The organism is Paraburkholderia phenazinium, assembly GCF_900100735.1.
Lineage (GTDB): Bacteria > Pseudomonadota > Gammaproteobacteria > Burkholderiales > Burkholderiaceae > Paraburkholderia > Paraburkholderia phenazinia.
In genome coordinates this window covers 1-57,671 of the sequence record NZ_FNCJ01000014.1, presented here as the reverse complement: position 1 = coordinate 57,671, position 57,671 = coordinate 1, and the positions used below count along the sequence as shown (strand labels likewise).

40 protein-coding genes and 1 pseudogene (1 of these 41 running past the window's edge) are annotated in these 57,671 nt (G+C 61.4%); 34 read left to right on the top strand and 7 right to left on the bottom strand.

The genetic code is table 11. From position 1 onward, the window contains the following. From BLQ92_RS26600 to BLQ92_RS26545, 12 genes are all read left to right on the top strand, one after another. A protein-coding gene (locus BLQ92_RS26600) for a YadA-like family protein (RefSeq protein WP_090688695.1) crosses the window boundary here: on the top strand, positions 1-2,436 show its 3' portion. The gene continues 1,557 nt to the left of window position 1, outside the view; only the last 2,436 of its 3,993 coding nucleotides appear in the window; the start codon falls outside the window, past its left edge; the stop codon is at positions 2,434-2,436. A gap of 113 nt (positions 2,437-2,549) precedes the next feature. After that, complete coding sequence (locus BLQ92_RS26595; RefSeq protein ID WP_090688693.1) at positions 2,550-3,347, top strand: OmpA family protein; 798 nt, start codon at positions 2,550-2,552, stop codon at positions 3,345-3,347. Positions 3,348-3,853: 506 nt separating this feature from the next. Then, positions 3,854-4,462, top strand: coding sequence for a GGDEF domain-containing protein (locus tag BLQ92_RS26590; protein WP_176860777.1), 609 nt, complete (start codon positions 3,854-3,856; stop codon positions 4,460-4,462). Positions 4,463-4,571: 109 nt separating this feature from the next. Continuing rightward, a complete protein-coding gene (gene wecB, locus BLQ92_RS26585; RefSeq protein WP_090688687.1) occupies positions 4,572-5,771 on the top strand; it encodes a non-hydrolyzing UDP-N-acetylglucosamine 2-epimerase in 1,200 nt (399 codons plus the stop codon). A gap of 192 nt (positions 5,772-5,963) precedes the next feature. Beyond that, a complete protein-coding gene (locus BLQ92_RS26580) occupies positions 5,964-8,198 on the top strand; it encodes a cellulose biosynthesis cyclic di-GMP-binding regulatory protein BcsB (RefSeq protein ID WP_244106252.1) in 2,235 nt (744 codons plus the stop codon). Positions 8,199-8,209: 11 nt separating this feature from the next. After that, positions 8,210-10,336: a glycosyl transferase family protein gene (locus BLQ92_RS26575; RefSeq protein ID WP_090688684.1), complete on the top strand. Its 2,127-nt coding sequence runs from the start codon at positions 8,210-8,212 to the stop codon at positions 10,334-10,336. Beyond that, positions 10,333-11,187 carry an alpha-amylase family protein gene (locus BLQ92_RS26570; protein ID WP_175772488.1) on the top strand — a complete coding sequence of 285 codons (855 nt, stop codon included), beginning with the start codon at positions 10,333-10,335 and terminating at the stop codon, positions 11,185-11,187. The genes BLQ92_RS26575 and BLQ92_RS26570 overlap by 4 nt, the downstream gene beginning before the upstream one ends. Continuing rightward, positions 11,184-13,988, top strand: coding sequence for a bacteriophage N4 adsorption protein A (locus tag BLQ92_RS26565; protein WP_090688682.1), 2,805 nt, complete (start codon positions 11,184-11,186; stop codon positions 13,986-13,988). Before BLQ92_RS26570 ends, BLQ92_RS26565 begins: the two co-directional genes overlap by 4 nt. Positions 13,989-14,000: 12 nt before the next feature. Then, positions 14,001-14,702 (top strand): alginate O-acetyltransferase AlgF, encoded by a 702-nt coding sequence (locus tag BLQ92_RS26560; RefSeq protein WP_090688681.1) that lies wholly within the window; start codon positions 14,001-14,003, stop codon positions 14,700-14,702. 11 nt (positions 14,703-14,713) lie between these two features. Beyond that, the gene (locus BLQ92_RS26555; protein ID WP_090688678.1) at positions 14,714-16,099 is read left to right on the top strand and encodes an MBOAT family O-acyltransferase; all 1,386 of its coding nucleotides are present in this window, start codon (positions 14,714-14,716) and stop codon (positions 16,097-16,099) included. Continuing rightward, positions 16,099-17,166 (top strand): alginate O-acetyltransferase AlgX-related protein, encoded by a 1,068-nt coding sequence (locus BLQ92_RS26550; RefSeq protein WP_175772487.1) that lies wholly within the window; start codon positions 16,099-16,101, stop codon positions 17,164-17,166. The genes BLQ92_RS26555 and BLQ92_RS26550 overlap by 1 nt, the downstream gene beginning before the upstream one ends. After that, positions 17,163-18,170: an alginate O-acetyltransferase AlgX-related protein gene (locus BLQ92_RS26545; RefSeq protein ID WP_208449362.1), complete on the top strand. Its 1,008-nt coding sequence runs from the start codon at positions 17,163-17,165 to the stop codon at positions 18,168-18,170. Before BLQ92_RS26550 ends, BLQ92_RS26545 begins: the two co-directional genes overlap by 4 nt. 141 nt (positions 18,171-18,311) lie before the next feature. On the opposite strand, the gene BLQ92_RS26540 is transcribed toward BLQ92_RS26545, so the two are convergent. Continuing rightward, positions 18,312-20,867, bottom strand: coding sequence for an adenosylcobalamin-dependent ribonucleoside-diphosphate reductase (locus tag BLQ92_RS26540; protein ID WP_090688671.1), 2,556 nt, complete (start codon positions 20,865-20,867; stop codon positions 18,312-18,314). Positions 20,868-20,903: 36 nt separating this feature from the next. Continuing rightward, positions 20,904-21,923, bottom strand: a complete 1,020-nt coding sequence (locus BLQ92_RS26535) for a GlxA family transcriptional regulator (protein ID WP_090688670.1) — start codon at positions 21,921-21,923, stop codon at positions 20,904-20,906. A 424-nt stretch (positions 21,924-22,347) separates the two neighbouring features. On the opposite strand from BLQ92_RS26535, the gene BLQ92_RS26530 reads away from it, so the two are divergent. From BLQ92_RS26530 to tnpC, 13 genes and pseudogenes are all read left to right on the top strand, one after another. Next, entirely contained in the window at positions 22,348-23,622 is a 1,275-nt protein-coding gene (locus tag BLQ92_RS26530; RefSeq protein ID WP_090688667.1) for a serine hydroxymethyltransferase, read from the top strand. Between the two features lie 66 nt (positions 23,623-23,688). Continuing rightward, the gene (locus BLQ92_RS26525) at positions 23,689-24,660 is read left to right on the top strand and encodes a dipeptidase (protein ID WP_090688664.1); all 972 of its coding nucleotides are present in this window, start codon (positions 23,689-23,691) and stop codon (positions 24,658-24,660) included. Positions 24,661-24,693: 33 nt separating this feature from the next. Further along, complete coding sequence (locus BLQ92_RS26520; RefSeq protein WP_090688662.1) at positions 24,694-25,227, top strand: DUF5943 domain-containing protein; 534 nt, start codon at positions 24,694-24,696, stop codon at positions 25,225-25,227. A 38-nt stretch (positions 25,228-25,265) separates the two neighbouring features. Then, positions 25,266-27,329, top strand: a complete 2,064-nt coding sequence (locus tag BLQ92_RS26515; protein ID WP_090688657.1) for an NADH:flavin oxidoreductase — start codon at positions 25,266-25,268, stop codon at positions 27,327-27,329. Between the two features lie 2 nt (positions 27,330-27,331). After that, the gene (locus BLQ92_RS26510) at positions 27,332-29,251 is read left to right on the top strand and encodes a (Fe-S)-binding protein (protein ID WP_090688654.1); all 1,920 of its coding nucleotides are present in this window, start codon (positions 27,332-27,334) and stop codon (positions 29,249-29,251) included. A 4-nt stretch (positions 29,252-29,255) separates the two neighbouring features. Beyond that, entirely contained in the window at positions 29,256-30,455 is a 1,200-nt protein-coding gene (locus tag BLQ92_RS26505) for an electron transfer flavoprotein subunit alpha/FixB family protein (protein WP_090688653.1), read from the top strand. Beyond that, complete coding sequence (locus tag BLQ92_RS26500) at positions 30,452-31,237, top strand: drug:proton antiporter (RefSeq protein WP_090688650.1); 786 nt, start codon at positions 30,452-30,454, stop codon at positions 31,235-31,237. Before BLQ92_RS26505 ends, BLQ92_RS26500 begins: the two co-directional genes overlap by 4 nt. A gap of 40 nt (positions 31,238-31,277) precedes the next feature. Then, a complete protein-coding gene (locus BLQ92_RS26495) occupies positions 31,278-32,519 on the top strand; it encodes an aromatic ring-hydroxylating oxygenase subunit alpha (protein WP_090688648.1) in 1,242 nt (413 codons plus the stop codon). A 45-nt stretch (positions 32,520-32,564) separates the two neighbouring features. Beyond that, on the top strand, positions 32,565-33,710 hold the full coding sequence (locus BLQ92_RS26490) for an FAD-binding oxidoreductase (RefSeq protein ID WP_090688646.1): 1,146 nt from the start codon (positions 32,565-32,567) through the stop codon (positions 33,708-33,710). A gap of 126 nt (positions 33,711-33,836) precedes the next feature. Continuing rightward, positions 33,837-34,712 carry a glycine betaine ABC transporter substrate-binding protein gene (locus BLQ92_RS26485; RefSeq protein WP_090688643.1) on the top strand — a complete coding sequence of 292 codons (876 nt, stop codon included), beginning with the start codon at positions 33,837-33,839 and terminating at the stop codon, positions 34,710-34,712. Between the two features lie 114 nt (positions 34,713-34,826). Further along, positions 34,827-36,479 carry a trimethylamine N-oxide permease gene (locus BLQ92_RS26480; protein WP_090688641.1) on the top strand — a complete coding sequence of 551 codons (1,653 nt, stop codon included), beginning with the start codon at positions 34,827-34,829 and terminating at the stop codon, positions 36,477-36,479. Between the two features lie 559 nt (positions 36,480-37,038). Beyond that, positions 37,039-40,035, top strand: a pseudogene (locus tag BLQ92_RS26470) (Tn3 family transposase). Further along, a complete protein-coding gene (gene tnpC / locus BLQ92_RS26465; RefSeq protein WP_090688637.1) occupies positions 40,032-40,397 on the top strand; it encodes a Tn3 family transposase post-transcriptional regulator TnpC in 366 nt (121 codons plus the stop codon). The pseudogene BLQ92_RS26470 and the gene tnpC overlap by 4 nt, the downstream one beginning before the upstream one ends. A 932-nt stretch (positions 40,398-41,329) precedes the next feature. On the opposite strand, the gene BLQ92_RS26455 is transcribed toward tnpC, so the two are convergent. Together BLQ92_RS26455 and BLQ92_RS26450 are read right to left on the bottom strand one after the other, a co-directional pair. Next, a complete protein-coding gene (locus tag BLQ92_RS26455) occupies positions 41,330-42,058 on the bottom strand; it encodes a nitroreductase family protein (RefSeq protein ID WP_090688635.1) in 729 nt (242 codons plus the stop codon). A 75-nt stretch (positions 42,059-42,133) separates the two neighbouring features. Next, positions 42,134-43,648 (bottom strand): FAD-dependent oxidoreductase, encoded by a 1,515-nt coding sequence (locus BLQ92_RS26450; RefSeq protein WP_090688632.1) that lies wholly within the window; start codon positions 43,646-43,648, stop codon positions 42,134-42,136. A gap of 49 nt (positions 43,649-43,697) precedes the next feature. On the opposite strand from BLQ92_RS26450, the gene BLQ92_RS26445 reads away from it, so the two are divergent. Beyond that, complete coding sequence (locus tag BLQ92_RS26445; protein ID WP_090688630.1) at positions 43,698-44,195, top strand: MarR family winged helix-turn-helix transcriptional regulator; 498 nt, start codon at positions 43,698-43,700, stop codon at positions 44,193-44,195. Between the two features lie 144 nt (positions 44,196-44,339). Here BLQ92_RS26445 and BLQ92_RS26440 read toward each other — a convergent pair whose 3' ends face one another. Next, a complete protein-coding gene (locus BLQ92_RS26440; protein WP_175772485.1) occupies positions 44,340-45,239 on the bottom strand; it encodes a helix-turn-helix domain-containing protein in 900 nt (299 codons plus the stop codon). 394 nt (positions 45,240-45,633) lie between these two features. Here BLQ92_RS26440 and BLQ92_RS26435 point away from each other — a divergent pair, with 394 nt between their 5' ends. The 4 genes from BLQ92_RS26435 (at position 45,634) to BLQ92_RS26420 (ending at position 49,889) form a co-directional block, all read left to right on the top strand. Continuing rightward, positions 45,634-46,254: a carboxymuconolactone decarboxylase family protein gene (locus tag BLQ92_RS26435; protein ID WP_208449361.1), complete on the top strand. Its 621-nt coding sequence runs from the start codon at positions 45,634-45,636 to the stop codon at positions 46,252-46,254. 50 nt (positions 46,255-46,304) lie between these two features. Beyond that, entirely contained in the window at positions 46,305-47,249 is a 945-nt protein-coding gene (locus BLQ92_RS26430; RefSeq protein WP_090688626.1) for a hypothetical protein, read from the top strand. 146 nt (positions 47,250-47,395) lie between these two features. Next, positions 47,396-49,063, top strand: a complete 1,668-nt coding sequence (locus BLQ92_RS26425) for a thiamine pyrophosphate-binding protein (RefSeq protein ID WP_090688624.1) — start codon at positions 47,396-47,398, stop codon at positions 49,061-49,063. A 76-nt stretch (positions 49,064-49,139) separates the two neighbouring features. Then, positions 49,140-49,889: a cupin domain-containing protein gene (locus tag BLQ92_RS26420; protein WP_090688621.1), complete on the top strand. Its 750-nt coding sequence runs from the start codon at positions 49,140-49,142 to the stop codon at positions 49,887-49,889. Positions 49,890-50,086: 197 nt separating this feature from the next. Here the strand turns inward: BLQ92_RS26420 and BLQ92_RS26415 are convergent, their stop codons facing one another. After that, positions 50,087-50,752, bottom strand: a complete 666-nt coding sequence (locus BLQ92_RS26415) for a TetR/AcrR family transcriptional regulator (protein WP_279607926.1) — start codon at positions 50,750-50,752, stop codon at positions 50,087-50,089. 60 nt (positions 50,753-50,812) lie between these two features. Between BLQ92_RS26415 and BLQ92_RS26410 the strand changes: the two genes are divergently transcribed. The 4 genes from BLQ92_RS26410 to BLQ92_RS26395 all read left to right on the top strand — a co-directional run bounded on the left by BLQ92_RS26410 (position 50,813) and on the right by BLQ92_RS26395 (position 57,445). Then, positions 50,813-52,354 (top strand): efflux transporter outer membrane subunit, encoded by a 1,542-nt coding sequence (locus tag BLQ92_RS26410; protein WP_143016671.1) that lies wholly within the window; start codon positions 50,813-50,815, stop codon positions 52,352-52,354. Further along, positions 52,351-53,544: an efflux RND transporter periplasmic adaptor subunit gene (locus tag BLQ92_RS26405; RefSeq protein WP_090688583.1), complete on the top strand. Its 1,194-nt coding sequence runs from the start codon at positions 52,351-52,353 to the stop codon at positions 53,542-53,544. The genes BLQ92_RS26410 and BLQ92_RS26405 overlap by 4 nt, the downstream gene beginning before the upstream one ends. 12 nt (positions 53,545-53,556) lie before the next feature. Beyond that, positions 53,557-56,658 (top strand): efflux RND transporter permease subunit, encoded by a 3,102-nt coding sequence (locus BLQ92_RS26400; RefSeq protein WP_090688580.1) that lies wholly within the window; start codon positions 53,557-53,559, stop codon positions 56,656-56,658. Positions 56,659-56,833: 175 nt separating this feature from the next. Beyond that, complete coding sequence (locus BLQ92_RS26395) at positions 56,834-57,445, top strand: TetR/AcrR family transcriptional regulator (RefSeq protein ID WP_090688576.1); 612 nt, start codon at positions 56,834-56,836, stop codon at positions 57,443-57,445. On the opposite strand, the gene BLQ92_RS41460 is transcribed toward BLQ92_RS26395, so the two are convergent. Continuing rightward, entirely contained in the window at positions 57,439-57,609 is a 171-nt protein-coding gene (locus BLQ92_RS41460) for a BON domain-containing protein (protein WP_175772484.1), read from the bottom strand. The two genes, BLQ92_RS26395 and BLQ92_RS41460, sit on opposite strands and share 7 nt — an antisense overlap. Between the last annotated feature and the right edge of the window lie 62 nt (positions 57,610-57,671).

Here is a 57,671-nt window from a genome sequence, read left to right as displayed (position 1 = left end):
CAGAACGTGGCGGCAGGCGTGATCTCGGCGAGCAGCACCGACGCGATCAACGGCTCGCAACTGTTCTCGGTCGCAACCGGCGTCAACAACCTGGGCAGCGCGACGGCGAGTGCGTTGGGCGGTGGAGCGACCTACAACAGCTCGACCGGAGCGATCAGTGCGCCGAGCTATACGATCGAAGGCAATACCTACAACAACGTGGGCAGTGCGCTGCAAAGCATCAGCAACTCACTGAGCGGCGGCGGGATCGAATACTTCCATGCGAACTCGACGCTGGCAGATTCGACCGCGACCGGTACCAACAGCGTCGCTGTGGGCCCGGTTGCTGTTTCCACGGGGGCGTCTTCGGTTGCAATCGGCAATGGTGCGCAAGCCAGCAATGCGAGCGATGTCGCTCTGGGGGCTGGGTCCACAGCAGCGGGAACGCATACCGGAACGTTTGACATGACAGGCGGTACGGCTGCGGCAGCCGCGCCCACCTCTGTGGTTTCGATCGGCGCGGCCGGCTCGGAACGGCAACTCCAGAACGTTGCCGCCGGCGTCCTCTCAACGACCTCGACCGATGCTGTCAACGGCTCACAACTGTTTTCTGTGGCAAGCGCAGGCAACGCGACCGGGACGACGGTTGCTTCTGCGCTGGGCGGCGGCTCGACGTACACGCCGGGCAGCGGCGTCTCGGCACCGAGCTACACCGTGCAGGGCAACACCTACAACAATGTCGGTTCGGCACTTGGCGGGTTGAACATCGGCCTCACCAATGTCGAGAACTCCCTCAATAACATTAACAACGGCGCGGGCATTGAGTACTTTCATGCTGACTCCACAGAAGCGGATAGCCAGGCAACCGGTACCAACAGTATCGCCGTCGGCCCTGAGGCGGTAGCCAGTGGAGCTGGCAGCTTCGCTGCAGGCAACGGTGCGCAGGCAACGGCCGCCAATGCTATGGCGCTGGGCGCGCAGGCGACGGCCTCTGTAGCGGGCGCGATTGCAATAGGCTCGGGGTCTGTGTCTAGCCGCGCGATTGTTCCTGCTTCAGGTTCGATTACGAGCGGCAGTTATGTGATTCCCTATAACACCACCGGTGAGACGCTGCTGGGTGCGGTGTCGTTCGGAACCGCCAATTCGTATCGCCAGTTGACCAATGTCGCAGACGGGACGCAACAGCAAGACGCTGTCACCGTGCGGCAACTTGCCGGGGCCTTGTCCTCGTTCGCGGTGACGCCCATCGAGTACTTTCACGTCAACTCGACCGCAGCGGACTCGCTGGCAGTAGGCAGCCAGTCGATCGCAGTTGGACCGACGACGGTGGTCAATGGCGACAGTGGTGTGGGGATCGGCAACGGTGCCATCGTCAATATGAACGCGCCGGGTGGTGTCGCGATCGGCGAGGCAGCGAACTCGAATCAGGCCGACGCGATCGCGCTGGGTAGCGGCGCTACCGCGAGTGGCGCACAGTCTGTCGCGCAGGGCGCGAATGCCGGTGTAACGGCCGCGGGCGGCGTGGCGCTGGGTTCCGGCGCACAAAGCAGCGCGACCGACGCAGTGGCGCTAGGTGCTGGCGCATCCGCAACCTACGCGAACAGTGTTGCCCTGGGAGCAGGGTCGGTGACCACGGTCGGCGCATTGTCGAACTACATTGCTTATGGTCTGAGCAGCCCGCAGTCCTCAGCAGGGGAAGTCAATATCGGAAACCGGCAGATCACAGGGGTGGCGGCAGGCAGTGTCGGGACCGACGCAGTCAACGTGAGCCAGCTCGAAGCAGTCCAGACGCAGTTGACCACGCTGATCAATAACAAGAATGGCGGCAGCAATGGTGGTTTTCCGTCCACCTCGGGGACGACAACGCCGCCAGCGTCAACGGGATCCAATTCGTCGGCGGGTGGCCAGGGAGCAGTTGCTTCCGGGACCAGCAGCACTGCCGTAGGCAACAACTCGCAGGCAATCGCCAACAGCTCGACGGCCCTGGGTCAGGGAGCGACATCGTCAGGATCCAACTCGGTGGCCATCGGCGCCGGTAGTAACGACGAGGGTCGCAGTAACGTCGTCTCGGTGGGGTCAGCCGATACGCCACGGCAAGTCACCAATGTCGCGGCAGGTACGGCACCCACCGACGCCGTCAATGTGGAGCAGTTGAACGCCGGAGTGGGGAGTGCCGTCTCGCAGGCAAACGCGTATACGGATAATCAGATTCAACAGCTGAAGCGTGATGCGGACTCCGGAATCGCAACTGCGATGGCTGTCGCGGGATTGCCGCAACCCTCCGGGCCTGGAAGAAGCATGGTATCGGTCGCGGGCAGCGTTTATCGGGGCCAATCAGGGCAGGCGATCGGAATTTCCACAATCTCGGATAACAATCACTGGATCTACAAGGCTGCGGTTTCAACCAATACGCAAGGCTACTATGGCGCCGTCGTGGGTGCAGGTTACCAGTGGTAATCGCCTGCACGATCGCCAATGGACGCTGATATGGCGATCGTTGGCGACATCGCCGTAATAGTCACCGCTGCGCATCAGACGCATAGCCCCCATATTCGATGAGAGATGCATACATGAAAAGCCAATGGTTGCTAGCAATGTCGGTCAGCTTGCTTGCTACGGTAGCCCTTCAAGGTTGTGCTACCGCCGATTCCCCGCCCAGGTTTCCGGATCCTCATTCGGCAACGCCAACGGGCGGCACGTTTGTCAACGTCGACAACCTGCGCAACGTTGCCCCCGGTCTGAACAAGGACCAGATGTTCGACCTGCTCGGGCCACCTCATTTTCACGAATGGTTCGTAGGCGGCCATGTCTGGAACTACCTGTTCGATTTCCGTCGAGGGGGGGACACGATCACTTGCCAGTATCAGGTGCAGTTCGACAAGGACATGAGGGTGAGCAATACCTACTGGCGTGACCCTGCATGCGCCGAATTTCTTCGCGAGGCCGCGGCGGTAATGCCGGTGCCAGCAGAGCCGCAGGTTCCGACCGTCGAGCAGTTCACACTCCAGAGCGATGCCTTGTTCGAGTTCGGCAAATCGAGTCTCGATTCCATGTTGCCTTCGGGGAGAGCGGCGCTTGACAAGACAATCGAGCGGATCAAGGCGCATAAGGAAATCGCCGCAATTACCGTTGTTGGACATACCGACCGTATCGGTCCCGCCTCCGCAAACCAGCCTCTGTCGCTCGCTCGGGCCGATTCGGTGCGCGGATATCTGATCGCCCACGGATTGGACGGCAGCCTCATTCATACGGAAGGCGTCGGGTCCAGTCAGCCGCTAACGCATTGTCCAGACGGCGAAGTGCACGCATTGACCGCATGTCTGCAACCTGACCGGCGTGTCTCGATCACGGTGCAAGGCCGCGGCTGAAATAGGCCATTGCCGACGTACCCGCTCGTCTAACCACAACGGTATTGCCAAGGGACCGCTGTGGTCGACGACTATCACGGGGCATGAAGGAAGTTTCCGTTTCCGCTCTGCCATCGGCCGAGGCGCTGATTTCGTTCAAGCGCCACGGCCGCCCTCGCGCGTCCGCCCACCGGGCAACTTGTCAATACCTGCCGTTCCAAAGCGAATAGCAAACAAATTTCCTCCCAAGCAAAGCATTTCGCCCCTCGGGCAAAAGCGTGTGCTGGTCACGGTACCCATAATTCTTTGCGACGCGGCGCGACACAGTCTTTGTCAAAACGCCAGCGCGCTGATATCCAGAACCGATGCCGTGACAATGTAGTCTCCATTTTGGCAACAAAAGGAGGGATGGCATTACTCCGCGCCCGGACCAGACGCGTTATGAAAAAATCAAAACTCCGATGAATTCGAACCATTACGGTGTGGCCGGCGTTTGCCGGTCTGCCTGGACAATACGTGCCAGACGGTTGACGCACCAGTTGCTTGGCAAGATCAGAGACAGGGAGCGGGCGCGTCTGGTGCGCCGGATCCGCGATCTGGAAGCGGAGAATTCCCGGCTCACGCAGTTGGCCTTTACAGACGACCTGACTGGCGCGTATAACCGCCGCCATTTCGATGACCAGTTCAGACATGACTCGGCGTTAAGAGCGCGCAGGCACTCGCTCGCTTTCTGTCTGTTCGATATCGACCATTTCAAGGCATACAACGATTCATATGGGCACGGCGCTGGTGATGACGCATTGCGTCTGATTGCGCGCGTCGTGATGAGCCAGCTGCGTCAGGATCAGGATCTGTTGTTCAGGATGGGAGGCGACGAATTCTGTGTGCTGCTCTTTATGGATTCGGCTGCCATGGCACTGCGCATCATCGATCGCGTGCGGCACAAGGTTCGGGAATTGGGGTTGCCTCACCCACATGGGCGCGACGGTGTATTGACGGTCAGTTTTGGTGTCGTTTGGCATGACCGACACAGTGCCGTGATGGCGCCGCACCGGCAGTTATATCTCGATGCCGACAGGGTGCTTTACGAAGCCAAGCGTAGCGGGCGTGACCAGATCAAGTTGATGGCAATCTGACCATGAGCCATTCAGTGATGGGCCGAAGGACCCGGGAGCAGCGTATGTTCCGGAGCTCCAGCCTGAAATCGACCAGCGGCAGTTCACCAACCAGACAGGGTGCCCACGGATGCCGCTGAAAGTCATGACCATATTCGGCACACGGCCAGAAGCCATCAAGATGGCGCCACTCATCAAGCAGCTGGAAGGGGATGCGGCGATCGAATCGACTGTCTGCGTGACCGGCCAGCATCGATCGATGCTAACCCAGGTGCTGGATCTCTTCGAGATCGTGCCGCAGCACGATCTCGCGGTGATGACCGGCAACCAGACGCTCAATGGATTGGCCTCGCGCCTGATCGCGTTGCTCGACGACGTGCTCGCCGCCGAAAAGCCTGATCGCGTGCTCGTGCACGGTGATACGACAACCGCGTCGGCGGCTGCGCTGGCAGCGTTTCATCGCCGCATCCCGATCGGCCATGTCGAGGCCGGCCTGCGCACCGGCGACCTGATGCAACCGTGGCCGGAGGAAATGAACCGGCGCGTCATCGACGTGATGAGCGACCTGATGTTCGCGCCGACTGCGAGCTCGAAGGCGAACCTCGCGGCCGAGCGGCTGTACGGCCGGACTATCGTGACCGGCAATACGGTGATCGACGCGCTTTACATGACCATCGCGCGCATCGATTGCGACGCCGCGCTGCGCGCCGAACTCGACGCGCGCCTGCCGTTCCTCGACGGCACGTTGCCGATGCTGCTGGTTACCGGACATCGCCGCGAGAGTTTTGGCGACGGTTTCGCGCGCATCTGCGCGGCGCTCGGCGACCTCGCGCTGAGCGGGGCGGTGCAGATTGTCTATCCGGTGCATCTGAATCCGAACGTCCGCGGTCCCGTTCAGGATGCGCTTGGCGATGCGCCCAACGTCCATCTGATCGATCCGCTCGACTATCTCGGCTTTGTCCGGTTGATGCAACGCGCATCGCTCATCCTGACCGATTCGGGCGGCATTCAGGAAGAGGCACCCGCGCTCGGCAAACCTGTGCTGGTGATGCGCGATGTGACCGAGCGCCCGGAAGCCGTCGAGGCGGGCACCGTGCAACTGGTCGGCACCGACCGGGCGGCGATCCGCAATGCGGTGTTGTCGCATCTCGAGCGCCAGGATGCGTCCCGTGCGCCGACTTCGCGCAATCCGTATGGCGACGGGCGAGCGTCGGAGCGCATTGTGGCGGCGCTCGCTGGCCGCGCGTTCGACGAATTCGACGCGTCGACAGCGTGCCACCATGCGTTGCCGGCACATCCGGCGCCGGCTGTGTGCCTCGAATCTCGATGAGCGCCGAACGTTACGTTTAGAGGCGGCCGGTGGGCCGCACACCAACCGAGCAAGCACCGTAGAGCATGAATCACGGCGCTCACATTCCAGTTGCCTCACCTCACTCTATAGACGACCGTGACTCCTGTTTCTGTTTCGCGCGCCACACGGCCCATACGGGCCAGCCGCACATGTGCTTTCCCCTCGTTGCCCATGGCCCGTTCGCTCGCGCTGTGCTGTGTGCTCGCCGGCTGGATCGGAGGTGTCCACGCGCAACCTGCCAAACCGTCCGCAGCGGCGCCGCGCGTGGCGCCTGCCAGCGCCGCCCCCCGTACCGTGGGCTTTGCCGAAGCATTGTCGAACCTCGGCAACAGCGTGACGACGCGCTCGGTTGCGCTGAGTAGCCTCGGCGTGCGCGAGACGACCACGCTCGACGCGCCGGGTACCAGTCGCGAGTACTACTTCCCGGTGCCGGCCGGCGTGCCGATCGGCAATGCGCAATTGCAGGTCGATGCCAACTATCTGCGCGGCGACGGCGGCCGCACAACGATGCTGGTGTCGATCGACGGTTCGCCGATGCTGGCCCGCGCGCTGACGCAGCCGCAAGGTGATGCGGCGGTGATGCTGGGCGTCGGCGGCGAAGCTCGCCCGAGCGGCTATGTCCGCGTCGGTCTGGCGTGGTCTTCTGTGATCAACGACGCCATCTGTGCGGATCAGACCGCGATCGGCAACGTGCTGCGTGTCGCGCCGACGACGCATCTCACCTATCGTTACGATACGAACGATATCAAGGATCTGCGCACTGCCTGGACGGCGCTGTCGCAAACACCGTCGATCGTGATCGGCGCGCAGCAGCTCAACGCGTCGAGCTACGACACCGCATGGCGTGCCGCCGCGCTACTGCAACGCGATGGCCGCGAACCGGCGATACGCACCTGGCCCAAGGTGGGCGACACCATCGAACTCGGCACGATCGACATGCCCGCACCGCTGCGCGCGCTACCGGCGTTCGCGGCGCTGGCGGCAGGCGGCTCGCACCGGCTCGCCAACCCGGCGGAGGTGGGCGCGCTCGTGGTGGCTGCTCCTGGCCGCGTGTGGCCGGCCGACCTGATCGTTGCCGACGACGCGTTGCGCGCCGCGCTCAACACGTCGCTCGACGCGCTGCGCACGCAGGCCGTGAGCGTGTCCCCGGATGCCGCCGCTGCGTTCGACGCGTGGCGCGAGCGCACCGTGACGCCGCTCGTCGCACCGCTCGCGGCCGGTGAAGCGCGTCTCGTGCATATCGCCGGGCAGGCCACCATCCTGGTCGGCGACAGCAAGGCCATCGGCGTGCTCGCGCAGGCCTGGCGGCCGGTCACCGTATCGAACCAGTTGGTCGTGCATGAGATCGACAGCGCGGCGAACGGTAAATCCGCTGTCGTCGCGCTCGCCGCGCTCGGCGGCGAGCCGCGCACCGTCGACGTATTGCGTCTGGCGTCATGGACGGCGAGCTTCGATCTCGGCGCGGTCGCAGGTGCGGGCCGTCTGCCCGACGCCGTGGTGCTCGATCTGGCCGGCACGCCGAATACGCATGGCTCCGGCGTGGTCGCGTCGGTTTACTTCAACGACATACTGATCGGCGCCAAGCTGCTCGGCACGCAAGGGCGCGCGCAACGCATCGAGGCGCACATCCCGCGTTTCGCGCTGGCCGCACGCAATCTGCTGCGCGTGTCGTTCCAGCGTCAGTCGGATGCCGGCTGTGCGACCAACCAGGGTTATCCGGTCGCGGTCTTGCCGAGCAGCCATCTGTCGCTTGTGCAGGCCGACGGCGACGCCAACTTCACCGGCATGGTGGCGCGCTTCGCGTCCAGCGCGACGGTGCTCGTGCCTGCTTCGTATCTGGCGAACGCGACCGAAACGCTGCCGCGCATCGCGCGTCTGGCCGATGCAACCGGCGTCGCCCCGCAACGCGCGGTCCTGACGGTGACGCCCGACGGTCAGAGCGCCGCGCCGGCCAGTCCGTTTCTCGCCGTCGACGTGCCGCTGGTCGAACCGAAGTCGCACATCAGCGTGAAGGACAACGGACTGACGATTCTCGGTTCGGACGAACACACGCTGTATGACGTCAGCGGCGTCGCCAACCTGACGGGTGTCGGCGTGATCGACGTCGAACATTCGGGCGGTACGGCGGGCGTCGTCTATCGTAGCGTCGGTTCGCGCGCACCGGTGTTGCCGGTTGCGCTGAGGCTCGCGCGCGGCGACGTCGCGGTGGTCGACGGCAGTGGCGTGCTCAAGGAGATCGACACGGTACATACGGGCGGGGTCGAGCAGGACGACGCGGCTACGCCGTGGAGCCGGCAATGGCTGAGCTGGGCAGTGCCGGCCGCATTGGTGGGCGCATTCATTGCGCTGCTGTTGCTCGCAGGCTATACGCGTCGGCACAAGCAACGCAAGAATGGCGGCGAGTGAGTCGAGGCGTGATGAATCTGCATCTCGGCTACTATGCGGCCCAGTACTACGACTGGTTGCAGTATGGCGCGGGCGTCATCGCCGTGCTGATTCTGCTGTCGAGCATCGATGATCTATTCATCGATCTGTGGTACTGGATCCGCGAGATCTATCGGGCGTTTACGGTCAAGCGCGTCCATCGGCCGTTGGCCGTCGAGCAGTTGCGCGCCCGCGAAGAGCAGCCGATCGCGATCATGGTGCCGGCGTGGCTCGAATACGACGTGATCGCGGCGATGATCGAAGACATGGTGCGGGTGCTCGACTACCGCAACTACGTGGTGTTCGTCGGAACCTATCGCAACGATGCGCAGACGATCGAAGCAGTCGAGCGCATGCGTCGCCGCTACAAGCAGTTGCACCGCGTCGAAGTGCCCCACGACGGTCCGACCTGCAAGGCGGACTGTCTGAACTGGGTGATCCAGGCGATCTTCAAATACGAGCAGGAAGCGGCGGTCGAATTTGCGGGCGTGGTGTTGCACGACAGCGAAGACGTGCTGCATTCGCTCGAGCTCAAGTTCTTCAACTACCTGCTGCCGCGCAAGGACATGATCCAGTTGCCGGTCGCCTCGCTGGAGCGGCATTGGTACGAACTGGTCGCCGGCACCTACATGGACGAATTCGCCGAGTGGCATGCGAAGGACCTCGTGGCGCGCGAGAGCCTGGTGGGTTCGGTGCCGTCCGCCGGCGTGGGCACCTGTTTCTCGCGGCGTGCGCTGCTGGCCTTGATCGAGAGCACCGGCAACCAGCCGTTCAACACCGACAGTCTCACCGAAGACTATGACGTCGGCGCGCGGCTCGGCAAGCTCGGCATGCAATCGATTTTCGCGCGCTTTCCTGTGCAGTTCCGTTCGCGCCGCGCCAGGTGGTTCGGTTTGGGCAAGGAGCGCGAGGTCACGGTGACGATGCCGCTGTGCGTACGCGAATACTTTCCGGACACGATTCGCACCGCTTACCGGCAGCGCGCCCGCTGGGCGCTCGGCATCGGGCTGCAGGGCTGGCAGCAGACCGGCTGGACCGGCACGCTAGCCAACCGCTATCTGCTGTTTCGCGACCGCAAGGGGGTCGTCACTGCATTCATCGGCATCATCGCCTATGTGCTGGCGATCCAGTTCCTGCTGTTCATGGTCGTCGATGCGATGGGCCTGGCGAGCGAGATGCTGCCGTCGCCCTTCACCGATTCCCGGTGGATGCACGCAGTGCTCTGGTTCAATGCGGTTGCGGTGCTGCTGCGCATCGTCCAGCGCAGCTATTTCGTGACGCGTCTCTATGGTTGGGAGCAGGGGGTGATGGCGGTGCCGCGGATGGTGGTCGGCAACTTCATCAATTTCCTCGCGGTGTCGCGTGCTTGGAAACTGTTTCTCACGCATCTCGTGACTGGCAAGCGCCTCGCGTGGGACAAAACGATGCACGACTTTCCGTCCGCGGATGGACTCACCGGTGGACGCCGGCAACGGCTCGGCGAGCTGCTGGTGTCGTGGCAGGCGATTGACGAACAGCAACTCGCCCTGGCGCTCGACGACGAACACGCGCGCGAAGCGCCGCTAGGTCGTGTGCTCGTAGCCAAGGGCTGGCTCGACGAAGAAACGCTCGCCGAAGCGATCGCTTTCCAGGCCGACATGCCGCGCGCCACACTCGATCTGGAGCAACTGAGCGCCAACAGCGAGCGGCTCCCGCTTGAGGCGGCGATCCGCCACCGCGTGCTCGCGCACAGCATTGACGCCTCCGGCCGCGTGGTCCTGCTTGCCGCGAGCCCGCTACCCGCGGCGACTCTTGCCGAACTCGCTGCCGCGATAGGACAGCCGGTTACGCAGCAGATCGTGCGCGAAAGCGAAATTGCCACCGGTCTGCGTGTGCTGCGCGGCGCCGAAGTCGCGCTGACGCAAGGCACGGCACGCGTACCGCTGATCGGCGATCTCCTGATCGAACTCGGCTATGTGACGCGTGAGCGCTTTAACGAAGCGCTGCAACGCTACCGGCCGGATCGCGATGGCCGGATCGGCGACTTCATGACGGCGTGCGGCGTGATTACCGGCGATGCGCTGAACGCGGCGATTCAGGCGCAGAAGCGTGCACGGGAAAACGGAGCGCTAGCGATATGACGCGCAGCGTCGTTCTTGCGGCGGCTCGCGGGCTGCGTGGCTGCGCCGCTGCGTGTGGAGCGGCTGCGCTGCTCGCGGCGGGCTCCGGCTGCCAGGGGCCGGCAGTGGTGCAGGGCGTGGCCTGGCAAGTCGACAACGCGCAGGTCGATCTGCATGGCGACTGGGACAAGCTCGGTGTCACGGACCTGTTGATTCAGTGGACCGCCGTGGACGGCACCGCGTTTGTCGCCGGCACCGATCTGCCGCAGGCGCCGCGTTTGCCTGACTGGCGGCGCATCGCGCATGAGCCGTGGGCGCGCCACGTGCTGGTTGGCCTCGCGGGCCGCTTCGGCGAACGCGCGGCGCGTGCCGGGGCGGCGCAACTGACTGATCAGTCGTTGAAGCTGGTCGCCGCCGCGCCTCCGCTTCATATCGACGGTTGGTATTTCCCGGTCGAGGTCGACCCGAGCTGGCAGGACGCGCGCAGTCTCGCACCGCTTCTGAACCGGCTGCCGCGGCCTTTGTGGATCAGTGTCTACGACCGTTCGAATGTCGGCGGCGCGGCGCTGGCCGACTGGCTCGACAACTGGTTGCCGCGCGATGTCGGCGTGCTGTTCCAGGACGGTGTGGGTGTCGATTCGCGCGAGCCGCAAGCCGCGCGTGCGTATGCCGATGCGCTGGCGTCGAAGCTCGGCGCGGCGCGCGTGCGCATCATCGCCGAAGCTTTCCGGCCCGGCGTCGGCCAACCCTTCCGCGCGGCGACTGAGAACGAACTGAAGCCGCAGCTCGACGCTTATCGAGGCTACCGAACCTATCTTTTTGACGGACCTCACTATGTGTCGCCCGAACTCGTGGAAAGCCTGCTGAAGTGATCTATCGTCCCCCACCTTGCACCCAACGACGCGCGGCCTGTGCGCTGTCGCTCACGCTGGCCTTGGCGAGCGGCTCCGCCGTCGCCGACGAGAACCTGCCACTGCCGCTGACTGGAAGCGCCTATCGCATCGCGGACCAGGCATACAGCGAATACGCCCGCGGCGACTATGAGGCCGCGGCTCGCGACGCGCGCGAAGCCGTGCGCCTGCGCCCGGATGTGCCGCGTCTGCGCTCGCTGTTGCAGCAGGCCGAAGCCGCGCTCCGCAACCGTGGCAAAGCGGCGTCGGCCGCTCCGGTAGCCTCGGCGGCCCCCACAGATATGCAACGGGCCAGTGAACTGGCGTCGCAGGCGCTGGATCTGCTCGCACATAACGATGTCGCGAGCGCATCGCGCGACATCGGCCAGGCCGTGGATCTCGCGCCGGACGTCTCTCAATACCGGCTCCTGCAGGTAAGCCTGCTGATCCGTCTGCAGAACTACGACGCGGCCGAGACCGCCAGCCGTGCAGCGCTCGCCGCCGCCAGTGACGATTCGATGGTGTACGTGATGCACGGCTACCTGTTGCAGCGCGGCGGCCATTACGACTCGGCTCACCAGTACTACGAGCAGGCCCTGAGCGGCGACTCACTGGGCGACGCAGATTTGCGTTCCGTGCGTCTGCTGGTAGCCGATCTCGCATTGAGCGCCGGCGACACGAAGTCTGCACTCGATGCGCTACAGTCGTTGCCGGACAACGACGCCGACGCTCAGGAACGGCGTCTGTTCGCGCAGACGATCGCGACTGGCAGCAAGACCCTGCGCCCCGAACTGAAGCCGCCGGTCCTGCTGTGCATCGTCAATCGCTTTGGCCCGGTTTGCTCGGTGTTTGCGTCGGACCGGCCGTCGCAGGCGCTGGCAAACGAGGCTTTCCGTGCTGCTGCAGAGAATCGTCAGCAGGAAGCCCTCGACCTGTTTCAACTGGCCTTGCAGATCGGCGGCGCCAATCGGGAACTGGAAGGCCGGCGCGATGCCGTGCGCCGGCAACTGGCGCAGCAACCTGCCAGCGTTGCTTACCAGGCGATGGCGGACAACGATCCGGACCTCGCGCAGAAGGAGATCGCCCAGGCGATCTCCTATGCGCCGGATGTGATGCCGTATCGCCTGCTGCAGATCGACGCGCTGGGTCGCAAGCAGCAGTACGCTGCGGCCGAAGCCGCCGCCAGCGAAGCGATGCATGTCGATGACGAAGATGCCGTGCCGGTCCTGCTACGCGGCTACTTGCGCCAGATGCAGGGGAAGTACGCCGCGGCCCGCGTCGATTATGGCAAGGCGCTGCAAAACGACACGCTGAGCGACGACGACCTGCGCAACGTTCGTCTGTACGTGGCGGACGCCGCCATGGCGGCCGGCGACACGAAGCTGAGCGGCGACACGCTGCACGCGCTGCCGTCTGGCGACGAACAAGCCGCGTGGCGGCGCAGCCTGATGGCGTTTTACGAGCACCACTCGGGCCACCCAACCTTGCAGGCGCCGTTCCTCGATTGCCGCGAGACGCCGTACGGCACCGCGTGTACGGCGCGGCCAGCGGACAACGCGCCGAACGTGATGATCGAAGCGATCTACAAGGCGCTCGGTAGAAAGGAAAACGCGACTGCGCTCGCGCTTGCGCGAGACCTCACCGCCTCATCGCCGAAAAATGATCAGTACCGCCGCGTGCTGGCGCAGGCGCTGCGAGCCAACGGGCAGATCCAGGAAGCGCAACGCGTCATGGCGAGTCTGAAAGATCCGGTGCCGGATCTCGGCTTCGCGTACCTCGCCTCGATGTCGGGGGCTCCGGCGCTCGCGCTGCAGACTTTCCAGCAAATGGACGACGCCGGCGAGCTGCCGCCGCGGGCACTGCAGGACGCCGGCTTCGCCGCCATCAACGCCAACCAGCGGCCCACTGCGGTCAACTATTTCAAGCGCAGCATCGATGCTGCGAGCGATGACGAATTGGACCTGCCGCCGCAGAGTCTTTATGAAACCCGCCGTGCCGTCAGTGAACTGGAGCGGCAGTGGGGCGCTTACGTGTCGCTGAACTATCGCGGCAGCAACAACATGCAGGCCGGGCAAAACGAGTCGGCCGTGGTGGGCGACAACCTGCAGATCGGCACCGAAGCCTACTGGCGGCCGCCTGCGCTCGACAAGGACGGCACGTACGTCGATCTGTATGCGCGGCTGACCGACACCGCGTACAGCGCGCCGACGGCCTCTACCAATGACCTGACCGGCGACACGTTTGTCGGCAAATCGCCGACCGGCTTTCCGAGCCTGCTCTCGGCGCTCGGGATCCGGTGGAAGCCGCTGGCTTCGCAAAACGTCATTGCAGCCTTCGAACGTCAGCAGGCAATCGGTTCGGCGGCGCAAAGCGACTGGCTTGCGCGGCTCGGTTACTCGTATGGCACCGGCACCGATCTTCGCGCTGACGTCCCGAGCTGGAACACCGACCAGGTGTACGCGGAGACCGGCTATTACATGGTGGCGAAAACGTACTACTTCACGTCCGAACTGCAATCCGGTCGTAGCTTCCTCCTGCCGGCATCGTGGCTGGGCCATACGGTGCTCTGGCCACACGTGGTGGTGGGGGCCGACTACAACGACGTCTATTCGAAACCGTGGGCAGTCGGCGCCGGCGCCGGCGTGAATCTGCGCACCTGGCTGCGCGAGGACCATTACCATGCGCCGCGTTCGTATTTCGATCTGTCGGTTCAGTACCGCCTCAAGGTCGCAGGCGATGAGCGGGCCAAGGGCTGGTTCATTCGCAGTGTCTTTAACTATTGAGATCGCGCAGTCATGACCCAAGCACATTCATTTCGTATCCGTGTCGGCCGCTCATTCACTGGCGCGGCCGCCTTCTTCAGCCTCGTTGCGCTGGGCGCCGCCACGCCGGGTTCAGCCCAGGAAATCGCCCGCCTGTACGCGCCGCAGGCGCCGGCCGGCTCGAGCTATCTGCGCGTCGTGAATCCGTCCGCCATGGTGGTTGAGGTCGACTTCGCCGGCAAACAGGACGCCCTCGATCCGAAACGCAAGACGGTCACCGACTACCGCGTGGTCGACGCTTCCCGCGATGTCCTCATCAAAGCCGACGGTCAGGCGCTCAATCGCATCAAGGTGACACCGGGCAGCTTCAATACCGTGATCCTGACCGGTTCCACGCAGCCGCAGATCATCGCCGACGTCACCGACGGCCGCGATGATCTGAAGGCGGAACTGCGTTTCTACAACCTGGTGCGCGACTGCAACGCGACACTGTCGATTCAGGGCGGTGCCAACGTGTTCGAACGGGTTGCCAGCGGCGACAGCAAGAAGCGCGTCATCAATCCGGTGCAGGCGCGCCTGCAGGGACGCTGCGATGCGGCGGGAAGCTCGGCCGCGGTCGCGCTGCCGTTGCTGAAGTCAGGTGACCATGCCAGCATTTTTCTGCTGGGCGACAGCAAGGCTCCGCACCTCGTCACCCAGATCGATACCACCGAACCTTATTCCGGCGATCGCTAGGCGGAGCGCTTATGGTCTTCGCAAGCATCAGTTTCGTCTTCCTGTTCCTGCCACTGTTCCTGCTGGCCTACGCGGCAGTGGGCATGCGCTGGCGCAATCTGACCATCCTCACGTTCAGCTGGATTTTTTACGCCTGGTGGCGGCTCGATTTCCTACCGTTGATCGTGTCGATCGCAGTCTGGTCGTGGTGCACGGGTCGCTGGATCGAGAAGGCACAAGGGCAGCAACGCCGCTACGCGTTGCTGGTCGCGATCGGCTGGCCGCTCTTTGCGCTGATCTGGTTCAAATACGCCAACATGCTAGCCGGGACGTTGCAGTGGATGGGTACCGTGTCAAGCGGATGGCAAGCGGTGCTGTTGCCGATCGGCCTGTCGTTTTTCGTGTTCGGCGCGATCTCCTATTCGGTCGACGTCTATCGCGGAACCGTGCTGGCCGAACCGCGCTTCGTCAACTACGCCACGTATCAGTCGATGTTCGGGCACCTCGTCGCGGGGCCGGTTGTTCGCTACAAATGGGTTGCCGAACGCCTGCAAATGCGCTCTTTTCATCGGGCCGAGTTTGCGATCGGCGTCGAGCGCTTCATGCAGGGTTTCGCGCAGAAAATTCTGTTGGCCGATACGCTGGCGCCGCTGGCCGGCAGCGGTTATCAGCTGGCTTCGCCTAGTGCCGCCGACGCGGCGCTCAGTGTGCTGGCCTATACGCTGCAGCTTTACTTCGATTTTTCCGCGTACAGCAGCATGGCGATCGGCCTTGGATTGATCGTCGGTTTGAAGTTTCCCGAAAATTTCGACGCGCCTTATTTGAGTAGCTCGTTATCCGAGTTCTGGCGTCGATGGCACATCAGCCTGTCGAGCTGGTTGCGCGACTATCTGTACATCCCGCTGGGCGGCAACCGCCAAAGCTTGTCGCGCGGTTGCGTCAACCTGTTGATCACCATGGCGCTGGGCGGGCTTTGGCATGGCGCCAGCTGGACGTTCATGGTGTGGGGACTGTGGCACGGTTTCGGGCTCGCGACCGAAAGATTGTGGCGCACACGGGGTGGCCCCGCGCTGCCGTTCTGGCTCGGCCATGCCTTGCTGCTGCTGTTTGTCATGCTCGGCTGGCTGCTGTTCCGCGCCCAGACGTGGGCGGAAGTATCGACGATGCTCCTCGCCTTGCGCGGACAGAATGGTTGGCAGCTTTCCAGCGCATTTGCCGCTGCGCTCCGGCCGAACCAGATCGTCTGCCTGCTGATTGGCGTCCTGCTCGTCTATCTGCCGCTGCTGTGGGCACAGCGTCGGCGTAGCAGTGCATACTGTTACGCACTGCTACGCTATCTGACGGTGCCGCTATGGCTGGTGGCGTTGTGGGTGTTGCAGGGTCGCACCGTCATTCCATTTCTCTATTTCCAGTTCTGATGATGGTTCGCAAAATCAACGCCGTTGCTTTCGTGGTCATCATCCTGTGCGGCGGCGCCGCTTTGCTCTGGCGCTTGAGCAACACGGGTCGGTTGTTGACGCACACGGCTGGGCCTTCGTCATGGCTCGACGGCAGCATCACCCAGGCTCTGGACCAGCGCGTGGCGCAGGCGGCGCCGCCCGACGCCCGCGTCAACCGCGTCCTCAACGGCCTGCTTTTCGCCGTCACCGGCGACGCTGATCCGCAGGTGCGCAGCGGTTGCCCCGGCTGGCTATTCCTGACCGAGGAGGTGGCCGAAACGCCCGATGGCGAGCACAACCTGCAGCGGCGCGTTGCACTGACGCGTAAGCTGCAGGCCGACCTCGAGCGCCGCGGCATCAAGCTCGTGACGGCGCCGGTGCCGGACAAGGTCGAACAGGCCGCCGGAGAGTTGTGCGGGTTGACGGTGTCGCGCCAGGCACGCGGGCGCCGCGCCGCCTGGCTGCAAGCAAGTGAGGGTCTTGCGCTGCATCAGGTCGATCTGCACCGCGGCTGGATTGCCCCCGGCTATTGGCGTACCGATAGTCACTGGAATCGCGCTGGCGCGAGCTTTGCCGCGGACCGGGTGGCGGCGGTGGCGCAGGCCTTTGCTCCGCCGGGCAACACCAGCATGCAATTGCAGACCGCAGTCGCCACCCATGCGCGTAGCGGTGACCTGATGCGATTGGCGGGCATCGACAGGAACACGCCGCCATTCGCGCCGCCGGTCGATACCGACCATGACGTACAACTGGTGGTGCATCGCAGCGGCGGTCTGCTCGACGATGTAGCGGCGCCCGTGGTCATGCTGGCCGGCTCCTCGTACTCGCTCAATTCCGGTTTCATCGATTATCTGCAACTCGATATGAAGCAGGAGATTGCCCAGCAAAGCCGCCTCGGAAGTGGATTTGCAGGCAGCGTGCTGGAATTGCTGCAACACCATCCTGAGCGCCTCAATGACATCAAGCTATTGATCTGGGAGTGGCCGTTACGCTCGTTGTATCAACCGCTCACGGACGAAGAGAACACCTACCTCGCACAACAATGATTATCACGATGACAACATTTGATCTCTTGAACAAACGAGCCAGCCAGTTGCTGAAATACGCGCTTGGACTGGCTGCGCTGGGCGCGGCGCTGCAGGCCGGCCCCGTGTATGCGGCTTCGTCCGTGATCGAAGGTCAGGACGGCTGGTTATTTCCCGGCTGGGAGCGCACCGACAAGGTCGACCGGGCGCAGATCGCGTCGAACATCAAGGTGATCCAGGAAACCAAAGATGCGCTCGCCGCGAAGCACATCGGCCTGGTGGTGATGGTGGTGCCGGCCAAGGCGCCGTTCTATCCGCAGCGTCTTCCTGCCAGCCTGTCTCTCTCGACGGAAATCAAGTCGCGCTATGCCGATGTCCTTGCCATGCTCGCCGCGGCGGGCATTACTACGTTCGACGACAAAGACGTTTTGCAGGCGGTCGAACACGACAAGCAGACGGCCTTTTATCGTGCGGACTATCACTGGACGGCCTGGGCCGCGGAAGCCTCAGCTGACGAAACCGCCAAGGTGATCCGCAGCAAGTTTGAGCTGCCGGCTTCCGGGAGCGGCACCGTACTGGGTGAATGGACCAACGACCGTCGCTACGGCGACCTCGCCACGAACTTCATGTCCCCTGAAGACCGCAAACGCATCGGCCGCGACACTTATACCGTGCGCAAGCAGCCTGAGCTCAGCGATGGCCTGCTGGATGGCGCGCCGGCCCAGGTGCAGGTGGTGGGCAACAGCTTCGTGCAACCCTACCTCGGTTATCCGCAGAAGCTCTCCAATGCGCTCGGTCAGCCGGTTGGGCTCACCTGGAACCCCGGTAATATCGGCCCATGGAAAACCTTCCTCGACGCGGTGGAGAATCCGGCGTTCTCCCAGCACAAGCTCAGAGTCATTGTCTGGCAGTTTAATGAAGCGCAGTTGGAAAATAGCAGCAACTCGGCCGACAACTGGGATCCCAAAGGGGTCATGCCGGTGAACATCTGGCGCAGCAGGGTTGTCGCCGCATTGTCTAAATAGGAAAAAGAGCCTGCCGTTGCACGACTCGGCAGACTCTTTGATTCGAAATATCCTGCTTGGACGACCTTAAATCCTGCATGACGCGCAAGTTTCACCTTATGGGGCACTCACAAAGTGGGGGGGCTGGGCCATGGGTTGCGATTAGCCGCACGCCCCCACTTCGCCACATGCTGTGCAGAAATCGCAACCGTCCTTTCTGATCACCGCATTGGCGCCGCAGGTTCCGCACTTGCGGCCGAGCATGGTGCGTAACTGGTTGATGCCTTCGATTTCGGCAGATGCATCGTTGTCGCCGCTTGCGGTTGTGCCTGGCGCATCCGCAAGCGGAGGTTGCCCGGCTGCCATTTGCTCGCGCGCATGCCGCGCCAGCATGCGCGACGGCACCTGATTGCCTTCGGCGTCTAGAAAGCCGCGCCGGTGCAGGATCTGCTGGATCGCATAGGCTAGCGCGGCCACTTCCGAATCGTGCCAAAGCGGCGAGCGGTGGCCGTCTAGCCGTTGCACTTCGCCTAGCCGCACTTGTCCGCGGTCCCACGATACCTTGCGCAAATCCTGCAGATTGCGAGCCACGAAGCCGCCGCGAGCGGCAAGCGAAAGCGAGCGCATCTGCGCGGTAATCCACTGCTGCGATTCGTCGCGCTGCCCGACTGGAATGAAGAAATCGATAGGCCGCTCGATCGTCACATCCTCGCCGGAAAGACGCCCGGTGACTTCCATGAACGACACCGCGACATACAGCGATTTCTTGCCGGCTTGCGTGAGGTACTCCACCTTTTCGATGATCGCGGGCAATTCGCCCTTGGGGCGATGATCGATAGCGATGCGCAGCGGGTCGAGATCCGCTTCGGTCAACGAGTCGTCGGGTTGCTGAGGCGTCACGCTGAGCACGGCGCCGAGCGTCTCGTTGGGACGGTAGGTGGCGAGTCCCTTGAGACCGCCTTTCCATGCATCGAAATAGAGGCTCTCGAAGGCTTCGAACGGATAGTCGGCGGGAACGTTGACGGTCTTCGAGATCGACGTATCCACGTACGGTTGTACGGCCGCCATCATGTCGAGGTGGTCGCGTGCCGACATTTCCAGGGCGCTGACAAAGTAGTCGGGCAACGCATTGATATCGCCGCCGAGTTCGCGATAGAGGCGATACGCATAGTCTTCGACGGCGAACGATTCGCGGCTGCCGTCGGCCATTACCTTCATGCGGGTGTAGGTCCACGAGAACGCCGGTTCGATGCCGTTCGAAGCGTTGTCGGCAAACGCGAGGCTCACTGTACCGGTCGGCGCGATGGACAACAGGTGGCTATTGCGAATGCCGTCGCGGCGAATCGCGTCCTTGAGGTCGTCGGGCAGGCGCGAAGCGAACGTGCCGTCGGACAGATAGTGTTTGGCATCGAATAAGGGAAACGCACCGCGCTCGCGCGCCAGTTCAACGGAGGCACGGTAGGCCTCGTCGCGCATGAGCCTTGCAATGCGTACCGCAAGTTCGCGGCCGTCGGGCGAGTTGTAGCGCAACCCGAGCATCACGAGCGTATCGCCGAGGCCCGTAAAGCCGACGCCAATGCGGCGCTTGGCGCGCGATTCGTCGTACTGCTCGGGCAGCGGCCATAGCGTGACGTCGAGCACGTCGTCGAGAAAACGCACCTGGGTGCGCGTACTTTGGGCCAGCGCCTCCCAGTCGAACGATGGCTTGCCGCTCTTGAGCTGCGCAAACGGCTCGCGCACGAAGCGCGTCAGATTCAGCGGCCCGAGATTGCAGCAGCCATAAGCCGGTAGCGGTTGCTCGCCGCAGGGGTTGGTGGCGCGAATCGTTTCGAGCGCGCGCAAATTGTTGTCTTCGTTCATCCGCGAGATGAACACCACACCCGGCTCGGCCACATCGTAGGTCGAGCGCATGATGCGATCCCAGATTGCCCGGGCCGGTTGCTCGCTATACACCCACATGCCGTCTGCGCGTTGCTGCAAGTCGTTGGCGGCACGCAAGGCGGGCGAGGGCTCGGCGCGATGCACGAGTTGCCACGTCTGATTCTGTTCGACAGCGCGCATGAATTCGTCGGTGACCGCGACGGACACGTTGAAATTGTTCCAGCGTCCTTTCGAATGCTTGGCCTCGATGAATTCGAGCAGGTCAGGGTGATCGCAATCGAGCACGGCCATCTGCGCGCCGCGCCGCGAGCCTGCGCTTTCGACAGTGCGGCATGAGGCATCGAACACGTCCATGTAACTGCACGGACCCGATGCCGATGAGCTGGTGGTGTGAACGCGGGCGCCTTTCGGACGGATCGCCGAGAAGTTGTAGCCGACCCCACCGCCGCGGCGCATCGTTTCGGCGGCCTGCAGCAGCGCGACGTAGATACCCGGCAAGCCTTGCTCGTCGGTCCCCTGGATGCTGTCGCCCACCGGTTGCACGAAACAGTTGATGAGCGTGGCCGCGATGCCGGTGCCTGCCGCGCTCATGATGCGTCCCGCACCGAGCGCACCGTGGCGCAGGTTTTCTACAAAGCGGGCTTCGACGGACTCGCGCAGCGCCGCGGGTTCGGCCATCGCGACACCGTGGGCGACGCGCCGGTAAACGTCGTCGGCGGTTTGCTCATCGCCCTTGGCGTACTTCTCGAGCAGGACGTCGAGAGAGAATTGTTGCGGCGCAACCAGCAGCCGGGTTGCGGAGGAATCTGGACGGGTTTCAACGCTGTCGTCTGCCATGGTCAGCCTTTGAAGGCGCCGCGCAGCCCGCGGCGCTTATGCTCTCAGTGCGATCCCGACGGGGGCGCCTGTGGGCATAGTATGCGCAAGCGGCGCAACCTGCTTGCGCCGTTCGCGGGTCGGAGCGGTGCCGAAGGCGTCGCGATAGCTTTTGCTGAAGTGGCAGGCCGACTGAAATCCGCACGCCATCGTGATATGCATGATGGACATATCGGTCTGCAGCAGCAACTCGCGGGCGCGGCGCAAACGCAGCGTTAGATAGTAGTGCGTCGGCGTCATGCCGAGATGTTCGCGGAACAGGCGCTGCAATTGCCGCTGCGACATATTGGCGAGCCGCGCGAGTTCTTCGCGCGACAACGGCTCCTCGATGTTGTTCTCCATCAGCGCAATCACTTCGAACAGTGACTTGTTGGCTGAACCGAGCCGCGCGACGAGCGGCATGCGCTGTTGCGCGTTGGTGTCGCGCACATGTTCGACGATGAACTGCTCGGCAATCTGCGTGACGCGTGCGGTGCCGACGCGTGCTGCAATCAGGTTCAGCATCATGTCGAGCGGCGCGACGCCACCGGTGCAGGTGACGCGATCGCGGTCGATCACGAACAGTTCTTTAAGGAAGCGCGTGTCCGGAAACTCTTCTTTGAGCGCCGACATGTTCTCCCAATGGATCGCACACGCATAGCCCGCCAGCAGCCCCGATTTAGCGAGCGCGTAGGTGCCCGTGCAAAGGCTGCCGAGCGCAACCCCTGCGCGTGCAAACCGGCGCAGCGTGGACAGATGGGCTGGGGTGGTTTCGCGTTGCACGTCGATGCCGCCGCACACGAACACGATATCGGGCTGGCCGACACATTCGGCCGGACCCGTGTCGACCGCGAGGCCGTTGCTTGCCATGACCTGGCCGCCGTCCGGGCTGATGATCGACCAGCGATAGAGCTGTTGTCCGCTCAGGTAGTTTGCCATGCGCAGCACTTCGATCGCATTGGTGAACGCGATCATCGTGAAGTTCGGCAAGGGCATGAAAGCGAAGTGGGACAGCGACGCGGTGCGGTCAGGCGACATGGTGCGGGTGTTCCTTCGGCTCTGTATTGTTGCGGCCGTCGTGGGGGAGACGGCTCCGTCATTCTGGGTTCGAGCGCAACAAGCATGCCATACGGCTAAACCCTGGCCTTATCAAGGTGGATGAAAGACCGAGACGCGCCGCCGCACCGTGCGTGTGCGGCGCAGGCACTGTTCACGGGCGGCTTGCGCACGCAAGCAGTGCGAATGCGCTGCAGTGCAGCAGCGATCCGCACGACCGGTCACTTGTCCAAAATGGACTTGAATGGCGGAAAAGGCAAAGAACGCGTCTGAATTCGTAAATTGACGTTTCAGATGAGGGGGAAGAATAGAGCCGTCGGTAGCCGGTGGCAGCAGGCCAGTCAAGGGATTCACGGTGTTTTGCGGGCTGCCTCCATTACAGCATTCCATTACTCACGGACGCCCCATGTCGAACGCCAACCCTTTCTTTTCGCAGACCCTCGCTGAACGCGACGCGCCGGTGCGCAGCGCGGTGCTTAAGGAGCTCGAGCGGCAACAGTCGCAGGTCGAGCTGATTGCGTCGGAAAACATCGTCTCGCGCGCCGTACTCGAAGCGCAAGGCTCGGTGTTGACCAACAAGTATGCGGAAGGCTATCCGGGCAAGCGTTACTACGGCGGTTGCGAATTCGCCGATCAGATCGAGGCGCTCGCCATCGAGCGCGTCAAGCAACTGTTCAATGCCGGTTACGCAAATGTGCAGCCCCATTCCGGTGCGCAGGCCAACGGCGCCGTGATGCTGGCATTGACCCGGCCTGGCGATACGGTGCTCGGCATGTCGCTCGATGCGGGCGGCCACCTGACGCACGGCGCAAAGCCCGCGCTGTCGGGCAAGTGGTTCAACGCCGTTCAATATGGCGTGGACCGCGAGACGCTGCGCATCGATTACGACCAGGTGGAAGCGCTTGCGCATGAGCATAAGCCGACGCTGATCATCGCGGGCTTCTCGGCTTATCCGCGGGTGCTCGACTTTGCGCGCTTCCGCGCCATTGCCGACAGCGTCGGCGCGAAGCTGATGGTGGATATGGCGCATATCGCCGGGGTGATTGCCGCCGGCCGGCATCCGAATCCGGTCGAGCACGCGCATGTCGTGACTTCGACGACGCACAAGACCTTGCGCGGCCCGCGTGGCGGCTTCGTGCTGACCAATGACGAAGACATCGCCAAGAAGATCAACTCTGCGGTGTTCCCCGGTCTGCAGGGCGGTCCGCTGATGCATGTGATCGCCGGCAAGGCGGTGGCGTTCGGCGAAGCGCTGCAGGATGGCTTCAAGTCGTATATCGCCAGCGTGCTGGCCAATGCCCAGGCACTCGGTGATGTGCTGAAGGCAGGCGGCGTGGATCTCGTGACCGGCGGCACCGATAACCATCTGCTTCTGGTTGACCTGCGTCCGAAGGGCCTGAAAGGCACCCAGGTCGAGCAGGCACTGGAGCGTGCCGGCATCACCTGCAACAAGAACGGCATCCCGTTCGATACGGAAAAGCCCACGGTCACCTCCGGCATTCGCCTCGGCACGCCTGCGGGCACCACACGCGGCTTCGGCGTTAGCGAGTTCCGCGAGATCGGCCGCCTGATTCTTGAAGTGTTCGAGGCGCTGCGCATTTCGCCCGAAGGCGATGCGGCCACCGAACAGCGCGTGCGCCGCGAGATCTTCGCGCTGTGCGAACGCTTCCCGATCTACTGATTCGCTGTCACGCCAAGCTACGGCCGTAGCAGCCCCCACACACGCCAGCCAGATGGAGCAAACAGAATGAGCACCCTGCACGAGAACAGCATCATCATCGACGGCCTGAACATTTCGCGGTTCGACCGCTCGGTGTTCGAAGACATGCAAAAAGGTGGTATCACCGCAACGAACTGCACGGTCTCGGTGTGGGAAAGCTTTGCCAAGACCGTCGACAACATCGCCTTGATGAAGCAGCAGATCCGCGAGAACAGCGAATTGCTGACCTTGGTGCGCACGACCGACGACATCCTGCGTGCGAAGAAGGAAAAGCGCACGGGCGTGATTCTCGGCTTTCAGAATGCGCATGCGTTCGAGGACAACCTCGGCTATATCGAAGCGTTTGCCGATATGGGCGTGCGCGTCGTGCAGCTTTGCTACAACACACAGAACCTGGTCGGCACCGGCTGCTATGAGCGTGACGGCGGCCTGTCCGGCTTCGGCCGCGAAGTGATCAGCGAGATGAACCGTGTGGGCATCATGGTCGACCTCTCGCACGTCGGCGGCAACACTTCATCCGAAGCGATTGCCGCTTCGAAGAAGCCGGTGTGTTATTCGCACTGCCTGCCGTCGGGCCTGAAGGAGCATCCGCGCAACAAGTCGGACGAGCAACTGAAGGAGATCGCCGATGCGGGCGGTTTCGTCGGCGTGACGATGTTTGCGCCGTTCCTCAAGCGCGGCATCGACGCGACGGTTGAGGACTATGTCGAAGCCATCGATTATGTAGTGAACCTGATCGGCGAAGACGCCGTGGGGATCGGCTCCGACTTCACACAAGGCTATACCGTCGATTTCTTCGACTGGATCACGCACGACAAGGGCCGCTATCGCCGTCTGACGAACTTCGGCAAGGTCGTGAATCCGGAAGGTATCCGCACCATCGGCGAATTTCCGAACCTGACCGCCGCGATGGAACGGGCCGGCTGGAGCGAGACGCGAATCCGCAAGATCATGGGCGAAAACTGGGTGCGCGTGTTCCGCGACGTCTGGGGCGCTTGATCAAATAACACTTTCCCCACGGAGTAACCCGCGATGCAACCGCAACTGCCGATTGACGTCGATCCGAACACCGGCGTCTGGACCACCGACTCGCTGCCGATGCTGTACGTGCCGCGTCATTTCTTCACCAACAACCACACGGCGGTCGAAGAAGCGCTGGGCCGCGACGCCTACGCCGAGATTCTCTACAAGGCCGGCTACAAGTCCGCCTATCACTGGTGCGACAAGGAAGCGAAGCAACACGGCATCAGCGGCATGGCCGTATTCGAGCACTACCTGAACCGCCTGTCGCAACGCGGCTGGGGTCTCTTCAAGATCGCCGAAGCCGACCCGGCGAGCGCCCGTGCGCGGATCGAACTGCATCACTCGTCGTTCGTGCTGGCGCAACCGGGTAAGGAAGGCAAGCTCTGCTACATGTTCGCGGGCTGGTTTGCCGGCGCGATGGATTGGGTCAACGACACCACCGAAGCGGGCAAGAACGCACCGCGCTCGCAGTCCAGGGAAGTGCAGTGCGCTGCCGAACACCACGCGCATTGCGTCTTCGAAGTGTCGCCGCTCGCCCACTAAAACTAGCCGTAATAGAACCCCGCCCGAGGTCGTCCGCGATGCGTTACCCGAATCTGTTCAAACCTTTGACGCTGAACCAGTTGACGCTGCGCAACCGCATTGTCAGCACGGCGCATGCCGAGGTCTATGCCGAACCGGGCGGTTTGCCCGGCGACCGCTATATCCGTTACTACGAGGAAAAGGCCAAGGGCGGTGTAGGCCTCGCCGTGTGCGGCGGCTCGAGTCCGGTGTCGATCGATAGTCCGCAGGGCTGGTGGAAGTCGGTGAATCTGTCGACCGACAAGATCGTCGATCCGCTCGGACGGCTCGCTGAAGCCATGCACCGGCACGGCGCGAAGATCATGATTCAGGCGACGCATATGGGGCGCCGTTCGGCGTTTCATGGCGAGCACTGGCCGCATCTGATGACGCCCTCGGGCGTGCGCGAACCCGTGCATCGCGGCAATGCGAAGATTATCGAAGTCGAGGAAATCCGCCGCATCATCGCGGATTTCGCAGCGGCGGCGAAACGCGTGCAGCAGGCGGGCATGGACGGCATCGAGATTTCCGCCGCCCACCAGCACCTGATCGATCAGTTCTGGAGCCCGCGCACCAACTTCCGCTCGGACGAATGGGGCGGCAGTCTGCAAAACCGCTTGCGCTTCGGCGTCGAAGTATTGACGGCTGTGCGTGAAGCGGTAGGGCGCGATTTCTGTGTCGGCTTGCGCATGTGTGGCGACGAGTTCCACGAAGACGGACTCGACCACGAACAGTTGAAGGAAATCGCGCAGGCGATGGCCGAGACCGGTTTGATCGACTATATCGGCGTGATCGGTTCCGGTGCCGATACGCACAACACGCTAGCGAACTGCATGCCGCCGATGGCGCTGCCGCCCGAACCGTTCGTGCATCTCGCCGCGGGGATCAAGTCGGTCGTGAAGCTGCCGGTGATGCATGCGCAGAGCATTCGCGATGCAGGCCAGGCGGAACGTCTGCTGGCCAACGGCATGGTCGATCTGGTCGGCATGACGCGTGCGCAGATTGCGGACCCGCATATGGTCATCAAGATCCGCGATGGGCGCGAGGACGAAATCAAGCAGTGCGTGGGCGCGAACTACTGCATCGACCGCCAGTACAACGGCCTTGACGTGCTGTGCGTGCAAAACGCCGCAACCTCGCGCGAAGCGACCATGCCGCATGTGATCGAGAAGACACGCGGACCACGCCGCAAGGTGGTGGTGGTCGGCGCAGGGCCGGCTGGTCTTGAAGCGGCACGGGTTGCCCGCTCGCGCGGCCATGACGTCGTGCTGTTTGAAAAGAGCGATGCGGTTGGCGGCCAGATCATGCTGGCAGCGAAAGCGCCGCAGCGCGAGCAGATGGCGGGCATCGTGCGCTGGTTCGATATGGAAACGAAACGTCTCGGCGTGGACCGGCGCCTGGGTGTCGCCGCCGACGACAAGATGATTCTTGCGGAGAAGCCGGACATCATCGTGCTGGCCACAGGCGGATCCAGCTTTACGCAGCAGGTTCCCGCCTGGGGTGTGGACGAAGGTCTCGCGGTCAGCTCGTGGGACATTCTTGCAGGCCGCGTCGAGCCGAAGCAGAACGTGCTCGTCTATGACGGCGTGAGCACGCATGCGGGCGCTGGTGTGGCTGACTTTATCGCCAGCCGCGGTTCGAAAGTCGAGATCGTCACGCCGGACGTGAAGGTGGCGGACGACGTCGGCGGCACGACCTTCCCGATATTCTACCGGCGCCTCTATGCACAGGGCGTGATCCACACGCCGAACTACTGGCTCGATCGCGTCTATGAAGAAGACGGCAAGAAGATCGCCGTGCTGCGCAACGAGTACACCGAAGAGCAGGAAGAACGCGCTGTCGATCAGGTGGTGATCGAAAACGGCAGTACGCCCAACGACGAGCTGTATTGGAAACTGAAACCGGAATCGGTGAACCGCGGCCAGGTCGACGTGCACAAGCTGTTTGCCGCCGAGCCGCAGCCTTCGCTCTCGGAAGAACTGGGCAATGGCCGCTTCCTGTTGTTCCGGGTTGGCGACTGCATCTCGATGCACAACATCCACGGCGCGATCTACGACGCGCTGCGCCTCTGCAAGGACTTCTAACGATGAGCCCGGCGTTTCTCATCACCGCATTGCTGTGGGTATCGGTCGCCGGCCTCGCGTTTGCGGTCGCGAAGCGTTCGTCGTACTGGCGGCTGGGACGCGCGACGGCGGCGGGCGCGTTCGGCTGGACCAACCTGCTGACCATCCCCAAGCGCTATTTTGTCGATCTGCATCATGTGGTGGCGCGCGATCCGTACATTGCGAAGACGCACGTTGCCACGGCAGGCGGCGCGATTGCCGCGTTTGCGCTGGTGTTTCTCAACTACGGCCTGGCAATTTACTCGCCGTGGCTCGACAAGCTGATCTTCCTCGCGGCCCTGATCATGCTGGTCGGTGCGGTGTTCGTCTGGCGCCGCCGCAGCGGAGCGAAAGCGGTGCCGGCGCGCTTGTCGCGGGGCCCGTGGGATACCTTGCCCTGGTTGCTCGGTTCGTTCGCCTTGGGGCTGTTGCTGTTCGTGCTGGTGCCGGCGTCGACGATGTCCGGTGGTCTTGCCGTGATCTTTGCGTTACTGATCGCGGTGGGCGCCTTCGCCATGACCATGGGAGCGGCACGCGGCGGTCCGATGAAGCATGCCTTGGCCGGGTTGTTGCATCTGGCGTTCCATCCGCGTCAGGAGCGTTTCGCCGGTCACGCTGACGTGCGTGCCGACGCGACGCCGCCGACGGCGCTGAAAACACCCGTGCTCGAAGAGAACGAATACGGCGTCGGCAAGCCGGTGGAATTCCGCTGGAACCAGTTGCTGAGCTTCGATGCCTGCGTGCAGTGCGGCAAGTGCGAAGCAGCATGTCCCGCGTTCGCCGCCGGGCAGCCGCTCAATCCCAAGAAGCTGATTCAGGATCTGGTCACGGGTATGGTGGGCGGCTCGGATGCGGCCTATGCCGGCAGCCCGACGCCAGGCATTACGGTCGGACAGCACCTGGGTGCGCCGGACCGGCTGATCGTCTCGAGCCTGATCGAGGCGGACACGCTGTGGTCGTGCACGACCTGCCGCGCCTGTGTGCAGGAGTGCCCGATGCTGATCGAGCACGTCGATGCGATCGTCGACATGCGCCGCAATCAGACGCTGGTGCATGGCACGGTGCCGGGCAAAGGCCCGGAAGTGCTGGCGAATCTGCGCGAGACCGGCACGGCGGGCGGTTTCGACAAGGCCGCGCGCTATGACTGGGCGGTCGATCTGGATGCGCCGGTCGCGCAAGCGGGCAAGCCGGTCGACGTATTGCTGGTGGCCGGTGAAGGCGCGTTTGACATGCGTTATCAGCGCACGCTGCGGGCACTCGTCACCGTGTTGAACAAGGCCGGTGTCGACTACGCCGTGCTGGGTGGCGAAGAAACCGATACCGGTGACGTAGCGCGCCGTCTCGGCGACGAAGCCACCTTTCAGCGGATGGCGAAGCAATTGGTGGGCACCCTGTCGAACCTGGCGTTCAAGCGCATCGTTACCGCCGACCCGCACGTCATGCACAGCCTGCGCAATGAATATCGCGCTCTGGGTGCCCGTTTTGAAGTGCTGCATCACACGAGCTTGATCGCGAGCCTGGTCGCATCGGGCAAGCTGTCACCGAGGGCCGCAGCGGCCCTGGCCGACAAACGCATCACCTATCACGATCCGTGCTATCTGGGCCGCTATAACGGCGAGACAGAAGCGCCGCGGCAACTGCTGAAATCGATCGGTATCAAGGTGGTCGAGATGGAGCGCAACGGCAAACGTGGCCGTTGTTGCGGCGGGGGCGGCGGTGCGCCCTTGACGGATATCCCCGGCAAGCAGCGCATTCCCGACATCCGGATTGCCGACGCGCGAGCGATTGGCGCCGAGGTGGTCGCAGTGGGCTGCCCGAACTGCACGGCGATGCTCGAAGGCGTGGTCGGTCCGCGTCCGGAAGTGCTCGACGTAGCCGAACTCGTTGCTGCGGCGCTGGAGTGAAGCGATGAACACGATCCTCAAACGTATCGATCCGCGCCGGCCGTTCACGATTACGGCGTCGGGACTCAGACGGATTACGCTGGGCGCAGTGGTGGAGGCGGGGGCTGTGCAGGGTGAGGCGTTAGGTGCTTCACTGGCCCATGCGCACGGAGCCGCGCGTGGCGCAGCCGCTGTGAAGCCGCGCCGCACTACGCAAGCCCCGCAACGCACCTTGCTGGTGGTGGCCCATACCGACCGTGGCTCCCTCGACGAACATGCCCGTCAGACACTCGCTGCCGCCGCGTTGATCGCCAATGCGCAAACCCAGGTTGCCTTGCTGGTGCTGGGTGAGCTGAAAGACGACGCCGCTGTGCTCGGCGCCGACAAGGTGATCGAGCTGGCGTCGTTCGACCGGCGAGCGTTTGCGCCGGAAAGCGAATTGCAAGCATTGGCGGCGTGCGTCGCGCAGCTTGCGCCTGCCCACATCCTGATGCCCGACAACGCGACCGGCGATGGCGACCTCGGCCGTCGTTACGCGGCCTATGCAAGGGCCAGCGTCGCCACGCATGTGGCCGAAATATCGGGTACGCATGTAGCGACCTATGTGCATGCAAAGAAGTCGTTCGCTACCCGTGCGTTGCCCGACATCGTCTTGCTCGCGACGGGTGCTGTCGATCCGCGCTTGCCGTTTGTCGGCGCGGGCGAGCGTCTGGAGATTCCGTCCCTGGTGGCGGCTAGCCAGTCGGCCAGCACGCCTTATCGTGACCTGGGCATCGAAGAGATCGACGCTGCTCAGGTTGCGCTTGAAGAAGCCAATTTCATCGTCTCAGCCGGCAACGGCGTGACCGATGTCGGCGCGTTCGAAAAGCTGGCGGGTTCATTCGGCGCGGCGATCGGCGCGAGCCGGGTGGCCGTCGACAACGGCATGTTCACCCGCGACAAGCAGATCGGCGCCACCGGTAAAACGGTCGAGGCGAGCGTGTATATCGCCTTCGGCATCTCGGGCGCCGTGCAGCATCTGCAGGGCATCAAGGATTGCCGCCACGTGATCGCCGTCAATCTCGACGGTAGCGCGCCGATCGTCAAGCGCGCCAACCTGAGCATCATCGGCGATACCCAGGCCACTATCGCCTCGTTGATCGAGGCCGTCGGGCTCGCGCGAGCGGCGCGATCGCAACCCGGCATGCCGTCCACTGAACCCGTTGCCGAGGGAGTCGCAGCATGAGCGCGAGCCGCAAACTGACACGCATTGCGGTGCTCGTTTCGGTAGGCCGTCACCCGGTGAGCGGAGTGGCGCGCTACAGCCGCAACGATGCCGCCGCGCTGGAAATCGGTCGCGCGTTGTCGCGCCAGCACGGCGCGCGACTCGATACGCTGCACGCGGGAGATCCTGCGAATCCTGCGCTTGAAGAGTATCTGGCGCTCGGCGCCGAGCACGTGGAGGTTCTTGCGTGTAGCCCGGATGGGGATGCCGCCGCGGCACTCGCGGTCCGCCTGCAAGACTACGACCTCGTATTGACCGGCACGTGCGCAGAAGGCGCGTTCGATAGCGGCATGCTGCCGTATGAACTTGCCGATGCGCTCGGCTATCCGCTGGTCGGCGCGGCCGTCGACATCGAGGTGGCCGAGGCCCGCGTTACGGTGCGGCAATTCTTGCCGAAAGGTGTTCGTAGGCGAGTCGAAGCCGCGCTGCCTGCAGTGGTTGCGGTGCATCCGCTTGCGAGCGTCACGCCGCGCTATGCGTATGCCCGCCAACGGGCCGGCTCGATCGATACCTCGCACGTCAAGCCGCCCTTGAGCGCCGACGCGGCCGAATGGACCGTCGCCCCAGCACAGCGCAAGCCGGTGCGCCTTGTCGCCCAGGAGAAGCGCTCGGGCCACGCGCGCATGCTCTCGGCGACCACCACCGAAAGCCGCGGCGGCAGCGTCGTAATTGAAGGGACTTCGGTCGAAAAAGCACAAGTGATACTCGGCTATTTGCGCGAGCATCAACTCATCGATTACTGATTTTGCGCCGCACCACGGCCCCAGCAATTCCGGAGCACACATGAAAGTATCGGCAGACATTCACGCGCTGGTCGACCGGCGCAAGAAAGGTTACAGCCTCGAAGCGCCGTTTTATCTGAGCGACGAGATTTTCGCGCTCGACATGGAAGCGATTTTCCGCAAGCACTGGATTCAGGTCGCAGTCGAGCCGGATATCCCCGAGCCGGGCGACTACACGACCGTTCAGCTCGGCAACGACTCGATTCTGATCGTGCGCGACGACGACATGCAGGTGCGGGCCTTTCACAACGTCTGCCGTCACCGCGGCGCCCGGTTGTGCAATGAGGACAAGGGCTCGGTCGGCAATATCGTCTGCCCGTATCACAGCTGGACCTACAACCTGACGGGCCAGTTGATGTTTGCCGAGCATATGGGCGAACAATTCGACCGCTGCAAGCACAGCCTCAAAACGGTCCACGTGCAGAGCCTCGCCGGTCTGATTTTCATTTGCCTGGCAGAGGAGTCGCCGGTCGACTTCGAGACGATGCGCGCCGCCATGGAGCCGTATCTGCTGCCGCACGACCTGCCGAACTGCAAGATCGCGGCGACCATCGACATCATCGAGAAAGGCAACTGGAAGCTGACGATGGAGAACAACCGCGAGTGCTATCACTGCGTCGCGAACCATCCGGAGCTGACGATTTCGCTTTACGAATACGGCTTCGGCTATCAGCCGTCGCCGGCAACCGCCGAGGGCATGGCCGCATTCGAGCGCACCTGCGTGGAGCGGGCCGCGCAGTGGGAAGCGCTGGACCTGCCTTCGGTCGAAGTGGACCGCTTGTCGGATGTGACGGGTTTTCGCACCCAACGCCTGCCGCTCGATCGCAGCGGCGAATCGCAGACGCTCGACGCCAAGGTGGCTTCGAAGAAGCTGCTAGGCGAGTTCAAGCAGGCCGATCTGGGCGGCCTGTCGTTCTGGACCCAGCCGAACTCGTGGCACCACTTCATGAGCGATCACATTGTGACGTTCTCGGTGATTCCGCTTTCGGCGGGCGAAACCCTGGTGCGCACGAAATGGCTCGTGCACAAGGACGCGAAGGAAGGCATCGACTACGACGTGAAGAATCTCACCGCCGTCTGGAACGCGACCAACGATCAGGATCGCGCGCTGGTGGAGTATTCGCAACGCGGCGCTTCGAGCAGCGCTTACGAGCCGGGGCCGTATTCGCCGTTCACCGAAGGGCTCGTCGAGAAGTTCAGCGACTGGTATATCCGGCGCCTCGCAGCGCAGATCGACAACTAAAGACTGATTTCACAACTGGATGCCAGGCGGCAGGTGGAGCGAACAATGATGCGGGATGCGGCAACCTTCGAACCCGTTGAAAGCCGGCTGACCCGGCCGCAATTCTGGGGCGCGCTGCCGGCGCGCTGGACAAGCGACGTCGAAGAGACACTCGTCTGCTGCCAGGTCCGTCAGGAAACGCATGACGTGAAGAGCTTCTTCTTCCGCTCGCCAGCAGGACATGCGTTTTCTTTCGAACCGGGTCAGTTCGTCACGCTCGAGCTGGAGATTGACGGCGAGACGATCAACCGGTGCTACACGATCTCCTCATCGCCAACCCGTCCGCATACGATTTCGATTACCGTAAAGCGCGTGCCCGGCGGCAAGGTATCGAACTGGCTGCACGATAACCTGCAAGCCGGTGCGCAAGTGCGCGTGCTGGGGCCGTCGGGTGAATTTACTTGCGCGCGGCATCCGGCGCGCAAATATCTCTTTCTGTCGGCGGGCTCGGGCATTACACCGCTGATGTCGATGAGCCGCGCGCATCACGAGTTGAGCGAGGATCGCGACATTGTGTTCGTGCATAGCGCCCGCACCCCGGACGACATTATCTTTGCGCGCGAACTCGATCTGATTGCGGCTAACCAGAGCAATTTCCGCACATCGTTCGTGTGCGAGCGGGTTGGCACACGCACCAACTGGCCTGGTGTCACCGGGTTTCTGACGCTGCCGCTGCTCAAGCTGATCGCACCGGATTTCATGGAGCGCGAAATATTTACTTGCGGTCCAGCACCGTATATGAAGGCCGTGCGCGATCTGCTGAACGAAGCCGGGTTCGAACACAAGCACTATCACGAAGAAAGTTTCTCCTTCGAGACGCTGATTGAAGATGCCCCCGAACTGCTTGCCGAAGTGGCGCCGGGCGCTTCCGAAGCAGCCTCCACGGCGGCCACGTTTGCTGTGAGCTTCACGCGCAGTAACCGTGAGATTGTTTGCGCTACCGATCAGCACGTGCTCGATGCGGCACGGCAAGCTGGCGTACGCCTGCCGGCATCGTGCACACAAGGGATGTGCGGCACCTGCAAGGTCAAGCTGGTATCGGGACAGGTGGAGATGAAACACAACGGCGGCATCCGCCAGCGCGAGATAGACCAGGGCATGGTGCTGTTGTGTTGCAGCAAGCCGCTAACGGATCTGGTGGTCGAGAAATAGTCTGCGGAATCAAGCGGCTATGCAAGTCGCATTTAGACAGACAGGTGTCGCAAAGCTTACTTCGTGGGGATTTCTGGCTAGGGATTCTAAAGACTCACCGCGTCGGGCGGGTACAAGGAGATCACCATGAAAGGCTTGAGAAAACGGCTGCTTTGCAGCGCCTTAGGGGCTGTGCTGATTACGATGCTGGGGGTTACCGTGACGGCGACTGCCGACACGAAACCGACCATCAAGATTGGTTACGTGGAAGGTTGGGACGATAGCGTGGCGACGTCGAACGTGGCGGCCGCGGTGATCGAAAAGCGCCTGGGTTACCCGGTTCAACTGGTGCCGGTAGCGGCCGGCATCATGTGGCAAGGGGTCGCGCGCGGCGACCTGGATGCGACGCTGTCGGCCTGGCTGCCGGTGACGCAGGGCGCGTACTGGGATCAGTTCAAGACCAAGGTGACGGATCTCGGCACCAACTTCCCAGATGCAAAGATCGGCTTGATCGTGCCGGCCGACATCCCTGAAAAAAGCATTAGCGATCTGGCAGATCACAAAGCGGACTTCGGCGGGCGCATCGTCGGCATCGATGCCGGCGCGGGCGTGATGAAGAAAACGGACGATGCGATCAAGGCCTATAACCTCGATTATCAACTGATGCCGAGCTCCGGCAGTGCGATGACTGCGGAACTTGCGCGCTCGATGCATGCCAATAAACCTGTGATTGTCACGGGTTGGGCGCCGCACTGGATGTTTGCGAAGTGGAAGCTCAAGTTCCTCGACGATCCGAAGAAGGTTTACGGCGACGCGGAACACGTCGACAATGTGATCAACCCGGGGCTTGAGACAAAGGCAGCACCCGTGGTTGCGTTTCTGAAGAAATTTCAATGGAAGCCGGGCGAAATCGACAGCGTGATGCTGGCGACGGAGAACGGTGCCAAGCCTGCCGCCGCAGCCGACGCATGGATCGCCGCACATGGCGATCGCGTGGATAGCTGGGTGGCTGGAGCGCAGTAACGTCCCTCTTTGACGTTGCATGAACACGGTGCAGGCGGTGGTGTGGCCACCTGTACCGTGTATTTGGTTGGAAGCGTTTCGGCCCGGGGCAGGCTCTTCACAGGAGAGCTCTGGATGGAACAGGTAACACCGCGAACGCGTGGCGCGCACGGCGCGCAGCAAGATACGGATCGTGAGGCAGGTCACACGCTGCAGCGCGGTCTGACATGGAAGGACGCCTTCTGGGTAACGAGCGGCGTACCCGCAGGCATTCTCTTTACGATCGGCGGCGTGTCAGCGTCGATCGGGCAACCCGCCTGGGCCATCTGGATCGCCTCGATCGTGATGGGACTGCTGCAGAGTGCGACTTATGCGGAAATATCCGGGTTATTTCCTCATAAGTCGGGTGGCGCCTCGGTGTATGGCGCCATGGCGTGGGTGCGCTACAGCAAAACCCTTGCACCGGTATCGGTGTGGTGCAACTGGCTGGCGTGGTCGCCGATGCTCGCGCTCGGCACCGGGCTCGCCGCCAACTACGCGCTGACGAGCCTGTTCGCGGCCGATGCCGCGATCAACACCTGGCGCTGGACGCTCCTCGATCTGGGCTTTATCAAGCAAGGCCTGACGCTGCGGATCAATGCGACCTTCCTGATTGCAGCGGCCTTTCTCCTCATCACCTTCAAACTTCAGCATAGCGGCGCATCTAAAGCGGCGAAGACGCAGCGCATTCTCGGCATTGCATCGTTAGCGCCGTTGTTGATCGTGGGGATCGTGCCGTTTGTCACTGGCGATGTGCCGTCGGCCCATTTGTGGCCACTTCTTCCGCTTGGACACGACGCTCACGGGCAATTGACTGCGTCGAGCTTCGGCACATGGAACGGTACGGGTATCACCATGGCCTTTGGCGCCATGTTCATGGCGGGCTGGGCCGCGTACGGGTTCGAGACTGCGGTGTGCTACACGCGTGAGTTTCGCAATCCCCGCACGGATACGGTGAAGGCGATCTTCTGGTCCGGCTTGTTGTGTCTATTGGTGATGACACTGGTTCCGCTCGCGTTTCAGGGCGCGCTCGGCACGGCCGGTATGCTTGATCCGAAGATCGTCGACGGCACCGGTGTTGCAGCGGCGATGGCGCGTATGGTGGGCGGCGGTGCAATGGTATCGGCGGTGATCGTGGTTATGCTGATGCTGTCGATCCTGCTGATCGTGATGACGTCGATGATGGGGTCGTCTCGTACGTTGTACCAGGCATCGGTGGATGGCTGGCTGCCGCGGTATCTTTCGCATGTGAACGAGCATGGGTCGCCGACGCGGGCGATGTGGACCGATCTTGGGTTCAATCTGATTTTGTTGATGATGTCGGACTATATGACCGTTCTATCGGTCTCGAACGTCTGTTACATGATTTTTGTGTTTTTGAATCTGCAATCGGGATGGATTCATCGGATGGATCGGCCGAAGGCGGATCGGCCGTTTCGGTGTGCCTGGTGGTTGCTGCTGGCGGGTGCTTTGTGCGGGTACCTGGATCTGGCGTTTATTGGTGCTGGTGCGGATTTGCAGGGAGAGGGGACAATGCGCAATGGGCTGATTGCTATGCTGCTGATCGTGCCGGTGTTTTTTTATCGCCATTTTTGGCAGGATCGAGGGAGGTTTCCGGCGCGGATGACGCACGATATGGAGCAGGGTGCGGCCTTGACCCCGTGGCGGCGGGTTTTAACGTTTGGCGCGCTTGCGTTGGGTGTGGTTGTGGTGTGGGGTTCTCATCGTCTGGCCATGCCGTTTTATTGAGGTGTTGGGTTTTTTTTTGCCTGCGGCGCCTTGGTCTGGTTTGGTGTTCTTATGGTGTTGGCCTTTCCTTGCATTCTTGGTGGTCTATTAGGTTCGCCCCTGTGCGGGGCGGCACCTACTTTCTTTGCCGCCGCAAAGAAAGTAGGCAAAGAAAGCGGGCTCACACCGCTAGCGAGTAGTGAGCCATCTCGGTACACCTCTGGGAACGGCCTAAGACGAGACCTGCCCTCGCATTTCCCACGGTAGTGACAAGGCCATCATCCGTTCCAGCGTTGCGCTGCGCGCCCCGCCGAAGGGCATAACGCCCTTTGGAAAATAAGTAGGTATTCTAATTATATTGATTCACCGGCTCTTGTTGAATAGGCGTCACCGCTATGTGGAGCGCACCTGCACCTGCCGACTCGCTGGACCATTGTTGGGCCATGAACAAGGTAAGCGCAAATTCCTATCATAAGCATCGTAGTTATAAAGATTGGTCTGATTATTGCGATTTGGTGCAGTAACGTCCGATTTTTCTTGCGTTAATCTGAGCGACCCTCTGCGATCCGGACGATCCGCAATGGCTACCCTCGAACGCACCGCGTACCCGCGCTTCCCCGAGGTTCTGGCACCCCGGGAATTGCAAGCCTGCTATACCCCACTGCCCGACGAACTCGAATGGGCACGCCGGTCAACGCGCGGGGAGCGACCTCGATTGGGCCTACTGGTGCTGCTGAAGGTCTTTCAGCAACTGCACTATTTCCCGCCGCTCGACACTGTACCGCCCGTCATCGCTGATCACGTGCGTGCCGCCGCCGACATCGGCGACACCGTGCAATTCGGCTACGACACCGAGTCGTCTCCAACGCTCTTCCGGCATTACACCGCGGTACGCACCTGGCTCGACGTGAAGCCGTATTACGGCACCGACGCGAACGCGATCGCGACACGGGCGGCGCACACGGCGTCGCTGACAATGGACCAGCCGGTGGACATCATCAACGCGACGATCGACGAGTTGATCGCGCGCGATATCGAGCTGCCGGCGTTCTCGACGCTCGACCGGTTGACCGAACAGATCCACGCCCGGGCGCAATCCCGGCTCTTCAAGCGCGTCACGCGACGCCTGACCGATGAACAGAAGCTCGCGCTCGACCGCCTGCTCGCGCGCGACCTGTCGAGCCGGCAGACTGCCTACAACCGGATCAAGCGTCATGCAAAACGCCCATCGCGCCAGCATCTGGAGCTACTGATTGACCAGATTGCCTGGCTCGACGAGCTCGGCGATTTTTCACTGGCCGTTGCCGGGATTCCAGCCTCAAAGCTGCGCTCGCTCGCGAATCAGGCGATGGCGCTCGACGCGTCGGCGCTCAGGAACGACACGCTGCCCGAGAAGCGCTACATACTCATCGTCGCGCTCCTAAACCGCATGCGCGTGCGCGCCCGCGACGATCTCGCCGACATGTTCGTGCGGCGCATGGGTGCCATCCACAAGCGCGCGAGCGACGAACTGGACACGATCCAGCGCAAACAGCGCGATCAGGTCGAGGACCTCGTGGTCCTGCTGGACGGCGTGGTCGACATCCTCGCCGACGAATCCGACGAGACGGCCATCGCCCGGGCGGTCAGGAAGCTGCTCGCGCCGAAAGGCGATCTGGAGCCGTTGCGCGAGAGCTGTGCGGCGATCCGCGCGTTCAGCGGCCGCAACTATCTGCCGCTGCTCTGGAAGCATTTCAAAGTGCACCGTTCGGTCATGATGCGTGTCGCCCGTACCCTCGAATGGGATTCGACCAGCCCGGTCCGCTCGCTGCTGAACGCACTCGACGCGGTGCTGGAGAACGAATCACTGCATCGGGAGTGGATCGATGCGGACGTCGACGTCAGTTTTGCCGCGCCGCGGTGGCGCAAACTCGTGCATCGCTCCCACGGCGATGGATCGCCGACCAATCGACGATACCTCGAACTCTGCGTGTTCTCGTACATGGCCGAGGAGTTGCGAGTCGGCGATCTGTGCGTATCGGGCTCCGACGCCTACGCCGACTATCGCGACCACCTGCTGCCATGGCGGCAGTGCGAGCAGCAGTTGCCGGACTATTGCGACAAGCTCGGCATGCCAACGACCGGTAGTGACTTCGTGCATCATCTCCGTCAATGGCTAACGGATGCCGCCCGCAATCTCGATGACGAATTGCCGCGCAAGCGCGAGCACGTCGTGATCGACCGTCACGGCGAACCGATCTTGCGCAAAACCGTCGCGAAAGAGATCCCGGCGAGCGCGATCGCCTTGCAGGAGCGGCTCAACGCCCGCCTGCCGACGCGCAACATGCTGGACATCCTCGCTAACATCGAACACTGGACCCATTTCACGCGGCACTTTGGACCGTTGTCCGGGAGCGATCCGCAGATTCGCAAGGCCGCCGAGCGCTACCTGCTGACCATTTTCGCGATGGGCTGCAATCTTGGTCCGATTCAGACGGCCCGCCATCTCGATTCTGATGTCACCGCGCACATGCTGTCGTTCGTCAACCGCCCGCATATGAGTCTGGACAGGCTCGAGACCGCACAACGCGAGCTGATTGAACTGTACCTGCGGCTGGATTTGCCAAAACACTGGGGCGATGGCAAGACGGTGGCGGCCGACGGCACGCAGTAAGACTTCTACGACAACAACCTGCTGGCCGGCTATCACTTCCGCTACCGGAAAATGGGCGCGGTCGCGTATCGGCACGTCGCCGACAACTATATCGCGGTGTTTCAGCACTTCATTCCGCCCGGCGTGTGGGAAGCGATCTATGTGATCGAGGGCCTGCTGAAGGCCGGCCTGTCAGTCAAGGCGGATACCGTTCATGCCGATACGCAGGGCCAGTCAGCCGCAGTTTTCGCATTCGCGTATCTGCTCGGCATCAACCTGATGCCGCGGATTCGCAACTGGAAGGACCTCGTCCTATACCGGCCGGACAGCAAGGGAAAATACAGGCACATCGACAAGCTGTTCACGGCGACCATCGACTGGGTGCTGATCGAGCAGCACTGGCAGGAGCTGATGCAGGTCACGCTGTCGATTCAGGCGGGCACGATTTCGTCGCCGCTGCTGCTGCTCCGACTCGGCTCTGAAAGCCGCAAGAACCGACTGTACCTGGCCGCGCGCGAACTCGGCAACGTCGTTCGCACGATATTCCTGCTCGAGTGGATCGGCAGCCTCGAACTGCGGCAGGAGGTCACCGCGAACACGAACAAGATCGAGTCGTACAATGGTTTCTCCAAATGGCTGTCGTTCGGCGGGGACGTAATCGCCGAGAACGAGCCAGAGGAGCAGCAGAAACGGCTACGGTACAATGACCTGGTCGCATCGGCCGTTATCTTGTAAAACACAGTGGACATGATGCAGACGCTGCGCGAGATGGCGGCAAAAGGCGAGAAAGTGCGTGTCGATGACATCGAATTTCTGAGCCCGTACCCGACTCACAACATTCGGCGTTTTGGCCACTATAAACTGCACCTGGATCGTCGGCCGGAAGCCTGGATCAGGGATCCGCTGTTCGGCTATGCTGCCGGTACCTACCCATCCCGCTCATGACTGCACGCCCGGCTATCACTACGACCTGTTTCGGCGATGTCGACACAGCCGCGCTCGAGCGGCTCGAATCGAGCTACGACACAACGCGCCTGCTGGCCGCCGTCGATATCGTCGATCGCCTCCGAGCCCAGCTTCACGATCCCGAGGGGCTACGCGACGATCTGCTGGAGATCCACAGCATGGCGCACGCTGTCTTAAACGGTGCGCCATCGGTGCCGTCGCGACACGATGGCACCTTAGCGGAGCAGGTGCTGGATGCGCTCGATCTGATCGACAACTTCATCGCAGAATTGACACGGGTGAGGACGATCCTTGAACCGCTTGAAGCGCTGCACCCGGATGAGGGATTCGGCGAGGATTGAACGGGCACCGGCGCCCCTATCATTGAGGATCGGCCGGGATTCCTGAATATTCGAAGATTCGCATATTCATTAAATCGGCCAAAAGGACGAATCCGCAGCTTCCCGATTTCAATGGTTGACGTACACCGGCTTAGCGCTCGTCAGCAGCAGGAAGTACCCGATGAGAGCCACGACCATCAACGGCATCCACATCCAAGGCAGAACTGAGAAGAGGCCGAGTTGTGCGATGGAGCCACCGATGCCGTACATGCCTCCGTGTGCCGGATGTTCACATAGACCAGCCAGCAGGCTAGCAAAACGCCCGGGATCATCACCACGATGCCGTTGAGCGTGTCGCCGTGGCTCTGGATCGATGATGAGTATGAGTTTCTGCCACTCCGGGTCTTTCGAGAGTGCTCCAACGGCGAGCGCAAGTAGGACCCTGAGGGTAAGCGCCGACTGATCAAGGTGTGCGCGCGGGTTGGGCCGTCAATCGCCGGGCTCGCACTCAGGCTCACGTGAATGCGAACCAGCTTCACAAGTAGATACGACTACATGCGAGAGCAAACGGCGCTCGTGCAGCGAGTGATCCGATCGAGCCAGCAGCGGCGGCGTTCACCCCTGGTTGCTATCAACGAGCGCGGCGCTTCCAGTCTCGATCGCAAGCCTGCGGCGTTGTCGGCGTCAGAGATTCACAAGCAATGGGCGAGTGTGTCGCGTCCGACGGCGCGGCTGTCAGCGCAGTTTCCCAACGGAGTGACGTTCAAACTCGAATGCTCGCGACACGATGTGAGTCTCGTCACGGCGATAGTTGCCCCGCTGGGAGCGCAATGATGTTTCGCCTGGATGCAGACCTTCGAGTCTACCTGCACCGTGAACCGATCGACGTCATTGATCATAGCTGAACTCAATCTGCTGGCAGGCAGTTTCTAGCCGCTTCAGCAGGATTCACGTTACCGACAGATCACCAGACTTTCCAGTGGACGACGCCACCGCTCTTCAATTCTTGCATCCTTTGCGCGGTACCCGAGTGCGATAACGATTGGGATGACTGACCCACGCGGAAGTCCGAGAAGCCTGGCAACCTTCAACGCGGAAAAGCCTTCCATCGGACATGAGTCAATCCCTTTGGCCGCGGCTCCCAGCATAAGGGTTTGCGCCGCGAAAATCGCATTGCGGGCAGCCCAATGACGACTGCCAATGTTGCCGACAGGAAGCAGGGACAAACTCGGACGAATGAGCGCCGCAACAAAGAGGAGCGGTGACCAGAATGCCGAAGAGCCGACTCCCAGGATCTTGTTGAATTTCCCGATCTGCTTGCGGTAATAGGCCTTCGACTTTGGCTCTAGCGCCGACGAGCTTTCGACATGCTCCAGTCGCGCCGTGGCCGTTTGCTTTCCCAGTGCGGGACTGGCTACAACAACAATAAGCTCGGTCGCTGAACTGGCGGCTTTCTGCCCATTGCATGCCGACGCGACGCTCGCTTTCAAAGAAGGGTTTCGAATCCAGTGCAGCTCGTAGGGCTGCAGGTTGCCGCTCGAAGGCGAGAACGCGGCTTCAGTGAGCAGAGCGTACACGTCATCGCTCGCGATCGGGGTCGAGTCAAAATCGCGAATTGCCCGGCGAAAGCGATTCGCAGCCTGGAAGTGGGCCCAGGGCTGCAATTGGTCTGGTGAGTTCATGGGGCGAAGTTAGGTAGAAGAATTTGTGAGGTGTAGACGATCATCGGCGTGTGATAACTACCGGTGGAAATCGCGCTAATTATGAAAGGCATTCGCCACGCCAAGTCCTACCCGTGCAAGGTAAGCTTCCAGCGTTTCGATATCGACGCCGGTGATAATTGCACCAATGTAGCCATCGGGACGCACCAATACCCAATCGCCGGCAGTGATGTCGTACGCGTCACGGAAGTGGCCTCTGTCATCCAATATGTTGCCAGTTGCGCCAAAGATATGGATATGTAGACCTGGACGTGGCCGCACTGATCCGCGCTCGACCTCGTAGCCAAGCAAGGTCCAGTGCGTGCCTCGGAACAGTTCGAAAAGCCTTGTCGATTGGCCAGCTGCCCCCCGAACCGGCGCATCCGGGGCGCGGTCGCCGGCGCCCCGGCACCCGGCACGTTCTGGTCGTTCCAACGTGAGAGAGGACTCGGCGTAACCGATATCGAGTTGATGCACCTCGCGCCCACGCTGCATCTCGCCGCGCTTCTGCGCGTCCAGAAGCTTTGTCGCCAGACCAAGCATAGCGGCAGCTATCGGCCGGCGTTCCTCTTCATAGCTGTCGAGCAGACAGTCGGGCGCTCCATTGGCGACCGCAGCCAGCTTCCAGCCAAGATTGTAGGCATCCTGTGCACTGGTATTGAGGCCCTGACCGCCCGTCGGTGGATGAATGTGGGCGGCATCCCCGACAAGGAACACGCGCTCAACGCGGTAACGATCCGCCAGCCGTGCATTCATAGTGTAGACAGATGACCAGGACACGGATTGAATTCCTATGTCGTCGCGGCCGGTACGCTCCGCCACCAGGGCGTTCAAGCCTTCGGCCGAAAGGTCGATATCGCCGTCAGATGGGACTGGCCCCGGTATCTGGAACATGGCGGTTCCCGCGAGCGGGCAAAGCGAGATCTGCCGCGTCATGTCGCCGTCACCGAACCGGTGCCAGACATCGCGCGTGAGTCCGGTCAGCACGACGTCGGCTACGACGGCTCGAACACCCAGGGTTTTTCCCGGAAAGTCGATGCCCAGCGTGTGGCGCACGAGACTGCGACCGCCGTCGGCGCCGACGAGCCACCGAACCCGCAGCGTCTCTTTACCGGTCTTACCGGCCACATGTGCTGTCACACCATCCAGATCCTGCTCGAAGCTCACCAGCTCGCAGCCGTATTCCGGACGCTGCCCTAGTTCGACCAGACGAGCGCGCATCGCGCTTTCTGTCAGGAACTGCGGGACCATCAGCGGCAACTGGTAAGGTTCTGCCGGTGTCGGATCGACATGCTCCACTGCATTAGAGTCGGTGTAGCTGCAATCGTCGAGATATCGGCGCTGTGGGGGGTAGGGGCCGCCGGCAGCAACGATCCTGTCGAGAATGCCGATATCCTCGAAAATTTCCTGGGTTCTGGGCTGAATGCCTTTGCCGCGCGAGCCGCGGAACGGATTGTCCATCTTCTCAATCAGGCGGAATGAAACGCCCCTTCGCGCCAGATCGATTGCTAGCGTGAGGCCAGCCGCACCCGCACCGCAAATCAGGACGTCAGTTGCAAATTGCTTTGTCATTACGTTCCCAATATGTGTAATATGCACATATTAGGAACGAGATAACTCCGTGTCAACAAAAACCGTGCAAAATACACATATCAACACTCAGCTTCGTGAGCTTCACGGGGCGTTGCTCGAGATCGTCGGGGTCGTGAACAGCCCTCAGCGTGACGAGGCAATGGTTCGGGCCGCGGGGATTTCCCTCGACCGTGCGCTGTTTCCGTTAATGGTACTGGTGGAGCGGCTCGGCCCCATTGGCGTCGTCGAACTTGCAGACCGTGTGGGACGCGACTACACGACCGTCAGTCGGCAGGTCGCCAAATTGGAAAGCCTGGGTCTCGTCGACCGTCAGGAAAGCGCGACCGACCGGCGCGTTCGCCAGGCTGTCGTGACAAGGAAAGGCAAGGCGATGACCGATAGGGTCGATAAGGCCCGGGCGAGGATAGGGCAGTCCATTTTCGCTACATGGGAAAAACGGGATATAGAGGACCTGGTGCGGCTCATGCGCAAGTTCGCCGACGACATCAAAGGCGATCCGTCGTCTGGCCCGGCCAGCCTCGAATGACGGACTACCGCTGACCGCAGGAGTACTTTCTCACCGGACTCGATGCCATGCGACGTGCGGAGGCCGGCGCTCGCCGTGCGTGCCAGCGACTGTGTCCACGCTGATCCAGCCCTTGCTGCATTGTTGCCGCAGACGCTAACCGGTTCAAGCGCGCCTCGCGACGCGCCATGCGCGCGGACTCAGCCCGACAATCTTTCTGAACATCGTCGCGAAGTGATTCGGTTGTTCGAAGCCGCATTGCATTCCAACCTCTATCACGGGTAGGTCCGTGTTCTCAAGCAAGCTTCTGGCCCGCTCTATACGCAAATCGAGCAGGTAGCCATGCGGTGGCTTGCCCGTGGCGGCCCGGAATGTCCGTGCGAATTGCGACTGACTGAGTCCAGACAGGTCGGCGAGGTTCGACAAAAGCAGACGCTCGTCCAGATGTATTTGCATGTAATCGATCACGCGCTGAAGCTTTCCTCCGCTCAATGACGGCGGCACAACGGTTTTCTCGCGCGACAAAACCGAATGGTTGCGCAGCAGATGAACGACAAGCGCCCGGGTCAACGCGTCCATCATCAACGCTGCGCCGGGCTCCGAGTCGGGTGCGGTTGCCAGAAGTAGCCGCCCGAGCCGCTCGACCACTTCATCAGCGACCGCCAGGCGGGGAATGAGCGTCGCGTGTCCGTCCTCGAGACCGATCTCAATTGCGGTGTTATGGAGGAGTTGCGGCGGCAGATGAACGACCAGAACTTCCGGGCGCCCCTTGAACACGCGGGTGCCCGCTGAGCCCGCGGGTGTCAGACTCATCTGCCCGCTTCCCGCCCATCTGCGCTCCTGGCGTCCACATGTCAGACCGTCCTCAATCAGCACATGGCCGGAGAGATTCACGACCAGCAAATGATCTCGCAAAGGCGATACCGTGACGCACCCAGGCGAATGGCGGTAGTGCTGAACAATAGCGCCGCCCAGATTTCCAACGCCAACCGAGAACAGGGGAGGAGTAGGCAACAGACGAGTCAGTTCAGAGGGAGAAGTCCTGCCGTGGCTTTCAGCCGCCATATTGCACCGCCACATATATTGATCGTGAAGCTTGCCCTGATGTCCAGGAGCGGGGATTTTCGCGCTCGGGATGAATAGCGCCGCTACGCGTCGCAGGCCTGCCCTGCAATTCCGACACTCGTCGGACAGATATCGAGCCTAACAAACGCGTGCGTGCGAAATCGTACTGCTTCCAATCCACGCGTGGAAAGAGGGGGAAATACCAGAACCGGATCGGGTAAACGTTCGAGCGAAGCTTGCCCGTTTTCTGGATGCCTGGAAATCGAAGGTTATGGCGCGTTTCCGAAGGATGATGATGCCCGGTCGCTCAATAATCCGCAAACCCGGACGCGATTCATCCGCCAACGCTTGTCAATGGCACAAGACCCGAGACAACAGACCATGAGGCGCTTAAGTGACGACCAGACCAGAAGCAGTCGAGCAGCTCATTGCGGCTGCGAAAAAACTGAGGAACTCGCACTTCGGAACGTTTGGAAGGTTCAAGGAGCATCGGCCCGACCAGATGGACGATGACGAACGGAAGGCTTACGACCTTGTCACAAAGTCCCGCGGCATGGTGCCTGGCCCCTACAAGATCTGGCTGCGAAACCTGAAGCTGACTGAAGTCATGCTGCATATGGGTCTCCATTATCAGGACCGGTCAACCTTGTCGAAGGCGGAGATTGAAATTGCGGTCAATCTCACCGCCGGAAAGTGGATGGCGAGCTATCCCAGTTATGAACACGAGTGGATGGCAGAGCTAGTGGGCGGTCTGTCCGCCGAAAAGGTGCAGGCGTTGATCGCCGGGTTGCCGACTTCGTTTGAGGATGCCCGGCAGCAGATCATCTATGAGATTACCTCCGCTCTGCTTGAGCCTCGTCTGATCCCGGTAGGGCTTTATAAAAGAGCGGTCGATACGCTGGGCCATTCTGGACTCACAGATCTGATTGCCTTCATTGGGTACTTCACGACCGTGTCGCTGACCTTGCGCGCGTACGACGTTCCTGCCAACGCGGTGGGCCTGGACGATCAATAAGCCGCCATCGCGCTTTCCTTTGACAAACTACAGACGGGCCGTAGCGAACTATGTCGTCTAACTCACACACGATCACTGAAGTTGCTTCTTTCCCCCCGAACCATTTTCTGGAAAATATTGCTGTCCGTAAAGACGGATCATTGCTCGTGACTGTGCTATTCCATCGACAGCTCTGGTACATACCGCCGTTTCGCGGAAAGCCCGTCGAGCCGGTTCTCATTTGCACCTTCGAGCTCATGGGTATGGGCATCGTCGAAGCGGAGCCCGACGTATTTTATGTATCGACGGGCGTCGTATCGCGTGGCTGCCTGCTGCGCGTCGATCTGCGTAGCTGGTCACCGGGTCAGTCGATAGAACCGGAGATTGTTGTCGAATTTTCGCGGTCTGTGGGAATGCTCAACGGTAGCTGCCTCATCGCACCCCGGGTCATTCTTCTCGCTGATTGCTTCGCAGGCCTCATCTGGCGTGTTGACCTGAGTACTGACGGAAAGACAGCGACCGTGCACAAATGGCTTCAGCATGAAAGCATGGCGCACGACCCGAATGGCCCCATGCCTGACCAGCCAGGGGTGAATGGCATCCGTTACGCGTCAAAGAGCAACTACCTGTACTACACCTCCACCGCCAGGAAGCTCTTCATGCGCATCTCTGTCGATCCGCGCAGCCTGAATCCGGAAGGTCTGCCCGAACTCGTTGGGAGCGGCATGATGGGTGATGACTTCTGCATCGACGAAGAGCGCGGACTTGCGTACATCACAACCCACCGCGAGAACACAATCGATTGTCTGTCGCTGACACCCGATCAGAACAAAGGCCCACGACAGAGCGTAGTTGGCATTCCCGTTCTCGATCTGATGGTGGGTCCGTCAGCAATAGCATGGGGGCGGAATATACGGGAATACGGAAGAGTCGCTTATGTAACGACCGATGGAGGCATCAAGGCGCCAATGCCGGATGGGGTCAGGCCGGCAAAAGTGCTGCGCTTGGAGTTTTAGGCCGGATTGCGCACGCCCTTGTGTGTCAGAACCAACGCGCTCGTTTGCTCCCGCGAATTCCATTGCGTGACTGCGTAGCGTCAGAGATGCGATCGGCGGCTTCGGGCGAAGCACGCCCATGTACCCCTTAACCAGAAGGAACCCTTATGGGAAAGAAAACAGGAAACCGCGTTCTTGCGGAGACGTTTGCAGCATACGGCGTCGACCACTTCTTCAACGTGCCGATGATCATCCCGCCTGGGATCAAGGAGATGACGGCAATCGGTGTAAAGTCGGTCGTCGCACACTCTGAGAAGGCTGCGGCTTATATGGCCGACGGATACGCTCGCGAGTCGGGGCGCGTTGGTGTTTGCGCGTCGCAAGCTATTGGTGCTACGAATCTCGCCTCCGGACTGGTCGATGCCCTGATGGCGAAATCACCCATTCTCGCGCTGACCGGAGGCGGTACGGCCGACACTCGTGAACGCAACTTCTACCAGGAAATCGATCAACGACCGATCTACGCCGGTCTAACCAAATTTAGCGCTCGGGTCGAAAAGGCACAGCGGCTGCCGGACCTTCTCCAGCAGGCTTTACGAGTGGCGACCACCGGATCGCCCGGGCCGGTGCATCTCGAACTCTCCGGTTTCTGGGGTGCGGTGCTGATGGAGGAGGTTGAGCATGTGATGCCGCCGGAGCCGCGCTACGGCTTCTGCCCGCCGATTCGTCCCGCCGCATCTGCCGAGGATATCCGAACAGCCGCTACTGCACTTCGCAAGGCTGAGCGACCCATCATCGTGGCCGGTTCGGGCATACGCGCCTCGCGCGCACAGGCGGCGCTTCTCAAGTTCGCGCGGTTTGCAAGAATACCCGTGGCAACGTCGCTTGACGCGAAGGCCGCTATACCTGAGAGCGACACTCTTTGCACCGGTGTGGTGGGAGACTACTCGCGCGATACAGCAAATATCGCTGTGTCCGAGGCTGACTTCGTGCTGTTCGTTGGCTCGAGCACAGGCAGCATGACAACCCGCGGATGGTCAGTTCCTGTGCCGGGCGTGCCGGCGGTACAGATCGACATCGACCCGAGAGAGCTGGGCCGTAACTATCCGTTGATCGTGGGTCTGATCGGCGATCCCGCCGCCGTGCTGGAGCAACTCGGCGTCGAACTCGCGGGGCCTGTTGGCAGCCCGCAATGGATTGACCGCATTGCCGCGTTGCGCGAGGAGTGGGGCAAACTGGCCGCTCAATACGAGAATTCGGACACGTCGCCCATTCGGCCAGAACGTCTTTGCAGCATGTTATCCGAATCGCTTCCTGAAGGCGCGCTCGTCGCAGTCGACACCGGCCACGCGGCAGGTTGGGCAGCTCGTCACCTCTATCTGAATCGGTCTGGCCAGGCGCTGATTCGCGCTGCTGGCTCACTCGGATGGTCGTTTCCAGCGTCTCTCGGCGCCAAATGCGCGAACCCGATGCGACCTGTCGTTTGCTTCACTGGCGACGGCGCCTTTTACTACCACCTCGCCGAAATGGAGACCGCTGTGCGTTACGGCATCAATACGGTGACGGTAGTCAACAACAATCACGGTTTCAATCAGGAAAGAGTCCTTTGGGGCGAGGATGCCGCGTTGGAGAAAAACTGGAAATTCGGCCGCGTGGATTTCGCGGCAGTCGCCGAGACGCTTGGGATGAAAGCCTATCGCGTCGAACGGGCTTCCGACTTCCGCGGCGCTTTCAAGGATGCGTTAGCTGCTGGGAGGCCGGCATTGATCGACGTTTATACGGATCCCTCCGCTGTCGTTCCGATACCGTGGGAAAAGCCCAAAGAGCTTGGATAAGCACCCGGCCCGGAAGCTCATCCTTTTAACGTATTCGTCCGCAGCAATTCAGCCGTTTCAATTCAGAGGAGAAGACATGACCGAACAATACCGTTCCCAGACTGGTCCAGGGGCCTCGTTCCGCGAAGCACGGCCCACCGACGCGATCGCTTCGGCAGCCGGTCTGACGCCGGACCGTCATTCGCCCGACGGCCCTACGCAGACCGCTCAACCGGAGGGAGAGGGCGAGGCAGGTTTCGCTGTTCGACGTGTTGTGACCGGGCATGACACGCGTGGTAAATCAATTGTCCTATCGGACGGACCTTCTCCGTTTGTTTTCTCGACGCCATTGCTGCCGGGATATGTTTCATGCGATATATTCCGGACCTTCGAGACGCCTGCGCATATCGTGGCGCAGACGGTCGAGACTACGTCTGGTCCTCGGCGACAACTGCCGACTCCGCGCGGTACAGTGATTCGTGTGAGCCAGGTTCCACCCTACCGCGAAGGTATTGCGAAACTGGATTCGGCTACAGCTTCGCAAGCGTTCAAATCGCTGGGCAATGCCGGAGGTCATACCGCTACTGCATCTGCCAGAAACGCGACGATGCATCGCACCGAAACGATCGACTACGTTGTCGTGCTTTCGGGCGAACTGACTCTTCTCCTTGATGATTCAGAGGTCGTTCTGCATGCAGGAGATGTGTTGGTTCAGTGCGGAACTAATCACACGTGGGAAAACCGCTCGCAGGCGCCTGCTACGGTAATGTTTGTCCTTATGTCTGGTGCATACGATCAGGCTTTGCGCGAGATTTTGCCTGACACCGCAGAGGTCAAGACCTCTTAACAGAGTTTTTTGAGCAGGCCGGCCAACCATCGATGCAGACATGCATGGGTGAGTCTGTCTGTTCGCGAAGCTAGGCGGAAGACGGCCTGTCTGCGGCGGGCCGCTCGTGCCAAGTGCTTGCTGCAAGAAATCCGCCGAGTTGCAAACGCGAGGGGGAGTCGGCGGGCGGGCGAGACTCGCGCCAGCCAGGACCGACTTCACTTACGCGGATTTGCGTACGCACGCATAAAAACATCCGTGCCGCGCCGGGCACGCTGCTCTATTTCTTCCGGCGTCGAGGGCTCCACCAGCCCGAACACGATGCGCGCCGGCAATCCGCCTTCCCATAAGCTCATCAGATCCTCTGCCGCCAGCGTGGGCGAATCGATTATCAATTCTTTTCGCGCCGCTGCGGAACTGATTATCTCCGACAGCGCCGCTGTCGTTCTCGCAGGGCCAGCGTTAAAGAAGCGCGTGATTAGCGCCCGATTTCCCCGAGATGCCGCGGGTAGCAGGTGCACCAATCCCGCGACGTTGATGTCGATGACGACAGTCAGAAACGCCACGCCAATACGACTCAGCCTTTCACGCAAGGGCAACTGATCGCAGTCAGCCCCTGATAGCCCCTGCATGATCTGATCGGACACGCCGCTCACGACGTTTTCAAACAGCGCGTCCTTGTCCGAGAAATGGCTATAGACGGTCACCTTCGACACGCCGGCCTTTGCTGCCACATCTTCCATCGTGACGGTGTCGTAGTGCTGCACGGAGAACAGACTGGTCGCAGCGTCCAGGATCGCGGCGCGTTTGGCCGGGTCTTTCGGGCGACCCGTGCGGGTGACCAACGGAGGTTTTGGCATGCGAGTTTTTCCCCTGGTGAACATACTGTACTAGTTGGTATGGTAAGTGATATAGTGTACTGAACAGTATAGGAACTAACGCCTATGTCGAAGTTTTACCAGACCTTTCATTTCAATCGTAGGTTCCAGACATTCAGAGCCGCGGCGCCGGTCGCGCTCGGTTCTTGCACACTATGGGCACTACTGCTCGCTGGTTGCGCAGTCGGGCCGAATTTCGCCGCGCCGGCCGCGCCCGATACGCGAGGCTTCACCAAGAAACCCTTACCGGCCAGAACACTGTCCGCCGACACGCTGGCTGGGGCATCGCAGTCCTTGGTCACCGGTCGTGACATCCAGGGGGACTGGTGGACAATGTTCCATTCCGCCCAGATCAACGAACTCGTCGATCGCGCGCTCAAGGCGAACCCAACACTGGCCGCCGCGCAGGCGAGCCTGCGCGAAGCACACGAGAACACTCGCGCGGAGCAGGGGAGCTTCTTTCCGCAAATCAGCGCGAGCGCGTCGGGCGAACGGGAGCGAAACACACTTATAAGTCCTGTGCCATCGGCTTATAACGTGATCAGCGGATCACTCAGCGTGTCGTACACGCTTGATGCGTTTGGTGGTGTTCGCCGACAAGTCGAACAACTCAACGCTCAAGCGGAGTATCAGCGCTTCGAACTCGAGGCAACCGAGCTGACGCTGGTCGCCAACGTCGTCAATGCGGCGATCAATGAGGCTTCGCTGCAGGCCCAGATAGACACCACGCAGGACATCGTACGCGCCTACAGCGCTGCTCTCGATGTGACGCGCCGTCGCTTCGAGTTAGGCGGCGTAAGTCAGGTGGACGTGCTGCAGCAGCAATCGCTGCTCGATGCACAGATAGCCACGTTGCCGGGTTTGCACAAGCAACTCGAACAGCAACGCAACCAGTTGGCAGTTTATCTCGGCGGACTGCCGGACGAATATACCGCACCGTCACTCGATCTCGCGAGCCTGACGTTGCCGGATGAGTTGCCCGTCTCCTTGCCATCCAGTCTTGTCGCGCAAAGACCCGATGTTCAGGCATACGCTGCCTTGCTGCATTCGGCGACCGCGAACGTAGGCGTCGCGCTCGCCAACATGCTGCCGCAGATATCGTTGACCGGGAGTTATGGGCGCGATGGTAGCAGCCTGTCGAACCTTTTCAATCCCGCGGGCATCGTGTGGAGTATTGCAGGAAGCCTCGCGCAACCCGTCTTTGCGGGCGGCACCTTGAAAGCAAGAAAACGGGCTGCCGAAGCTGCCGTCGACGTTGCCGCCGCTCAATACAGCAGCACGGTCAACTCGGCATTCCAGGATGTAGTCAATGCGCTTGTCGCAATCAATCGGGATGCCGAGACGCTTGCTGCCAATCTCGCGACGCAGAAGACGGCGGCCGCGAGCCTGAAAGTCGCGCAGGGTCAATACAGCGCGGGGGGCGGCACGTATCTCAACGTGCTCTCAGCCGAAGAAGCCGACACGAGCGCACGGCTGAAACTGATTTCCTCTCAGGCCATTCGATACACGGACACCGTCGCGCTGTTCCAGGCGCTGGGTGGTGGCTGGTGGCATCGAAGCGATGTCGATCCAAAAGTTGCGCAATGTTGCGGAGTGTCTAACCCATGACCAGTCTTTCCACGCGTGCCGTCACCACCGATCCCACTTCGGGACGCCAACGGCCACCCAGAACCTTTCTGCGCCTCCTTGTGATGCTGCTCATCGTCGCTCTGCTCGCTGCCGCGCTGATCGGCTTTCATGTCTTCAAGGGCAACGTGCTCAAAAAGGTAACAGCAGGTATCCAGTCGCAGCAGGCGACCGTATCGACGACGTCCGCAATCGCGCAAGCGTGGCAGCCGATCCTTACCGCGGTAGGATCGCTGCGTGCTTCGAAGGGCACGGATCTGTCGATGGAAACGGGCGGCGTCATTGATGAAATCCACTTCGATTCCGGCCGAGACGTGGCGGCGGGAACGGTGTTGTTGCGCCTGCGCCCCAACGACGATCTTGCGAAGCTTGAGCAGTTGAAGTCCAACGCCGACCTGGACGAGATAACGTATAAGCGCGACCTGCAGCAGCTTGCAGTGCAAGGCGTGGCGCAGTCGACCGTCGATACCGATGCCGGCAACCTGAGGGGCGCGCGTGCTCAAGTCACTGCCCAACAGGCGTTGATGCGCGAGAAGACACTTATTGCACCCTTCGCGGGACGCCTTGGCGTGCGACAGGTCGATGTGGGCCAGTACCTGCCGGCTGGCACAATAGTCGTTACCTTGCAGGCGCTCGACCCTATGTTCCTCGATTTCTATGTGCCCCAGCAGGCGGTCGGCCAGCTCTCAGTCGGGCAGGCAGTATCGCTGTCGGTCGATGCTTATCCGGACAAGACTTTCATTGGCAAGGTGACGTCGATGAATTCGAAAGTCGATGCGTCGAGCCGCATGCTGCAGATACGCGCATCGTTTGAAAATCGTGACGGCCTGCTGCTGCCGGGCATGTTCGCCACCGCAAGCGTCGCCAGTGGCGCGCCGCGATCACTCGTGACCATTCCTCAAACGGCCGTTGCTTACAATCCCTACGGCAGCCTCGTTTATGTGATTCAGAGTGGCAGGGACGCGCAAGGCAAGCGGCAGGCAAGCGTTCGTCAGCAGGTTGTGACGACCGGCGAAACGCGTGGCGATCAGGTCAGCATCATGAAGGGACTCAACCCGGGCGACGAGGTGGTGACGGCGGGGCAACTCAAGCTCCATAACGGCGCATTCGTGCAGATCGATAACAGCGTAAAGCTACCGGATGACGCGGCGCCTGTCCCGCAAGATCACTAAACAGGATGACTGATGAAATTCACTGACATCTTTATCCGCCGGCCAGTGCTGGCGTGCGTCGTAAGCCTGATGATCCTTGTTATCGGCTATAAGGCATTCACTTCGCTGCCCATTCTCGAATATCCAAAAACCGAGAACGCCGTGGTGACAGTGACGACGACGTATTACGGCGCGGACCCTCAAGCCGTGGCGGGGTTTGTCACAACCCCCCTTGAAAATGCGATTGCACAGGCGAACGGGATTGACTATCTGACTTCGAAGAGCGTCTCCGGCACCAGCACGATCACTGCGAACCTATTGCTGAATTTCGATGCCGACAAAGCGGTCACTGAGATCAACGCCAAGATCAATTCGGTGCTCAACCAGTTGCCGAGCGGGGTGCAGCAGCCGACCATCACCGTGGCTATCGGGCAGTCTCTCGATGCGTTGATCATCGGGTTTTCTAGCGATGAACTCGCGCCCAACCAGATCACTGATTATCTCGTCCGCAATGTGCAGCCTCGTCTGCAGGCGGTTAAAGGCGTGCAGACGGCGGAACTGCTGGGCCCACAGTACTTCGCGCTGCGGGCGTGGCTCGATCCGCAGAAGCTCGCGGCTTACGGTCTGACCGCGACAGATGTCACCAGCGCACTCGCATCCAATAACGTGATTGCCGGTTTGGGCACCACGAAAGGACAGATGGTGCAGTTCAACCTGACGGCCTCGACCGACCTGCATTCGGAGCAGCAGTTCCGCGAACTTGTGGTGAAACAGGTCAAAGGCGGAATCATTCGGCTTAAGGATGTGGCGAACGTCACGCTTGGTTCGGAGGACTATGAATCCAGCGTGTCTTTCAACGGCAAGAAGGGCGTTTATCTTGGCATACAGATGGCGCCGTCGGCGAGTCTGCTCGATGTGATCAGGGGCGTGAAGGCCGTGTTGCCTGACATCCAGAGAGCGCTGCCCGCCGGACTGCACAGTGCTGTTATCTATGATTCGACCGTATTTGTGGACAGCTCCATTCACGAGGTGGAGGCGTCGCTGGTCGAAACGGTGCTGATTGTTACGCTAGTGGTGTTCGCGTTCCTCGGTTCGCCGCGTTCAGTGCTGATTCCGGTCGTCGCCATTCCGTTGTCGCTGGTCGGCACTTTCGGCATGATGCTCGCGTTCGGATTTTCGATCAATCTTCTTACCTTGCTCGCGCTCGTGCTGGCTATCGGCCTGGTGGTCGACGACGCCATCATCGTGGTCGAGAGCGTCAGCCGCCATCTGGAGGAGGGCATGCGACCTCGCGACGCCGCGATCAAGGCCGCGCGTGATCTGGCGAGCCCGATTATCGCTATGACAATTGTGCTGATCGCCGTGTATGTGCCGATCGGCTTTCAGGGTGGACTGACCGGCGCGCTGTTTACAGAGTTCGCGTTCACGCTCGTAGGTGCAGTCACGATGTCCGCGGTTGTCTCTTTAACTTTATCGCCGATGATGTGCGGGCAAATCCTGCAGCCACTTGATCGGGGTGGCCGCTGGGTGACACGGATCGTTGAAACGATCGACCGAGTGTTCAATTCTGTTCAACGCGGTTACGAGCGGCTGCTGCGAAGTAGCTTGCAAACGGTTCCAGTGACGCTGCTTTTCACAGGGCTGGTGATTGGCAGCATTTACTTTCTGTATAGCAGCGCCGACAGTGAACTGGCACCGCAGGAAGATCAGGGTGTCGTCGTGCTTCAACCAACGTCCGCCCCAAACGCGACGCTGCAGCAAAGGCAGGCATTCGCTCGTCAAGTGGCTGACATCATGGAAAGGGTTCCCGAGGCAGCCCAGACATTCCAGGTCGACAATCCGTCGCAGCCTATCGGTGGGGTGACGCTGAAGCCATGGGAGCAGCGCCATCGGAGCGCGACGGAGATTCAGCGTGACCTGCAACACCAGTTCAGCAAGGTAGCGGGGCAAAAGATCGTCGCATTCCTGCTACCCGCGTTGCCGGGCTCGCAGGGATTACCGATTCAGTTCGTGTTGAAATCCACGCAGCCGTTGGACCAGCTGAATCTGGAAGCCCAGAAGTTCCTCGCCGATGCGGCCGCTAGCGGTATGTTTCTTTTCATCGATAGTGACCTGAAGATCGACCAGCCGCAAAAAATATTCGACATAGATCGCGACAAGGCCTCGCAGATCGGCGTGACGATGTCGCAAGTGGGCACAGCATTGGGCGGTTTGCTTGGTGGTGGATATACGAATTATTTCAGTCTCGATTCGCGCTCGTACAAAGTCATTGCACAGGTGCAGCAGCGCTCGCGATTGACGCTTGACCAGATCATGAATTTCCAGATCGCAACGGTAAATAATGTACCGGTGCCGTTGTCGGCGATAGGGCGAGTACGCACCGAGACCGTGCCTGAAGCCATCAACCATTTCCAGCAAGTGAACTCGGCGACGATCTCGGGTGTGCCTGCACTCGGTGTCTCGCAGGACGCCGCACTCAAGTCGCTGCAGGCGCTGGCGGCACGCACTTTGCCGCCCGATGTTTCGATCGACTACGCCGGGCCTTTGCGCCAACTGGTGCAGGAATCGAGTGGCTTTGTTGGCACCTTCGTTCTCGCGCTCGTCATCATTTACCTTAGCCTTGCTGCTCTGTTCGAGAGTTTTCGCGATCCGCTGGTGATTCTTGTGTCGATTCCCATGTCTGTCGCGGGAGCGCTCGTCTTCATCAACCTCGGCCTCGGAGGTGCCTCGCTTAACATTTACACCGAGGTCGGCCTCGTGACGCTGATGGGGCTCATCAGCAAACATGGCATCCTGATCGTCGAAGTGGCGAATGCCGCGCAGCATGAAGGAATGTCGAAACTCGAGGCCATAGTCCACGCTGCAGGCGTTCGACTCAGACCGATCCTGATGACGACCGCAGCGATGGTTCTTGGAGTTGTGCCGCTCATCATGTCGTCGGGCGCAGGCGCGGCATCGCGGTTCAACATGGGGCTTGTGATTGCCAGCGGCCTCTCGATTGGAACTCTCTTCACGCTGTTCGTGTTGCCGGCGGTTTATCTCACGTTCGCGGCGCGTCACCAGTCGCAGTTTGACTCAGGCAATATGCCCTCGGCTGAGCCTGGACCAGATCAAACGCGGAGTGCAGTTTTGTGAGACCTGGTCTGTCGCGTGAGTTTTGTCGTCGGCAACAGTCAATTTAACGTGGCGGAGGCAACTGTGCACTCCGCCACGGGTGAACTGAAGATGAAAAAGGCCAGGTTGCGAGGATCCTGCGGAGTACGTCGCGCATTTGGCTGCACAATGGAGCTACCGGAACCGATCTTTACTCATGAAACGGAAGCGCCTCACACATGAACAACGCCGACATCAGACCCGGGAGCGACTGCTGCGCGCCGCGCGAAAGATGTTCATCAAAAAGGGGTTTGACCGTACGAGCGTGGAGGACATCGTCGATGCAGCCGGTTACACGCGCGGCGCGTTCTACTCGAACTTCGGCGGCAAGTCTGAACTGCTGCTCGAGGTGCTGCGGTGGGACCACGACAGCGCGCGTGCCGGTCTTCAGGCGGTCATCGAAAAGGTTGGCTCGCGAGAGGAAATGACTGCGAGCGCCATTGCATTCTACAATGGGTATCTTCGTGATAACGAGTGTTTTCTGCTCTGGGTGGAAGCGAGGCTACTCGCGCGAAACGACGCAACAGTTCGGCAATGTATCACCGATTTCCACCGCGAAAAGCTCAGCCATATCGGCGCACATATTCTCGCTGTTTTCGAGCGCGTTGGTATGATGCCACCTCTACAGGCGGAGGTTCTTGCGCTAGGCGTGCTCAGCCTGTGTGACGGCATGCTGTCCCTCCGAGTTTGCGATCCACGGATCGCGGACAATGAAGTGATCGACAGATGGCTCGCATTACTTTTTTTGGGGAAGGCGCACGGTTACTGACTCATTGGTCTCTGGACGGTTAGCCTGTTGACCACTGACACGACACCCTGCACGTCTTTCACGATCAACGTTACCTCGTCCAACTGCGCGGCATCGGGCACCATTCCATTTACTGTCACGATGCCATCTTTGTAAGCGCCTAGCCATCCCGTCTTGAGTTGCATTGAAGGTCTTGGGAGCATCGTATCCACTTAAATAGGTGGACACGTGAACACTATCGAAGAAG

What these genes read in the sequence shown, in the direction of transcription:
- BLQ92_RS26595 (WP_090688693.1), top strand. Translation starts at nt 2,550, where the DNA reads ATGAAAAGCCAATGGTTGCTAGCAATGTCGGTCAGCTTGCTTGCTACG.
- wecB (WP_090688687.1), top strand. Translation starts at nt 4,572, where the DNA reads ATGCCGCTGAAAGTCATGACCATATTCGGCACACGGCCAGAAGCCATC.
- BLQ92_RS26580 (WP_244106252.1), top strand. Translation starts at nt 5,964, where the DNA reads ATGGCCCGTTCGCTCGCGCTGTGCTGTGTGCTCGCCGGCTGGATCGGA.
- BLQ92_RS26575 (WP_090688684.1), top strand. Translation starts at nt 8,210, where the DNA reads ATGAATCTGCATCTCGGCTACTATGCGGCCCAGTACTACGACTGGTTG.
- BLQ92_RS26570 (WP_175772488.1), top strand. Translation starts at nt 10,333, where the DNA reads ATGACGCGCAGCGTCGTTCTTGCGGCGGCTCGCGGGCTGCGTGGCTGC.
- BLQ92_RS26560 (WP_090688681.1), top strand. Translation starts at nt 14,001, where the DNA reads ATGACCCAAGCACATTCATTTCGTATCCGTGTCGGCCGCTCATTCACT.
- BLQ92_RS26555 (WP_090688678.1), top strand. Translation starts at nt 14,714, where the DNA reads ATGGTCTTCGCAAGCATCAGTTTCGTCTTCCTGTTCCTGCCACTGTTC.
- BLQ92_RS26550 (WP_175772487.1), top strand. Translation starts at nt 16,099, where the DNA reads ATGATGGTTCGCAAAATCAACGCCGTTGCTTTCGTGGTCATCATCCTG.
- BLQ92_RS26545 (WP_208449362.1), top strand. Translation starts at nt 17,163, where the DNA reads ATGATTATCACGATGACAACATTTGATCTCTTGAACAAACGAGCCAGC.
- BLQ92_RS26540 (WP_090688671.1), bottom strand. Translation starts at nt 20,867, where the DNA reads ATGGCAGACGACAGCGTTGAAACCCGTCCAGATTCCTCCGCAACCCGG.
- BLQ92_RS26535 (WP_090688670.1), bottom strand. Translation starts at nt 21,923, where the DNA reads ATGTCGCCTGACCGCACCGCGTCGCTGTCCCACTTCGCTTTCATGCCC.
- BLQ92_RS26530 (WP_090688667.1), top strand. Translation starts at nt 22,348, where the DNA reads ATGTCGAACGCCAACCCTTTCTTTTCGCAGACCCTCGCTGAACGCGAC.
- BLQ92_RS26525 (WP_090688664.1), top strand. Translation starts at nt 23,689, where the DNA reads ATGAGCACCCTGCACGAGAACAGCATCATCATCGACGGCCTGAACATT.
- BLQ92_RS26520 (WP_090688662.1), top strand. Translation starts at nt 24,694, where the DNA reads ATGCAACCGCAACTGCCGATTGACGTCGATCCGAACACCGGCGTCTGG.
- BLQ92_RS26515 (WP_090688657.1), top strand. Translation starts at nt 25,266, where the DNA reads ATGCGTTACCCGAATCTGTTCAAACCTTTGACGCTGAACCAGTTGACG.
- BLQ92_RS26510 (WP_090688654.1), top strand. Translation starts at nt 27,332, where the DNA reads ATGAGCCCGGCGTTTCTCATCACCGCATTGCTGTGGGTATCGGTCGCC.
- BLQ92_RS26505 (WP_090688653.1), top strand. Translation starts at nt 29,256, where the DNA reads ATGAACACGATCCTCAAACGTATCGATCCGCGCCGGCCGTTCACGATT.
- BLQ92_RS26500 (WP_090688650.1), top strand. Translation starts at nt 30,452, where the DNA reads ATGAGCGCGAGCCGCAAACTGACACGCATTGCGGTGCTCGTTTCGGTA.
- BLQ92_RS26495 (WP_090688648.1), top strand. Translation starts at nt 31,278, where the DNA reads ATGAAAGTATCGGCAGACATTCACGCGCTGGTCGACCGGCGCAAGAAA.
- BLQ92_RS26490 (WP_090688646.1), top strand. Translation starts at nt 32,565, where the DNA reads ATGATGCGGGATGCGGCAACCTTCGAACCCGTTGAAAGCCGGCTGACC.
- BLQ92_RS26485 (WP_090688643.1), top strand. Translation starts at nt 33,837, where the DNA reads ATGAAAGGCTTGAGAAAACGGCTGCTTTGCAGCGCCTTAGGGGCTGTG.
- BLQ92_RS26480 (WP_090688641.1), top strand. Translation starts at nt 34,827, where the DNA reads ATGGAACAGGTAACACCGCGAACGCGTGGCGCGCACGGCGCGCAGCAA.
- tnpC (WP_090688637.1), top strand. Translation starts at nt 40,032, where the DNA reads ATGACTGCACGCCCGGCTATCACTACGACCTGTTTCGGCGATGTCGAC.
- BLQ92_RS26455 (WP_090688635.1), bottom strand. Translation starts at nt 42,058, where the DNA reads ATGAACTCACCAGACCAATTGCAGCCCTGGGCCCACTTCCAGGCTGCG.
- BLQ92_RS26450 (WP_090688632.1), bottom strand. Translation starts at nt 43,648, where the DNA reads ATGACAAAGCAATTTGCAACTGACGTCCTGATTTGCGGTGCGGGTGCG.
- BLQ92_RS26440 (WP_175772485.1), bottom strand. Translation starts at nt 45,239, where the DNA reads ATGGCGGCTGAAAGCCACGGCAGGACTTCTCCCTCTGAACTGACTCGT.
- BLQ92_RS26430 (WP_090688626.1), top strand. Translation starts at nt 46,305, where the DNA reads ATGTCGTCTAACTCACACACGATCACTGAAGTTGCTTCTTTCCCCCCG.
- BLQ92_RS26425 (WP_090688624.1), top strand. Translation starts at nt 47,396, where the DNA reads ATGGGAAAGAAAACAGGAAACCGCGTTCTTGCGGAGACGTTTGCAGCA.
- BLQ92_RS26420 (WP_090688621.1), top strand. Translation starts at nt 49,140, where the DNA reads ATGACCGAACAATACCGTTCCCAGACTGGTCCAGGGGCCTCGTTCCGC.
- BLQ92_RS26415 (WP_279607926.1), bottom strand. Translation starts at nt 50,752, where the DNA reads ATGTTCACCAGGGGAAAAACTCGCATGCCAAAACCTCCGTTGGTCACC.
- BLQ92_RS26410 (WP_143016671.1), top strand. Translation starts at nt 50,813, where the DNA reads ATGTCGAAGTTTTACCAGACCTTTCATTTCAATCGTAGGTTCCAGACA.
- BLQ92_RS26405 (WP_090688583.1), top strand. Translation starts at nt 52,351, where the DNA reads ATGACCAGTCTTTCCACGCGTGCCGTCACCACCGATCCCACTTCGGGA.
- BLQ92_RS26400 (WP_090688580.1), top strand. Translation starts at nt 53,557, where the DNA reads ATGAAATTCACTGACATCTTTATCCGCCGGCCAGTGCTGGCGTGCGTC.
- BLQ92_RS26395 (WP_090688576.1), top strand. Translation starts at nt 56,834, where the DNA reads ATGAAACGGAAGCGCCTCACACATGAACAACGCCGACATCAGACCCGG.
- BLQ92_RS41460 (WP_175772484.1), bottom strand. Translation starts at nt 57,609, where the DNA reads ATGCAACTCAAGACGGGATGGCTAGGCGCTTACAAAGATGGCATCGTG.